Origin of the sequence: Pseudodesulfovibrio karagichevae, from assembly GCF_041414475.1 — a bacterium.
Classification (GTDB): Bacteria; Desulfobacterota; Desulfovibrionia; order Desulfovibrionales; family Desulfovibrionaceae; genus Pseudodesulfovibrio; species Pseudodesulfovibrio karagichevae.
In genome coordinates this window covers 1-55038 of record NZ_JBGLYH010000015.1, presented here as the reverse complement: position 1 = coordinate 55038, position 55038 = coordinate 1, and the positions used below count along the sequence as shown (strand labels likewise).

The window sequence follows — 55038 nt, the reverse complement described above, 5'->3', positions numbered from 1 at the left end:
TTACTGGATTTTCGAGGTGATGTTGTGCTTGATCCAGGTCCCGTCCCACCATTCGATGGGCTGGGTGGGCACGCCGCCCACGGTGATGCCGTAGTGCAGGTGGTCGCCGCCCGCCAGGCCGGTTGACCCTGTGTGAGCGATGATCTGGCCCTTTTCGACCAGGTCGCCGGGATGCACGGCGATAGACGAGAGGTGAGCATAGAGGGATTGCAGCCCCAGTCCGTGGTCCAGGACGACCACATTGCCGTAGATGCCCAGGAAGTCGGCGAAGACCACCCGGCCGTCGTTGCCCGCCGGAACCGGCGCGTGCTGGATGCTGGCCAGGTCCAGGCCGAGGTGGGTCTGGTGATCCACCTTCTTGCCCTGGTACATGTAGTCGCGGGCGTCGGCGAAGCGCGCCCGGTTGGCCGCGTTGGGCAGGCGCACGAACGGGCCGGACCAGAGCATGGTCGGGCTGGTCTGGCGGCTGAATTCCACCAGCCTGGCCCGGTTCTCCTTGCGGATGGTGTTGTTGATGTACAGGTACTGGTCGATCAGCGAGCCCAGATTGGCGGGGATGAGCCCCTGGAATTCCGGGATGGTCTGCTCCATGAAGCTGTCGGACAGGCCGATCTTGTCATGCCGGAACTCGCGCGGGTTGGTGTGGTAGTTGAAGGACCGTTTGGCGCTGTTCCCGGCCGCGTCCGAGGCGACGATGAACGGCTGGAAGTCCTTGACCGGCACGTCCCACGGGTGGGCGAACATGCAGTAGTAGAGGTACTTGCCCGCGTTGCCCGGCTGCAGGTAGGCCGGGAAGAACCGCTCGCCCACCTGGATGCCGGTCTTGGCCGCCTCTTCGCTCAGGGCGTAGAGCATCAGCCCGGCCCCGCCCTGGTTCAGGTTGTTGACCGGGGATTCCACGTAGATGCGCGGCGGGGTCAGGTCCAGGGCGTAGGTCTTTTGGGCCTTGCTCGTGCCCGCCTGCCCGAAGGGGTAGAGGGATGAGTCGCGGGCTGTGACCTCGATGGTGAACTGTCCTTCCCGCAAGGTCCCGGAGTCCAGGGGGATGTCCTCCTGGACCTGGAGGATGCCGCCGGGGTAGGTCTTGGCGGTCAGGGGGATGCGCTTGTCGCCCTGGACGGCGTAGATCTCCAGGGACTTCAGGCCGCTGCCGGGGTCATCCACCTTGACGGTCACGACGGACCCCTTGCCGAGCTGGCCCGTGTCCGGGCCGATGGCCACCACCGGGGGGGTGGTGTCGCGAAAAATCATGAAGGCCCCGGCGCAGAGGGCCAGGAGGGCGATGATGGCGAGCATGCCCCCCAGAGGGAGTTTGCCGCCGCTTTTCTTTTTGGTCAGGCTGGTGTCTTTGTTCATGGTACTTCCTGTGTGATTAAATCTAGAGTATTTCTATAATACTCTATGGCAGGACACAAGGGGAGATGGGGAAAAGTCGGCGCCCTGGAAGCTGGGGCGGGATTCGGGAATGGTGGAAACCCAAAAAAACCGCACCCCTGGGGATGCGGCTTCGGGTTCGGATCGGGTCGGGGTCAGCTGTCCTGTTCCAGCCCTTCCATCAGGTTGATGGTCAGGCGCAGGAAGTCGGCTTCGGTGACGATGCCGACCAGGCCTCCGCCCTCGACCACGGGCAGGCACCCGTACTTGTTGTTCAGCAGGAGCCGGGCGGCGTCCTTGAGGGAGGTGTCCGGCGCGACCGACGTGATGTCCGCGCGCATGATCTCGTGAATGGGGATGCCGGAGTCGATCTCCTTCTGCGTCTCGGGGTCGAGATCGGCCAGTTTGGAGATGGTCGCCGACAGGATGTCCCGGTGGGTGATGAGCCCGCTGAAGACGTTGTCCACGGTGACGATGGGAATGTGGCGGATGCGTTGCAGGTCCATGAGTTCCCGCGCGCTGTGCAGCGAGTCGTTCTCCCTGAGGGAGAAGACGGGCGACGACATGAGATCTCTTACCTTCAGCATAGGTCCTCCTAGGTCTACCTTTACTTTCCGCCACTGGGGGAAATGTGTCAAGATTTCTGCTCCCTTTCCGGTTATTTCTTGCCCCCCGAGTTGACTTGGAGGGTAAAATCTGTTCAGCATCCCGCAGGTGTTTTCGTTCATGGAACGCCGTATTCCCAGGAGAGACGATGGTTGACCCGGTAAGGCTCAGGGAGCGCATGGTGCGCGACCAGATTCAGGCGCGCGGCGTGACGGACGAACGCGTGCTTGCGGCCATGCGCGAACTGCCGCGCCATGTTTTCGTAGAGGAGGCCCTGGCCTACAAGGCCTACAGCGACGGGCCGCTGCCCATCGGCGAGGGGCAGACCATCTCCCAGCCCTACATCGTGGCTTTGATGTCCGAACTGCTGCAGGTGGAACCGGGCATGAAGGTGCTCGAGATCGGCACCGGGTCCGGCTACCAGGCGGCCGTCCTGGCTCACATGGGGGCCGAGGTCTACACCGTGGAGCGCATCAAGAAGCTCTTCCACGCGGCGCGCAAGCGGTTCATGGACATGCGCATGTTCTCGGTCAAGCTCAAGCTGGACGATGGGACCATGGGCTGGCCCGATGAGGCCCCGTTCGACCGGATCATCGTCACGGCGGGCGGCCCCGAGGTGCCCGGCCCGCTGGTGGACCAGCTGGCCGACCCCGGCCGCATGCTCATTCCGGTGGGCGGCTCCAAGCGCAGCCAGACCCTGGTCCTGGTGGAGAAGAAGGACGGCCAGGTCACCCGCGAGGACAAGGGCGGTGTGGCCTTCGTGGACCTGGTGGGCAGCCATGGCTGGTAGCGGGAGGGCGGCGTGAGCGGAAACGGAACGAATTTCAGGGCGGCCTTCATGGCCAGCCCCGGCCCGCGGACTCCGCGCGAGGCCGCCATGCTCTGGCTCAAGGGGTTGTGCATGGGCGGGGCGGACATCATCCCCGGCGTTTCCGGGGGGACCATCGCCTTCATCACCGGCATCTACTCCCAGCTGGTGGACGCCATCCGCTCCTTCGATTTCCTCTTCGTGCGCAGGCTGCTGCGCCTGGACCTGAAGGGCGCCCTGGCCGAGGTGCACGCCCGCTTCCTGGCCTGTCTGCTGTTCGGCATCCTGACCGCCATCGTGACCATGGCCGGGGTCATGAACTACATGCTCAACAACCGCCCGGTGGAGATATGGTCCCTGTTCTTCGGGCTCATCGCGGCCTCCATCTTCGTGGTCGGGCGGGAGATCAAGCCCTTGAGCGCCGTGAACCTGGGCTTCGTCCTGCTCGGGGCCGTGGGCAGCTATCTTCTGGTGGGCATGATCCCGGTGTCCACGCCCGAGACCCTGTCCTTCATCTTTCTGTGCGGGGCCATCGCCATCTGCGCCATGATACTGCCGGGCATCAGCGGGGCCTTCCTCCTGCTCATGCTGGGCAAGTACGAATACGTGACGCGGACCCTCAAGAATCCGTTCCTGTGGGATAATTTCGTGGTCATCGCGGCCTTCGCCGCCGGGGCGGTGGTGGGCATCGTCCTGTTCTCCAGGGTGTTGCATTTCCTACTCAACCGCTGGCACGCGGCCACGGTGAGCGTGTTGACCGGATTCATGATCGGGGCCCTGCGAAAAGTCTGGCCCTGGAAAGAAGTCTTGGAATCGGCGGTCATTCGTGGGAAGATACGGGTCTTGAGGACGCAGAACGTCCTCCCCGACGGCTTCAGCGGGGAAGTGGCCCTGGCTTTGGGGCTGTTTGTCCTGGGGGTGCTCGTCGTGGTTGTCCTGGAGCGGCTTTCGAACCGCGTGAAATGAATAGGGTCTCCCTTTGGGAGAGACAGATAAAGAGAGAAACGGATATGAGTGAATGCAGTTCCGGCTCCTGCGGAGGCGGGGGCGGCGGCAAGCCGAGCGCCAAGATGCAGATCCAGGACGAGATGATCAAGTCCACCCTGGAAAAGATCAAGTACAAGCTGTTCATCATGAGCGGCAAGGGCGGAGTGGGCAAGAGTTCGGTCTCGGTCAACGTGGCCGCGGCCCTGGCGGCCAAGGGCTACAAGGTCGGCCTGCTCGACGTGGACATCCACGGCCCCTCGGTGCCGACCCTGCTCGGCATCTCCGGCACCCTGGAGACCGACCGGGGCTCCCTGATCATCCCCAAGGAATACAACGAGAACCTCCATGTGGTCTCCATGGAGTCCCTGCTCAAGGACCCGGATCAGGCCGTGCTCTGGCGCGGCCCCATGAAGACCTCGGCCATCCGCCAGTTCATCTCCGACGTGCAGTGGGGCGAACTGGACTTTCTGGTGGTCGACTCCCCTCCAGGCACCGGCGACGAGCCCATGACCGTGCTCAAGACCATCCCGGACGCCCTGTCCGTGGTGGTCACCACGCCCCAGGAGGTGTCCCTGTCCGATGTGCGCAAGTCCATCAATTTCCTTCAATACGCCAAGGCCCCGATCCTCGGGGTGGTGGAGAACATGAGCGGGCTGGTCTGCCCGCACTGCCACCAGGCCATCGACCTGTTCAAGAAGGGCGGCGGCAAGGACCTGGCCGAGAAGTACGGCCTGGACTTCCTCGGGGCCATCCCCCTGGACCCGGCCACGGTGGTGGCGGGCGACCTGGGCGTCCCGGTGGTCCTGCTGGAAGAGGAATCCTTTGCCAAACGCGCGTTCATCGAATTGGCGGGCACCATCGCGGCGGCCGCCCAGAGCAGTCTTGAGGCGGCCTCGACCACAAACACGTAAGGCGGGAACGATGGACAAGAAGAAAGTTTTCAATCTTCCCAATTGTCTGACCATGGCCCGGATACTGGCGGCGCCCTTCATCGTGCTGCTGCTCTATTTCGAGATGTGGTTCCAGTTCAAGTTCGGCTCCTACTTCGCCTTCGGCCTGTATTTTCTGGCCTGCGTCACGGACTATTTCGACGGCAAGATCGCCCGCGAACAGAACACCATCACCAACCTGGGCAAGTTCCTCGACCCCCTGGCCGACAAGCTGCTCATCGGGTCCGCCCTGATCATGCTGGTCCGGCTCGGACCGGGGTGGGGCGTGCCCGCCTGGGTGGTGATCATCATCATCTGCCGCGAGCTGGCCGTAACCGGCATGCGCGCCATCGCCGCCGAGATGGGCGAAGTGGTGGCCGCGGACAGGCTGGGCAAGCTCAAGACCCTGACCCAGTCCCTGTCCCTGGGGTTTCTGATCTTCCACTACCCGCTGTTCGGCTGGGACCCGCGCCCCACGGGCATCGTGCTGCTGTACGTCGCGCTCGTCCTGACCGTGGTTTCGGGCGGGCACTACCTGTACAACTTCTACAGGAAGTGGATCGGCACCTCCGAGGGCTGATCGGGCGGCAGGGGGGCTCGGGACGCCGGCGCGGAACGCGCCGGACGAGTCTAGAAAAAATCGAGACCGTAGTCGGCGGTTACGGTTTTCCGTGTGACAACCGCTTGTCTCCACTGGGGAATTTCAGGGATGACAGGGGTATTGTAACATGGTAGTTTTTGGTACAGCATAACTGTACAAGATCTCGGAAAAAGGGTTAATAAGCAAAGAGACAAACATTTCTGAGAGATACCTATGTCGGATTCCAGCTCGGTCAAACATCTTGTCCGCATTACCAACTGCCTCCAGACCATTCTCGATCTCGAGTCACAGCTGGAGCAGTTGGAAAACGGCCACTCCCTTTTGGACGAATTCGCCGTGCTCAAGTCGTTCCTCGAAAAAATCGACGAGGTCGAGTTGAGCGAGTCGGACGTGGAGCGCATCGAAACCGCGACGTCGAACTTCCTCAGGGAGTTGCAGGGGCCGCTGTCGCGCCGCAAGTCCCGGGCGCTGGCGGAGCGCAGGCTTCAGTAACCATGCGCGGCAGATTGATATTCGTGGCGCTGCTCGTGGCCATCAACCTTTTCCTGTTGACCAGGTTGATTTGGAGCGACCAGGGGGTGTTCGCCTATCTGGAGCTGAAGAACCGCTACGAGGTCCTGCGTCAGAAGATCGAGACCGTGGACGCCCGGAGCCTGGACCTGAGCCAGGAGATCCGCAAGCTCAAGTCGGACAAGGGCTACCAGGAGAAGGTCATTCGAGAAAAGATGAATTTTGTCAAGAAGGACGAATTGTTATACATATTCCCGGATGAGAAGGTCCAACCTCGCGGAGAAACCGCCGATGTGCAAGAAAATTGAATGGTACCAGGAAGTTCTCTCCTTGGAACCCGGTTCCAGGGTGTTCTTTCCTCTGGCCAAGCTGTTCGTGGAGAACGGGCAGCCCGAGGACGCGGTCAAGACGCTGCGCCAGGGACTGGACAGGCATCCTGATTACCTCGAGGCGCGCATGCTCCTGGTGGAGCTGCTGACCGAGCTCGACCGCGAGGCCGAGGTCCACGAGCAGTTGGAGCGGGTCATCAATCCCCTGCGCGACTATCCCGCGTTCTGGCGCGGCTGGGCCCGGAGCCTGCCCCCGGAACAGCGCGACCTGGCCGTCTTCCTGATGCTGGTGGCCTCCAACCTTTCCGGCGACACCATCAAGTGGACCGACGTGGTCTTTGAGGGCATCGGCACCCTGGCCGCCCGGCTGGTGGGCGCGCCCCTGCCGCCCCCGGTGGACTGTCCGCCGCCCTTCAGGCTGCCCGAACGCGAGCGGCCCCATTTCGACGAGGAGGGCGGGCGTCCGGACTTCCGGCCGGGCACCGGCTCCTTCCGGACCAAGACCATGGCCGACCTGCTGGCCTCCCAGGGGGACGTGGAGGGCGCACTTGAAATCTACCGGGATTTGTTGCAATCAACCGTGTCCGACGAACGGCGCGCGGAACTGCAGGATCGGATCGTGCAGTTGGAGCGCAACCGGGACGGCGACGGGCCGGGCGGGGAGGCGGACGCCTTCAGCGTGCACGCCAAGAACCGGTTGATCAGCACGCTCGAAACCCTGGCCGCCAGGTTCGAAGCCCGGGTCCAGAGTTAGCGAACCTGTAAGGGACGTCTCCGCCTCGCGGGGCGTCCATGCATGAAAGCGGGAATATGCGATACCTATTTTTGATCATTCTGGCCGCCGTCGCCTTGCTCGGCGGCTGCGGCGTGTGGGACACCACCGCCGAATATACCAAGGAAACCTGGCATAGCACGCGTGAACTAATGGATCCGCCACCGGTCATCGACACCGACAGCTACCAGTTCACCAACCCCAACCAGGAGAAGCTGGCCAAGCTCATCTCCCCGGTTGACGGTCCGCTGACCTCCCTGATCCGGTTCGTGAACGACACGGACACCATGCCCGGCATCGACTGGCTCGACCTGCTCATGGCCCGCTTCCCGTGGGTCGACCGGGTCCTGGTCACGGACGAGGAGGGGACCATCATCTTCATGCAGCCCGAGCTCCCGGTGAAGCGCATCAGCAAGCCGCTGGTCTTCGAAGGGGTCTGGCGGCAGGTCAGCCTGCTGACCGTGGTGGACTACTCCGACCTCGGTCCCGAGATGTACATCGGGCGGCCCTATTTCGACGACATCAAGTTCGGCGGGCTGATCGGCGTGGGGTTCGACCCCCGTTCGCTCATGCGCCTGTGCCCGGACCCCAAGGCCCTGATCGTCATCCACCCCGGGCACAACGTCTGGACCCTGGGCGCGGACGTGGACAAGAAGGGACTGTTGGCCGTGGACTGGGAGGACAAGCTCAAGAGCGAGGTTGACGGGCAGGTTCGTGTCGGCAATCGGTACTATACCTGGTTGACCCGCTACGTGGGCAAGGACCAGTATGTTTACGCTACAGAGAGCGTCGACCCTAACGCAGAGGGAAGCTGGTGGCCATTCTAGGGGCTCAAAATCAACGGGGAGGCAAGCAAATGTCGCAACAGGTAACCGTTACCGAGCACATCCTGCTGCACCAGAAGATGGTGCCGGGTGCGACCGGTCAGTTCACGCGACTTTTCAATGAGCTCGTGCTTTCCGCCAAGATCATCGGACGCGCCGTCAACAAGGCGGGGCTGGTGGACATCCTCGGCTTCACGGGCGACGTCAACGTCCAGGGCGAGGAGGTCAAGAAGCTCGACGAGTACGCCAACCGCATCCTCATCCACCGGCTGGCCCGGTCGGGCGTGCTCTGCGCCATGGCCAGCGAGGAGAACGCGGACATCATCGAGGTGCCAGAGTCCCTGCCGCGCGGCGAATACATCATCATTTTCGACCCCCTGGACGGCTCCTCCAACATCGACGTCAACGTCAACATCGGGACCATCTTTTCCATCTTCAAGCGCAAGAGCGACCCGGACGCCGCGCTGATGTCCAGCGACGTGCTGCAGAAGGGCAGCGAGCAGGTGGCCGCGGGCTACGTGCTCTACGGTTCCTCGACCATGCTGGTCTTCACCTGCGGCGACGGCGTGCACGGCTTCACCCTGGACCCGAGCGTGGGAGAATTCCTGCTCTCGCACCCGAACATCCGCATCCCGGAGCAGGGCAAGATCTACTCGGTCAACGAGGGGTACGAGCGCTACTGGGACCGCCACACCAAGAAGGCCCTGGCCTATTTCAAGTCGCCCAAGAACGCCCTGCGCAAGCCGTATTCCGGCCGGTACATCGGCTCCCTGGTGGCGGATTTCCACCGCAACCTGCTCTACGGGGGCATCTTCATGTACCCCGCCGACCTGCGCGACCCCAAGAAGCCCACGGGCAAGCTGCGCCTGACCTGCGAGTGCAACCCCATGGCTTTCCTCGCCGAACAGGCGGGCGGCATGGCCGTGGACGGCGTCAACCGGGTCATGGACATCGAGCCCGACCACCTGCATCAGCGCATTCCCTTTTTCTGCGGTTCGCGCAACGACGTCCAGGTGGTCCAGGAAATCTTCGAATCCGAATCCCGGAGAAAGAAGAACCGCTGATGCTCATCCTCGGTATCGAGACCTCCTGCGATGAAACCGCCGTGGCCCTGGTGCGCGACGGCCGCCTTCTGGGCGAAAAGCTGGCCACCCAGGTGGACACGCACGCCCTGTTCGGCGGCGTGGTCCCGGAGATCGCGTCCAGGGAGCACCTGCGCGTCCTGCCCCGGCTCTACCGGGAGCTCATGCGCGGGATCGGCCTGGATGCCGGGGACCTGGACGGCGTGGCCGTGGCGCGCGGCCCCGGCCTGCTCGGCAGCCTGCTGGTGGGCGTGAGCTTCGCCAAGGGGTTGAGCCTGGCGTCCGGCGCTCCCCTGATCGGGGTCAACCATCTCTGGGCGCACCTGCTCGCGCCCGGGCTGGAAGGGGAGCTCGAATTCCCGGCCCTGGGGCTGCTCGTCTCGGGTGGGCACACCCACATCTATCTGGTCGAGTCGCCCACGGAGTTCACGCTGCTCGGACGCACCCTGGACGACGCCGCCGGAGAGGCTTTCGACAAGACGGCGAAGATGATGAATTTTCCCTATCCGGGCGGGCGTTACATTGACGAACTTGCCCGGGAGGCCGAGCCGGACACGGGGATGTTTCCCCGGCCGTACATCGAAAATCCGACCCTGGATTTCAGCTTCAGCGGGCTCAAGACCGCCGTGGCCCATTACGTGGCCGACCACCCGGAGCTGGTCTTCGAGACCATGGCCGATCCGCAGGCCGTGGCCGATCTGCCTGCGGGGCGGCGGGCCGCCCTGGCCCGCGTCTGCGCCTCCTTCAACTGGAGCGTGGCCGACACCCTGCGCATCAAGGTGGAGCGCGCCCTGAATCAGGTCGGCAAGGTCAGGAGCCTGATCGTGGCCGGTGGCGTGGCCGCCAACACGGGCGTGCGCGAGGCCATGCGGAGCGTGGCCGAGGGCAGCGGGCTCAAGCTGACCCTGCCCGGATTGTCCCTCTGCACGGACAACGGCGCCATGATCGCCCATGCGGGTTGGCTGCTCGCCAAGGCCGGGTATCGGCACGGCCTTGAACTCGAAGCGATACCCCGCGGGCGTATCGTTCCGCTGGACTGGGAGAGGGTGCCCGAGCGGGCGTGACAGGCGTTAAAATTCCCGCCACTCCTTGACAGTAGGGTACATGCGGACCTATTTTAAATAAATTGCGAAAACAATTGCGGCATGGCGCCGCGCCGGCGCTGCCGGACCCCGAGAATACAAAGGCCGCTGGCCGAGTAAAAAAAGGAGAACTTCATGGCGAACCAGATCACCGACGGTAGTTTTGAGCAGGACGTTCTGCAGAGTGATATTCCGGTCCTCATCGATTTCTGGGCGCCTTGGTGCGGTCCCTGCCGCGCCATGGGTCCCGTCATCGACGAGCTGGCCGAGGAATTCGACGGTCAGGTCAAAATCGTCAAGATGAATGTAGACGAAAACTCCGCCACTCCCGGCAAGTACGGTATTCGCGCCATCCCCACCCTGATTCTGTTCAAGGGCGGCGAAGTCGTCGACCAGTCCACCGGTGCCGTTTCCAAGAGCAGCATCAAGGAAATGATCACGAAAAAGGCGCTGTAATCGATGAAATCTTATGACGCCGTAGTCATAGGGGGCGGCCCGGCAGGAATGACGGCTGCCCTTTATCTTTTACGGGCCGGAGTGAAGACCGCCATGGCCGAGAAGCTGTCCCCCGGCGGGCAGGTTCTGATGACCTCGGAGATCGAGAATTACCCCGGTTTTCCCAAGGGGCTCCAGGGGTGGGAGCTGGCCGACAAGTTCGCCAACCACCTTGAGGACTATGACCTTCACCGGATCAACGACGAAGTCCGTGAAATCAAGGTCGGCTCCCCCTGGCACACCCTTGTGGTGGGCGGCGAGGAGGTACGGGCCAAGGCCGTTGTGCTGGCCACCGGCTCCCGCTACCGCAAGCTCGGCGTGCCCGGCGAGGAGCGACTGCTCGGCCGGGGCGTGTCCTATTGCGCCCTGTGCGACGGCAACTTCTTCCGCGGCCGCGACGTGGCCGTCATCGGCGGCGGCAACTCCGCCCTCGAGGAGGCCCTGTACCTGGCCCGCCTGGTCGACAAGGTCTACCTCATCCACCGGCGCGAGGATTTCCGCGGCCACATCTGCTACCAGAACAAGTGCTTCGCCCACGAGAAGATCAAGGTCATCCGCAACAAGGTGGTGGACGAGATCATCGGCGGCAGCGACGTGGAGGCCCTGGCCCTGCGCGACGTCTGCAACGGCGAGCAGTCCCGGCTGGATCTCGACGGCGTCTTCATCTTCGTCGGGTTCGAACCGATCATCGACTTCGTTCCCAAGGACATCGAGATGGTGCCCAACGGGGTCGTGACCGACGTGGAAATGTGCACCAACGTACCCGGCATCTTCGCCGCCGGCGACATCCGGGCCAAGCAGTGCCGTCAGGTTGCCTCCGCCGTGGGCGACGGGGCGACCGCCGCCACCGCCGCCTTTTCCTATCTTGAGAAATTGGACTAGGAGTCCCCATGCGTCGAATATTGGCCCCCGTCCTTGTCGTCGTCCTGTTGTCCCTTTCTGGGTGCATCTGGATCGACAGCTATTTTCTGCCTCCGCCCGAGGATACGGCCCAGGAGCTGTACGAGGCGGGTATGGCGGCCATGGACCAGAAGGAATACGGGGACGCCCAGGATTACTTCTCGAAACTCAAGGACCGCTTCCCGTTCAGTCCGTACTCCCTCAAGGGCGAACTGGCCCTGGGCGACGCCTATTTCATGGACGAGGACTACTTGCACGCCCTGGATTCGTACAAGGAGTTCGAGGCCCTGCACCCCAGCAATGAGAACATCCCCTACGTGCTCTATCAGATTGCCAAAACCGACGTGTCCATGTTCAAGACCATCGACAGGCGGCAGGAGAACATCAAGGAGGGGCTGGAATACCTCTACCGGCTGGTGGAGACCTACCCGAAGTCCGAGTATGTCGCGCCCGCCAAGGAAATGATCCTCAAGAGCCGCCGCATCCTGGCGGAGCACGAGATATTCGTGGCCGACTTCTTCTGGCGCACGGACCAGTTCGGCCCGGCGTGGCACCGGTATCAGTACGTGGTGGAGAATTTTTCGGACATCGCCGACCTGCGCGACTACGCCATCAAGCGTGCCGAGTATTCCTACTTCGAGTACCAGAAGACCCTGTCCGAGGGCGAGCGCGAGCGCATCCAGGGGAGTTGGAAGCTCTGGCTCAAGCAGTGGCTCTAGGCCCCGTCCAATCCTTCAACATCCGGCCGTTCCCATGCCCGATTCCGCATTGTCCCTGTCCGATCTGATTGGCGAGTCCCTGGTGGACGACGCCCTGTTCGCGGCGGCCTACGAGGAGTCCACGGACGGGGAACGCGCCCTGATGAAGACCGGCATCGCCCGGCTGTATGACTGGTACGGCCCGCGCAAGGACACGGCCCGCGAGGTCGCCGAGCGTTGGCGTGGCGGGTTCGCGTCGGTCCGTCGGTCCGCGCCCGTGGATTTCGCCCTGGTCCTGTTCGACGGGACCTTCGCTTCCCCGGCCCGGCTGCTGGCCGCCCTGGTGCCCGCCATGGCCTGCGGCGTGCAAAACATCCTGGCCGTCCGCGTGGACGGCGGGGGAGACTGGGCGCACCCGCTGCTCACGGCCATGGAACTGGCCGGGCAGGAGCTGGTGGCCGACCTGACCAGGGAGGGCCTTCAGGGCCTGCTCGAGGCCCTGGCCGATGCCGGGGCGAGCGGGGCGGTCATCGACCTCGCTGGACGGCCCGGCCTCTGCCAAGGGCGGAGCAGGGTGGCCGTGCACAGCCCGGTTTTCGACCGCAGCGTCGCGCTCTTTCTGGACGACGGCGAAACCTTCGACCTCGACGCCCTGGCCTTCATCCATCCCGACACCGCGTTCACCGCGTTCGGGGCCGACGTCCCCCTGCCCGACGGATTCGTCCGGGGCGGCGGCGGATTCCCGGCCTTTCTGGACGCGGTCCAAGACGTGGCCTTCGTTCCGGCCAACCGCGTCGGCGACGCGCTGGGCCGCGCCCTGCTCGTCCTGGGCCCTGGCCAGGAAGGGTGCTGGGTCTGGCCGGAGCTGCATCCCGAGTTTTTCCTCTTTCATCGCACCGCCTGGACCATCGGAGACTGATCGTGAGCAAGAGCAACGCCCCCTCGGCGAAGGTTCTCGGCAACCTCCGCAATATCGGCATCATCGCGCACATCGATGCCGGGAAGACCACGTTGACCGAGCGGATTCTCTATTATTCCGGGAAGATCCACCGTATCGGTGAGGTCCATGAGGGCACGGCCACCATGGACTTCATGCCCGAGGAACAGGAGCGCGGCATCACCATCACCTCGGCCGTGACCACCTGCCAGTGGGACCCGTGCATGATCAACATCATCGACACGCCGGGCCACGTGGACTTCACCATCGAGGTGGAGCGCTCTCTGCGCGTGCTCGACGGGGCCGTGGGCGTGTTCTGCGGGGTCAGCGGCGTGGAGCCGCAGTCCGAGACCGTCTGGCGGCAGTCCGAGTCCTACCACGTGCCCAAGCTGGCCTTCGTCAACAAGATGGACCGGCTGGGCGCGGACTTCGAGGCCGTGCTCGAGTCCATGGTTCAGAAGCTCAGGGCCAATCCGTTGGCCGTCCAGTATCCGGACGGCGCGGGCCAGGATTTTTCCGGCGTGTTCGATCTGGTGACCATGGAGCGGCTTGAGTTCGACCAGGGGGACAGCGGCGCGACCTACACCCGCACCCCGGTCGACGAGGACCAGGCCGCCATGCTCTCGCCCTGGCGCGAGAAGCTCATCGAGGCCGCCGCCGAGGAGGACGAGGAAATCCTCGACCTGTACCTGTCCGGCGAGGACGTGCCCGCCGACAGGATCCACGCGGCCCTGCGCAAGGCCACCCTGGCGCGCCGGATCGTGCCCGTGCTGGTCGGTTCGGCGCTCAAGAACATCGGCGTGCAGCCGGTGCTCGACGCGGTCTGCCGTTACCTGCCGAGCCCCCTGGACGTTCCGCCCGCAACCGGCGTGGACCCGGTCTCGCACCAGAAGAAACATTTCGAGGTCTCCTCCAAGGAGCCCCTGTCCGCCCTGGTCTTCAAAGTGGCCATGGACTCCGGCCGCAAGCTGGCCATGATGCGCATCTATTCCGGCCGCATCGAGGCGGGCGGGACCGTGTACAACGTCACCCAGGACCAGGACGAGCGCGTGGCCCGGCTGTTCCGGCTGCACGCGGGCCGCAAGGAAAAGATCGACGCGGCGTTTGCGGGCGACATGGTGGCCGCGGCGGGCATGAAGTACGCCCGCACCGGCGACACCCTGTGCGACAGGGGAGCGCCCGTCCTGCTTGAGCAGATCGCGGACTACAAGCCGGTCATCTCCCTGGCCATCGAGCCGCGCAACACCGAGGAGGGCGACAAGCTCGACGAGGTCCTGGAAAAGTATCTCCTGGAAGACCCGACCCTGGATCTCAAGCATGACGAGGACACGGGCCAGATCATCCTGTCCGGCATGGGCGAGCTGCACCTGGAGGTCGTCCTGGAGCGGCTCGGGCGCGAGTACAAGCTCGAACCCCGCGCGGGCAAACCCCAGGTGGTCTATCAGGAGACCATCGGCGCCAAGGGATCGGGCAAGGGCGTGTTCAGCCGCGAACTGGGCGAGGTCATGCATTTCGGCGCGGTGGAGCTCTCCGTGGAGCCGTTGCCGCGCGACAAGGAACGGACCGTATCCTTTGAGGTGGACACCGAGGCCTGGCCCGCCGCCTGGCTGGAAGCGGTGCAGGACGGCATCACCGACGGGTTGCAGAGCGGCGTCATCCGGGGCTACCCGGTGCAGAACGTCCGCGTGCGCGTGCTCGGCCTGGAGCGCCGCGAGGGCGAGTCGAGCCCGGTGGGCTATCGCATGGCCTCGGCCATGGCCCTGAAGGAGGCCCTGGCCAACGCCGATCCCAAGCTCATGGAGCCGATCATGTGGGTGGAGATTTCCGTACCCGAGGAGTTCGTGGGCGACGTGGTCGGCCTGCTCGGCTCCAAGGGGGCCAAGATCGAGAACATGATCGACCGGCACGGGCTCAAGATCGTCCAGGGGCTGGCCCCGCTGGGCAGGCTGTTCGGCTTTTCCACCGACCTGCGCTCGGCCACCCAGGGCCGCGCCGGGTTCCTGATGAAGTTTTCACGTTTTGATGTCCTGGAGTAAACGTTGACCGAGAGGACTCTCCGCCGAACGCCATCGGACAAGCCGCCCGGAAGGTCCTTCCGTGATAGGTGGAAGGGCGCCAAGCGCTGGATGCGGTACTGGTATCTGCGCCTCATGCGCCAGAATTCGTCGCCCAAGAACCTGGCCGCCGCCTGCGCGCTGGGCATGTTCATCGGCGCGCTGCCGATCATCCCGTTCCAGTCCGTGGTGGTCATCGCCCTGGCCTTTGTCCTGAGGGTCAACAAGCTGGCCGCCTGGCTGGCCACCTGCTACTCCAACGCGCTCACCATGGTGCCGTTCTACTACTTCCTCTATGAGGTAGGCCGGGCCGTGACCCCCTTCCAGGACGTGGCCTTCGACCCGGACAAGCTGCGCATGGTGGACATGATCCACGCGGGCTGGAAGGTCTTCGGCGTGATGTTCGCGGGCGGACTGGCCTTCGGCATCCCGGCCACGGTCGTCACCTATTTCGTGACCCTGTTCGCCATCCGCCGCTACCGCAGGCGCCGGGCGATCCGCATCTTGCGCAAGCGCGAGGAATAGCCGCTTTCCTCTCCCTTTCCGGCCGCTGTCGGACGAGACAGGCTTTTTTCGGCTATAATTGCCAACATCCACAAAGAGGGGTAATGGTGGGCCGGTATGTGTTTTCCAATTCGTCATCCACAGCATCGCACGGGAGCCTGATGAATGCCGGTACGTCCCATGGGTAAAATGGTCCTGACGGGATTGGCGGCGTGCGCCCTGTTCGCCGCCGCAACCCTCCGGGAAGGTTGGCTGTATTATGGCCTGGCGGCCGGTTGCGTCATGCTTGTCTGCATTGCGATCGGCGCGGCCGGAGAGCGTTCCCGGACCCGGTTGAAGGCGGCCCTGGACCGGCTGGCCCGGGAGGGGGACCCCGCCCCGGGGGACGAGGCGCTGCTCGGCGGCGCGCTGGGCGCCCTGGCCGACGGACTCGCCGCCCGCCTCGAGGAGGCAGCCTATTTCGAACAGGCCCTGCGTGCGCTGGGCAGCCCCGCGCTGGTCTGCGACGCCAAGGGACGCGTCCGTCTGGCCACCCGCTCCCTGCTCAAGCTGTTGCGCAGGACCGAGGAGCAGGTGATCGGCCAGACCGTGGGCCGGGCCCTCTATGACCGCGACCAGGTCTCGGTGACCGAAAAGGCCCTGCGGGACATGAAACCCGTGGCCGAGACCCTGGATCTCAAACTGTGGGACGGGCGGGTCCTTCCGGTCCAACTCTACGTGAATATCATTTACGACGTCTCGGGCGCGGTCCTCGGCGCAGCGGCCTCTTTCCTCGATCTGTCCGAACAGAAGGCCCGCCAGCGGGAGATCGAGGAGCAGCGCGAGCGCATGAAGCAGGCGGGCGAGCGCATCAGCGGCCTGGCCGAGCACGTGGCCTCGGCCACGGAGCTGCTTTCCGCCTCGGCCGACGAGCAGGCCCAGGGCGCGCAGAAACAGCGCCGCCAGACCGCTTCCGTGGCCGCCTCCATGGAGGAGATGACCGGCACGGTGCTGGAGGTGGCCCGCAACGCCACGGTGACCAGCGAAGCCGCGGGCGAAGCCAACACCTCGGCCTCCGAGGGCGTGTCCATGGTCAACGACGCGGTCTCGGCCATCAACCAGGTGGCCGAGTCGGCCCGCCAACTGGGCCGGGAGATCGTCGAACTGGATTCCCAGGCCGGGGCCATCGGCCAGATCATCAACGTCATCAACGACATCGCGGACCAGACCAACCTGCTGGCCCTGAACGCGGCCATTGAGGCCGCCCGGGCGGGCGATGCCGGGCGCGGGTTCGCCGTGGTGGCCGACGAGGTGCGCAAGCTGGCCGAGAAGACCATGGACGCCACCAAGGAGGTGGAGAACGCCATCATCGCCATCCAGGCCCGCTCCAAGGACGCGACCAGCTCCATGCAGGCCACGGCGGCCAAAGTGGACGAGAGCACGGCCCTGTCCAACCGCGCGGGCGAGGCCCTGCAGCGGATCATGGACAACATCGGGGACATGGTGAAGCGGGTGGCCCAGATCGCCACCGCCGCCGAGGAGCAGTCCTCGGCCGCCGAGGGGATCATGCGCAGCGTGGAGGACATCGCCTCCATCGCCGAGGACGCGGACGAGGCCGCCGGGCAGGCCGCCGGGGCCACCCGGGAGATGGCCGAGCTGGCCAGGGAGCTGCTCAACGTGTCCAGGGAGTTCGGTAGCGGCAAGTCCGGGGCCGGCGACAAGCTGCGCCGGTCCGAAGGGCGGATGAAGGGCGTCCTGCCCAAGCTGGCCCAGGAATACGTGCGCAAGACCCTCGGGGAAAAAGTTTATGCGGCCATGCAGGAGGAGATGGGCGACCCGGTCTTCCTGTCCGGGGACAGCTACCCCGACCAGGCACTGCGCCAGATGGCCGAGTTCGCGGCCGGGAAGGGCGGGATGACGGTCCGGGAATTCTTCGTCGGCCTGGGCCGCTACACGGTGATCCGTTTCAACGAACTCTATCCGGGCTATTTCAAGAAGGACTCGCTCAAGGACTTCTACCTGCGCATGAACGACGTCCACGCCCAGCTGACCAAGACCCAGCCCGGCATCAAGCCGCCCAGGTTCTCCTATGAGGACAAGGGCGACGTCCTGTTCATGAACTACCGCTCAAGCCGTGGATTGTTCGAGTATTTCGAGGGCATCCTGCTCGGGGCGGCGGATTACAAGGGCGAACGGGTGGAGATAGCGGTGAAGCCCTTTGACGAACAGTCCGCCCGCGCCGAGATCAAATTCCTTGGAACCAAATAATCTCCGGCGATTTGGAAAAGATTATAATGGTCTATTCCGCTCTTTACGGATGATATACTGTCAGTACGCCGCAAGTGGCCAACCTAATCGATTCGTGCTGACGAATGCATGTGAATACGACTTGAGGAGAGTGGCGGAATGTCAGGAGACGACCTGAACAGGCAGATATTCAAGGAGGAGGCTTACGACCTCCTTATCGAACTCGAGGGAGCCCTGCTCGAACTCGAGGAAGCTCCGGACGACATGGATCTGGTCAACCAGATATTTCGGGCCCTGCATACCATCAAGGGGTCCGGCTCCATGTTCGGATTCGAGGAGATCGCCGCGTTCACCCATGAGGTGGAGACGGTCTTCGACATGGTGCGCAACGGCGACGTGCAGGCCACCCCTGTCCTGTGCAGTCTGGCCCTGCGCTCCCGGGACCAGATCCGGGCCATGCTCGACGCCGAGGATGACGAGCCCGTGTCCTCGGAGACCATGCAGGACATCCTCGACGGTCTGCGGGCCTTTGTCGACGGGACCAACCAGGCGGCCGGGGGCGATTCCGGCCAGGCCGCCCCGGACGAGGAGCCCGAAGCGGAGGACGAGCCCGAGGTAGAGCTCGATATGGAGCTTGGGGCCGAGGAAGCTCCCGAAGCCGAACCCGGCGTGGATCTTCACCGCTACACCATCACTCTCCGGCCTTTGGGCGGGGCCATCGACGTGGACGCCGTGGAGGGGTTCTTCGAGGAGCTGGAACGGCTGGGAACCCTCAAGATCGAGTCGAGCCACCGCGACACCGCCCAGGGTTGGGAACTGACCCTGGCGACCCAGGCCGCCAAGGACGACGTCCAGGACGTGTTTTTCTTCCTGGACGCCGACCTCAAGGTCAAGGTCGAGCAGGTAGGAGCCCCTTCCGCGCCGGAACCGGCCCCTGCCGAGGTCAGCCCCGCGGCGGAACCGGCCCAGGCCGCGCCCGCCCCGGCCCGTGCGTCCGGGAAGGCGAGCGGTCCGGCCACGTCGGTGGACAGCTTCGCGGACGACGAGGACCCGGTGCGCATCCCCATGATCGGCGAGATGCTCGTGGAGAGCGGCGACCTGACCTATGCGGACGTGGCCGAGGCCCTGACTTCCCAGAAAAGCGGCGTGGACAAGCCCCTGGGCCAGATCCTGACCGAGTCGGGCAAGGTCCCGGCGGACAAGGTCACCAATGCCGTCAAGCGGCAGGGCGAGGTCCGGGAAAAGGTGGTCCACAAGAAGCGCGAGGAGGCCCTGAGCAGCATCCGCGTGGCCGCCGACAAACTGGACTACCTGGTGGACCTGGTGGGCGAGCTCGTCATCGTCCAGGCGCAGATCACCCAGGTGGTCAGCGAGAAGCACGATTCGGCCCTGACCCTCCTGGCCGAGGAGCTGGAGCGTCTCAGCGACGAACTGCGCGATTCCACGCTCGGCATCCGCATGCTCCCCATCGGCACGTCCTTCAGCAAGTTCCGCCGGTTGGTGCGCGATCTTTCGGCCGACCTGGGCAAGCAGATCACCCTGGCCACCAGCGGCGCGGAGACCGAGCTGGACAAGACGGTCATCGAACGGCTGGGCGACCCGCTGGTCCATCTGCTGCGCAACTCCATCGACCACGGCATCGAACAGCCCCAGGAGCGGCAGGCCAAGGGCAAGCCGCCGCAGGGCTCCATCACGCTGTCCGCCGAGCATTCGGGCGGGGAGGTGCTCATCCGCATCGCCGACGACGGCAAGGGCATGAGCAGCGCGATGATCCGCGAGAAGGGCATCGAGCGCGGCCTGATCAGCAAGGACGCAGAGCTGACCGAGAAGGAACTGCTCAAGCTCATCTTCGAGCCCGGTTTCTCCACCGCCAAGGTCGTGACCAGCGTGTCCGGCCGGGGCGTGGGCATGGATGTGGTCAAGCGGGCCATCGACTCCCTGCGCGGGACCATCGACATCGACTCCAAGCCGAACGTGGGCACGACCATAACCATCCGCCTGCCCCTGACCCTGGCCATCATCGACGGGTTGCAGGTCCGGGTGGAGAACGAGTACTACGTCATCCCCCTGTCCCTGGTGGAGGAGTGCGTGGAGCTGTCCCGCAGCGAGGTGGAGGAGGCCGGGTCCGAGCAGCGCATCCTGCATCTGCGCGGCGAGATCGTCCCGTACATCCACATCCGCGAATGGTTCAACATCGAGGGCGAGAACCCGCCCATCGAGCAGATCGTCATCACCGGCGTGGAGGGAAGCCGCGTCGGCATCGTGGTGGACACGGTCATCGGCGAACACCAGACGGTCATCAAGAGCCTCGGCCGCGTCTACTAGGACGTGGAAGGCATTTCCGGGGCGACCATAAAGGGCGACGGTTCCATCGCGCTCATTCTGGATGTCCCCAGCCTGGTGCGCCGGGTCATTGCGGAATCCAGATAGCATTTCAAGAGGTTACAAATGCGAAAGATTCGAGTTCTCATAGTCGATGATTCGGCCGTTGTCAGGCAGACGCTCGAGGACATCCTGTCTTCCGATCCCCAGATCGAGATCATGGGAACCGCCGTGGACCCGTACGTGGCCGCCGAGCGGCTCAAGCAGGAAGTTCCGGACGTCATCACCCTGGACATCGAGATGCCACGCATGGACGGACTGACCTTCCTGCGCAAGATCATGAAGCAGCGTCCCATCCCCGTGGTCATCTGCTCGTCCGTGGCCGGGGAGGGCACCACCACGGCGCTCAAGGCCCTGGAATACGGTGCCGTGGAGATCATCACCAAGCCCAAGGTGGGCACCAAGAAGTTTCTCGAAGAGGCGAAGATCCGGCTCATCGACAAGGTCAAGGCGGCGGCCATGGCCGGGACCCGACCCATCCGGATCGCGGCCCCGCCGATACAGGTCAAGCCCAAGCTCAGCGCGGATGCGGTCATTCCCATGGGCAGGCCCACGGCCCTGTCTCCCACCGAAAAGATCTGCCTGGTGGGCGCGTCCACCGGCGGCACCGAGGCCTTGCGCGTCTTTCTCGAGGCGCAGCCGGAGAACTGCCCGCCCATCGCCATCGTTCAGCACATGCCGGAGCATTTCACGGCGGCGTTCGCCAACCGGCTCAACGGCATCTGCCGGATCAACGTCAAGGAGGCCAAGGACGGCGACGCCCTGATGCGCGGCCTGGCCCTGATCGCGCCGGGCGACAAGCACATGCTGCTCAAGCGCACCGGGAACAAGTACTACGTCGAGGTCAAGGACGGCCCCCTGGTCTCCCGGCACCGGCCCTCGGTGGACGTGCTGTTCCGCTCCGGAGCGCGCTACGGCGGAGCCAACGTGGTGGCCGCCATAATGACCGGCATGGGCGACGACGGGGCCAAGGGCATGAAGGAGCTCAAGGACGCCGGGGCGTACACCATCGCCCAGGACGAGGCGAGTTGCGTGGTTTTCGGCATGCCCCAGGAGGCCATCAAGCAGGGCGGGGTGGACAAGGTCCTGTCCCTGGAGAAGATCGCGCCGGAGATTGTCAGGGCCTGCGGTTAGCCCGCGGAAAGGGATAGGTTCAACGGATGCGCCCCTGCGGGATGATTCCCGCAGGGGCGCCTTCTTTTTTGCCATGGAGCAGCCCCGCGCCGACGGCGCGGGAACGGCTATTCTTCGTTCATCTTGCTGTGGCGGTAGGCGATGACGTCCACCGCCTCCCTGGTGACCATGCCTTCCTTGAGCATGGCGTCGAGCTTGTCGAGCAGGGGCTGGAGCTTTTCCGGGTGGTCCACGACCTCCACGATTACGGGCAGGTCCTCGGACAGGCGCAGGATCTTGCTGGTGTGGATCAGGCTGTTGGCCCCGAAGCCCATCAGGCCCCGGTAGACCGTGGCCCCGGCCAGGCCCATCTTGCGCGCCTCGCGGACGATGGCGTCGGCCAGCGGCTGCCCGTCGAACTTGTCGTCCTCGCCTATGTAGATTCTGATTCGTTCAGCTTTTTCGAGCAATTTCATGGCGTTCCCCCAAATGGTTGGTTAGAGCAGGCGGCCCAGGGCGATGCCTGCCAGGACCAGGGCCAGTCCGGCCACGGACTGGCCGACGACGTTGACCAGGGCCATGGCCATCTGCGCGGACTTGACCAGCGTGGCGGTCTCGAACATGTAGGTCGAGAAGGTGGTGAACGCGCCCAGGAATCCGGTCAGGACCAGGAGCCGGACCTCGCTGCCGGGCAGCAGGCGGTTTTCGAAGAATCCCCAGACCGCGCCGAAGAGCAGGCAGCCGGCCATGTTCACCAGGAAGGTGCCCGCCGGGAAGGAGCCGCCCGCCATGCGCTGGGCCACGCCGGAAAGATAATAGCGGGCAAGAGCTCCGGCGGCTCCGCCCAGAGAAATATAGAGAATTTTGGTCAGCATTTCGATATCCTTGGGCACAGTATACCAACACAAGGAGAGAAAGCCAATGGCGCTGGAGTGCGAATTGAAATATCTGGAGGCCGACCTGGCCGATCTGGCCGACCGGTTGCGCCGGTCCGGGGCCGAGACTTCGGGCCGCTATTTCGAGGCCAACACGGTCTTCGACCGGCCCGACCGCTCCCTGAAGCGGGACGGCATCCTCCTGCGCCTGCGCGAGAAACAGGGCCTTGCCGTGCTCACGGTCAAGCGCCCGCCCGAGTCCCCGGAGCCGTCCGCGCTCAAGATATTCGAGGAGATCGAGACCGGGGTGGAGGACGGCGGGGCCATGGCCGAGGCCCTCAATGTCCTGGGGTTCGCCCCGGCCTTCCGCTACGAGAAGGTCCGCGAGAAATGGCGGTACCGGGACTGCGTCATCTGCCTGGACCGGCTGCCCTTCGGCGATTTCGTGGAGATCGAGGGTGATGAGGCGCGGGTCCTGGCCTGCGCCGCCGAACTCGGCCTGAACGCGGCGTGCACCACCAAGGCCACCTACCACGGCCTGAATATCGAATACCGCGTGTCGAAGGGGCTGGAACCCGACGAGAATTTCGTGTTCGAGCCCGACGAGCGGGCGGCCCTGCTGGACGAACTTGAGAAACTTTGATGGTCGGCCCTCGACAGCCGGGTAAAAGGAATTTATATTGGGAGCTAGGAAATACAAAGGATTGGTGGATTCGAACCGTTATGAGCGACCCTTTTACCGGGGACCGATTCGATTCGGAGCTCCTTGGCCAACACGAGGTCAAGGAACCGAAGAAGTATAAGGTCCTGTTGCATAATGACGATTACACGACCATGGACTTCGTGGTCGAGATTCTGGTGCGCGTCTTCCGCCGGACAGAGGCGCAGGCGACGGCCATCATGCTCTCCGTGCATAACCAGGGGTACGGGGTGTGCGGCGTGTATACCGCCGAGGTGGCCGAAACCAAGGTGGACCTGGTGCACCGGCTGGCCAAGAGCGCGGGTTTCCCGCTCAAGTGCAGCATGGAAGGTGAATAGAATATGACGATGCTGAGCAAGGAACTGGAAAGTGCGTTGACCTCCGCGGTCAATGAGGTGAAGCGTCGGAACCACGAGTTCCTGACGCTCGAACACCTGCTGTACGCCATCTCCACCCAGGAGCAGGGCGAGGAAATCCTCGAGGCCTGCGGAGCGGAGATGGAACGGCTCAGGGACCAGCTCGGGCGGTTCTTCGTGGAGAACATGGAGGCCCTGCCCGAAGGCACCGAATCCGAGGTCATCCAGACGCTCGGCGTGCGCCGCGTGTTGCAGCGCGCCGTGTGGCAGAAAAAGGCCTCGGGCAAGAACACCGTGGAGGTGGGCGACGTCCTGGCCGCCATGTTCGACGAGGAGGATTCCTACGCGGTCTACTTCCTGCGCACCCACGACGTCTCCCGGCTCGATATCCTGGAGTTCATCTCGCACGGCATGTCCATGAGCGAGGACTGGAACGACCTGGGCGACGACCAGCCGTCCAAGGCCGATCCCCTGGAAGGGCGGCCCGGCGAGAAGAAGAACCCCCTCAAGGAGTTCACGGTCAACCTGACCGACCGCGCGGCCCACGGGCTCATCGACCCGCTCATCGGGCGGTCCATGGAGCTGGAACGGACCATCCAGGTCCTGTCCCGCCGCCGCAAGAACAACCCCATCTTCGTGGGCGACCCCGGCGTGGGCAAGACCGCCATGGCCGAGGGTCTGGCCCTGATGATCGTCGAGGGCAAGGTGCCCAAGGAGTTCATCAACGCCGAGGTCTACAGCCTGGACATGGGCTCGCTGCTGGCGGGCACCAAGTACCGGGGCGACTTCGAGGCGCGGCTCAAGGGGGTCCTGGCCGAGCTCAAGCAGAACCGCGACGCCATACTGTTCGTGGACGAGATCCACACCATCGTGGGCGCGGGGTCTGTCTCGGGCGGGTCCATGGACGCCTCCAACATCCTCAAGCCCCTGTTGCAGTCCGGCGAAATCCGCTGCATCGGCTCGACTACCTTCGAGGAGTACAAGAACCATTTCGAAAAGGACCGCGCCCTGTCTCGCCGGTTCCAGAAGATCGAGATCAACGAGCCCACCGTGGAGGAGACCATCGCCATCCTCAAGGGCTTGCAGTCCCACTACGAGCAGTTCCACGGGGTCAACTACACCCATTTCGCCCTCAAGGCGGCGGCCGAACTGTCCGAGCGGCACATCACCGACCGGTTCCTGCCGGACAAGGCCATCGACGTCATGGACGAGGTCGGGGCGCTGTACAAGCTCTCCGGTCGGCCGCGCAAGGGTGACCGCATCAAGGTGGCCGACGTGGAGAAGGTCGTGGCCCGCATGGCCCGTATTCCGGCCCGCAGGCTGACCATGTCCGACCGCGAGCGGCTCAAGAGCCTGGAAGGCGACCTCAAGTCCGTGGTCTTCGGCCAGGACGAGGCCGTGGCGGCCCTGGCCAAGTCCATCAAGCGCTCCCGCGCGGGCATGCGCCAGATGGGCCGCCCCGTGGGCAGCTTCCTGCTGACCGGCCCCACCGGCGTGGGCAAGACCGAGCTGGCCCGGCAACTGGCAGCGGTGCTCGGCATAGGCTTTTTGCGCTTCGACATGTCCGAATACATGGAGAAGCACGCCGTGGCCCGGCTCATCGGCGCGCCCCCGGGCTACGTGGGCTTCGACCAGGGCGGGCTGCTGACCGAGGGCGTGCGCAATAAGCCGCACTGCGTGGTCCTGTTCGACGAGATCGAGAAGGCCCACCCCGACGTCTTCAACATCCTGCTTCAGGTCATGGACTACGCCACCCTGACCGACAACAACGGGCGCAAGGCCGACTTCCGGCACGTCATCCTGCTGATGACCTCCAACGCGGGCGCCCGCGAGATGTCCAAGGGGGCCATCGGCTTCAAGCGCGACGAGAATTCCGACCGCAAGGGCGAGGCCATGAAGGCGCTGGAAAAGCTCTTCAGCCCCGAGTTCCGCAACCGGCTCGACGCCACCGTGACCTTCCACTCCCTGGAGCAGCCGGTCATGGAGCGGATCGTGGACAAGTTCGTCAAGGAGCTCAACGACCAGCTGCAGGACCGCCGCGTGGTGGTCGCCCTGACCGACGCGGCCCGGGCGCGGCTGGCCGAGCTCGGCCACGACGCCTCCATGGGCGCGCGTCCCATGGGCCGGGTCATCCAGACCGAGATCAAGGACGTCATCGCGGACGAACTGCTCTTCGGTTCCCTGACCAAGGGCGGGGTGGTCACCGTGGACGTGGCCGGAAAGAAAAAGAAGTCCAAGAAGCGTCCGGCCGTCGGCGAGTCCGGGGAATTCGCGTTCTCCTTCGACGTCGTCGGGACCAAGCAATAGCAATTCACGGAGGGCGGCGCGGGCCGCCCTCTTTATTGCAGCCCATGACCATCTACCGCCTGTTCGAAGACCCCGTTTTCCCCGACCCGGAAGAGGCCGACCCGGACGGGCTGCTCGCCGTGGGCGGGGACCTCTCGCCCCAGCGGCTGCTGAACGCCTACGCCAACGGCATCTTCCCGTGGTACGCCGAGAATTCGCCTATCCTGTGGTGGTCCACCAACCCGAGGCTGGCGCTGGTCCCCTCGGAATTGCACGTGCCGCGCAGTCTGCGCAGGGTGCTCAACAAAGGGACCTTCTCCTTTACCCTGGACACCCGGTTCGAGGCGGTCATCCGGCGCTGCGCCTGCTGTCCGAGGCCCGAGCAGGAGGGCACCTGGATCGTGGACGAGATGATCGAGGCCTACACCGCGCTGCACCGGCTGGGCTACGCGCACAGCGTGGAGGCGTGGCAGGGCGGCGATCTGGTGGGGGGGCTGTACGGCGTGTCGCTGGGCTCGATTTTCTATGGCGAGTCCATGTTCCACCACGTGGCGGACGCCTCCAAGGCGGCCTTCGCCGTGTTCGTGGAGCAGCTGCGGAAATGGGGGTTCACCCTCATCGACTGCCAGCAGACCACCCGGCATCTCCTGCGCTTCGGCGCGCGGGAGTTCCAGCGGTTCCGCTTCATGGCCATGATCCGCGAGGGGGTGAACGCGCCCACCCTCGAAGGGATGTGGCGGTTCGACGATCAGGCGTGACCCCGGCTCAGTCCTCGTCCGCCAGGGGCAGGTGCCGACTCAGGTCGAAGTATCCCTTGAGGGGGAACTTCAGGGGATAACTCGGGATTTTCTCGAACTCGATGAACCCGGCGTCCTTGCCCGGCTGGATCTCGGTGAACCCGGCCAGCCCGACCGGAACCGGGAAGGACAGCGGGTTGGAGTTGATGGCCGTAAGCCTTGTGGAATACTGTTCTTTCAGGTAATTGATGATGAGATCGCGCTCGTCGGCCGTGAAGGACTCCAGAATGACCTTGCGGCCTTCCGGCAGAACGGTTTTCGGGGCGGAAGCGTCGAGTTCGATCAGTCCCGTGTAGTCCGACTCCGATTCCTCGGACCGGTTCCAGCGGGAGCGGAACAGGTGCACCTCGACGTCGCGCCGTCCCTTGAAACTCCTGATGACCATGGACAGGGAGTAGGCTCGCTCGGTGGGCAGTGGGGAAGCGGGGGTGTTGATGGAGATATCCATAGCGCTGACTCCGGATCGCGGTTGCGGTTTTTTATAGTTACTTACGTGTTTTGGCGGGCCAGCTCAAGCCCGGGTGTGAAAGAATGCCGGATTTCAAACTCGTCAGCGAATATACCCTCAAGGGCGACCAGCCCCAGGCCGTGGCCGAGCTCATCGACGGGCTGAACAGCGGCGTGCGCGACCAGGTCCTGCTCGGCGCCACGGGCACGGGCAAGACCTTCACCATGGCCAACGTGGTGGCCCAGCTCAACCGCCCGGCCCTGGTCCTGGCCCCGAACAAGACCCTGGCCGCCCAGCTCTATACCGAGTTCAAGGGGCTGTTCCCGGACAATGCGGTCGAATACTTTGTCAGTTATTACGACTACTACCAGCCCGAAGCGTACATGCCGCACTCGGACGTATACATCGAGAAGGACTCGTCCATCAACGACGACATCGACAAGATGCGCCACTCGGCCACCCACGCGCTGCTGACGCGCCGGGACGTGCTCCTGGTGGCCTCGGTGTCGTGCATCTACGGGTTGGGCTCCCCGGATTTCTACGCCAAGATGGTCATTCCCGTTGAGGAAGGGCAGACCATGGCCATGGACTCCCTGCTCGGGCGGCTGGTGGAGATCCACTACGAACGCAACGACTACGATTTCCACCGCAGCAGCTTCCGGGTGCGCGGCGACGTGGTCGAGATCATCCCGGCCTACAGCCGCGAGAAGGCGCTGCGCATCGAGTTCTTCGGCGACGAGATCGACTCCATCACCGAGACCGATCCCCTCACCGGCGAGGTCAAGGACCGGCTGCGCAAGACGGTCATCTACCCGGGCTCGCACTTCGTGTCCGACCGCGACAACGTGGACCGGGCCATCAACGACATCCGCGACGAACTCCAGTCCCGGCTGGCCTACCTCAAGCGCAACAACAAGCTGGTCGAGGCCCAGCGCCTGGAGCAGCGGACCATGTACGACCTCGAGACCATCGAGGAACTGGGCTACTGCAACGGCATCGAGAACTACTCGCGCCACCTGGACGGGCGCGTGGAGGGCCAGCCGCCCTCGACCCTGCTCGACTATTTTCCGGACGACTTCATCCTCTTCGTGGACGAGTCGCACATCGCGCTGCCCCAGGTGGGCGGCATGTACCGGGGCGACCGCTCGCGCAAGACCACCCTCGTGGATTTCGGCTTCCGCCTGCCCTCGGCCCTGGACAACCGGCCGCTCAACTACGAGGAGTTCCAGGAGCGCATCCACCAGGCCGTGTACGTCTCGGCCACGCCCGGCCCGCTGGAGCTGGACCTGGCCCAGGGCGTTGTCGTGGAGCAGATCATCCGGCCCACCGGACTGGTGGACCCGGAGATCGAGGTGCGCAGGACGCAGGGACAGATTGACGATTTGCTGGCGGAGTGTAAGAAGAGGCAGGCGAGGGACGAGCGGGTTCTGGTGACCACGCTGACCAAGCGCATGGCCGAGGACCTGAACGACTACCTGAACCAAATGGGCGTGCAGGCCAAGTATCTGCATTCCGACATCGACACGCTGGAGCGCATGGCCATCATCCAGGCGCTCAGGCAAGGCGAGTTCTTCGTCCTGGTGGGCATCAACCTCCTGCGCGAGGGTCTGGACATCCCCGAGGTCTCCCTGGTGGCCATCCTGGACGGCGACAAGGAAGGGTTCCTGCGTTCCACGCGCTCGCTCATCCAGACCTTCGGCCGGGCCGCCCGGAACTCGGAGGGACGGGTCATCCTGTACGCGGACAAGGTTACGGACTCCATGGCCGCGGCCATGGGCGAGACCGAGCGCAGACGGGAGAAGCAGCAGGAGTACAACCGGGTGCACGGCATCACGCCGACCACCATCATCAAGAAGGTGGACAACCTCTTCGGGGAGCTCGGGGGCCATGCCGACAAAGACGGCGCCGCCGTGGCCCTGGCCGCGGAGGACGGCGTGGACTACGGCGCGGACCTGAAGACGCTGAACAAGACCGTCAAGCGGCTGGAGCGGGAGATGCGCGAGGCCGCCAAGGAACTGGAATTCGAACGGGCCGCGGAACTCCGGGACCGCATCGCCCGGATTCGCGAGCGGATGCTGGAGCTGGGGTAAGGGATGAAGGGCACTTTTCACCGACGGATGTTGCGCATGCGCGCCAGGCTGGGCTCCTTCTGGAGCATCGTCCTCGGCGTCATCTATCTCTTCCTGATCTTCCTGCTCGGCATCGGCTTCTACATGATCTACGAGCACTGGGACCTGGGCAGCGCCTTCTACATGGTGGTCATCACCCTTTCCACCGTGGGCTTCATGGAGGTCAACCAGCTCTCCCCGGAAGGGCGCATCTTCACGGCCTTCCTGATCATGCTCGGGGTGGGCGGCTTCGTGTACATCGCCGGCGCGTTCGCCCAGGTGCTCATGGACGGGCGACTGCAAATCTTGTGGGGTAAGCATAGAATGATGAAAATGATCAGCAAGTTGAGGAACCACTTCATCGTCTGCGGCCACGGCCGCATCGGCAGCATCGTGGTCCAGGAGATCATGAACGACGGCCACGACGTGGTGGTCATCGAGAACGATCCGGCCCTCATCGACAAGATGGAGCAGGAGGGCATTCTGTGCCTGGAGGGCGACGCCACCAGCGACGCCGTGCTCATGAGCGCCGGGCTGCCCTATGCCAAGTCCCTGATCTCGGCCGTGACCAGCGAGGCGGCCAACGTCTACGTCACCCTGACCGCCCGCCAGCTCAACCCCAAGATCACCATCGTGGCCCGCGCCGGGGACAAGTCGCACATCTCGCGTCTGGAGCTGGCCGGGGCGGACCGGGTGGTCCTGCCGCATTTCATCGGCGGGCTGCGCATGGCCCAGAGCGTGCTCAGGCCCACGGTGACCAACTTTCTCGAACTGGCCGTGCGCGGCGGCATCGACCTCCAGATGGAGGAACTGGCCGTGTCGCCCGAGTCGGAGCTGGTGGACAAGGACCTCATCGAATCCAGGATCAGGCCCAACTACAACCTGATCATCATCGCCATCAAGAAGGAGACCGGGGAGATGGTCTTCAACCCCGGCCCCAAGGAGATCATCCGGGCCAACGACACGCTGCTGGCCGTTGGCAAGAAGACCAATCTGGCTGAACTCAGAGAAATTTTGTAATTATATCCAGGTAGAAAGAATACATGGTTCCTGACAGCGTTGCCCAGCGCGCGGCGTTTCTGCGCGAAAAAATCGAATATCACAACCACCGCTATTACGTTCTGGACGATCCCGAGATCTCGGACCAGGAGTTCGACGTCCTGTTCCGCGAGCTGACCGCCATCGAGGTCGAGCATCCCGAGCTGGACGACCCCAACTCCCCGACCAAGCGGGTGGGCGGCGAGCCCGCCGAGGGGTTCACCCCCTACGAGCACGCCCTGCGGCTGTACTCCCTGGACAACGCCATGGACCTGGACGCCTGGTACGCCTTCCACGAGCGCGTGGCCAAGGGCGTGGGCACCTCCGACATAGCCTACTGGGCCGACCCGAAGATGGACGGCCTGGCCCTGGAGGTCATCTACGAGAACGGCCGGTACGTGCGCGCGGCCACGCGCGGCGACGGCCTGGTGGGCGAGGACGTGACCGGCAACATGCGCACGGTCATGAACCTGCCCATGACCCTGCACGGCGACGACGTCCCCGAGCTGCTCGAGGTGCGCGGCGAAGTGATCATGTCCAACAAGGACTTCGCGGCCCTCAACGCGCGCCAGGAGGAGAAGGGCGACAAGGTCTTCGCCAACCCGCGCAACGCGGCGGCAGGGACCATCCGCCAGCTCGACCCCAAGGTGGCCGCCTCGCGCCCCCTGCGCTTCATGGCCTACGGCGTGGGCCGGGTGCGGTGGGCGGGCCGGGAAGCCGACTGGGCCACCCAACAGGAACTCATGGAAGGGCTGCGCGATCTCGGCTTCGCCATCCCGCCCGACGTGAAGCTGTGCGCCTCGGCCAAGGAAGTGGCCGACTATTTCCAGCAGCTGATGGCCATGCGGGCCACGCTGCCGTTCGAGATCGACGGCATGGTCGCCAAGGTCAACGACCGCGAGATGCAGGAGGCGCTCGGCTACACCTCCCGCGCCCCGCGCTGGGCCCTGGCCCTCAAGTTCCCGGCGCACCAGACCAGGACCCGGCTCAACGCCATCCGCATCCAGGTGGGCCGCACCGGCGTGCTCACCCCGGTGGCCGAGCTTGAGCCCGTGGAGCTGGCGGGCGTGGTGGTCTCCAACGCCACCCTGCACAACAAGGGATACATCGCGGAGCGCGACCTGCGCGTGGGCGACACAGTGCTCATCCAGCGGGCGGGCGACGTCATCCCGCAGGTCCTGTCCGCCGACCTGGAAGAGCGGCCCGACAACGCCGAGCCCTTCATCTTTCCCGATATCTGTCCGGTCTGCGAGAGCCCGGCCGTGGAGGACGGCGAGCGGGTGGTCTGCACCAACCCCGCCTGCCCGGCCAAGACCGTGCAGCGGCTCATCCACTTCGTATCCAAGGCGGGCCTGGACATGGAGGGCGTGGGCAGGCAGTGGGTCCGCAAGCTGGCCGAGGACGGGGTCCTGAACACCCCGGCCGACCTCTTCACCCTGAAGAAGACCGACCTGCTCAAGTACGAGCGCATGGGCGACAAGTCGGCTGAGAATTTCATCCAGGCCATCCAAAAAGCCAAGGAGGAGGCCCCCCTGTGGCGGCTTATCGCCGGGCTCGGCATCCGCCATATCGGCGAGCAGGCCGCGCGTACCCTGGCCGCCCGGTTCAAGGACCTCGACGCGCTTTTCGCTTCCACCCTCGACGACCTGACCGAACTCGACGGCATCGGCGACATCATGGCCGAATCCATCCTCGATTTCCGGGTGGACGCCTCCAACCGCCGGATGATCGAGCAGTTCAAGGAGGCGGGCCTCCATCCCGAAGGCGGCCCGGTTGCCGCCGCGCCCGACGCGGACGCGCCCCTGGCCGGAAAGGTCTTCCTGTTCACCGGGACCCTGCCCGTGACGCGCGACGAGGCCCACGCCATGGTCGAGGCGCACGGCGGCGTGCCGGTCAAGTCCGTCTCCAAAAAGGTGGACTACCTGGTGGCGGGCGAGAAGGCCGGGTCCAAGGTCGCCAAGGCCGGGGCCCTGGGGGTGGAAGTCATTGACTTCGAAGCCTTCAAGGCATTACTCGAAGGCAAGACCGCAAAAAAGCCGAAGTCCCTGCTGGACTTCTAAGCATATGAACTTTTTACCCAAAGGAGTGTCGCTATGACTGACATCGTCATCCTGGGGGCCAAGGGCCGCATGGGCACCATGCTGATCAACCGGACCCTCGCCGACGAGAGCCTGAATCTGGTGGGCGCGTGCGAGCGGAAGGGCCATGCCGACGGCCTGAACTACGAATGCGCGGTCTCCGACTGCCTCGAAGAACTGCTGCCCAACGTGCCGGGCGCGGTGATCATCGACTTCACCGCCCCCGAGGCCTCGGTGACCATGGCCAAGACCGCCGCCAAACACGGCAACCCCGCGGTCATCGGCACCACCGGCCTGAATCCCGAGCAGCAGGCCGAACTGGCCGAGTCCGCCAAGAAGACCCCGATTTTCTGGGCCCCGAACATGTCCGTGGGCGTCAACGTCCTGCTCAAGATCATGCCGCTGCTCGTCCAGGCACTGGGCGATAGCTACGACATGGAGGTCGTCGAGACCCACCACAGGATGAAAAAGGACTCCCCCAGCGGCACCGCCCTCAAGCTGGCCCAGGTCCTGGCCGAGGCGCGCGGCTGGGTCTACGACGACGTCAAGAAGCATTGCCGCGACGGCATTATCGGCGAGCGTCCCCAGAAGGAGATCGGCGTCCAGACCCTGCGCGGCGGCGACGTGGTCGGCGAACACACCATGTTCTTCTTCGGTCCCGGCGAACGGATCGAGGTCACCCACCGCGCCCACTCCCGCGAGACCTTCGCCGCCGGAGCCCTGCGCGCCGCCAAATGGCTGGCCCGGCAGAAACCCGGCAAGCTCTACTCCATGGCCGACATCTTCTAGGCCGGGATATGACTGAACGCCCGAAAGGGAGTCTCTCGCGAGGCTCCCTTTTTTTCATGCCTCCGGCGGGCCCTCGCCGGGCGGGCGTCTCCGACGGCCAGGGAACCCTTTGAGGAAAGGGTTCCCTGGACCCTCCCAAACTTTTTGTGTCGCCTGCGGCGAAGGGGAGGGGATGCGGGGGAGGGCTGTTGGTGCGGAGAGTCGGCGGGCGCGGTCAGGTGGTGTCCCGAAGGGGGCGCGCCGGACATCTTCGGTGCGCGGAAAGTTGCCCGGCGCGCCCCCTTCGGGACGGTTGCCCACGCCGCCAGGAAGGGCGGGGGACTAGAAAATTTGAGAGGGCGGCGGTTTTAACTGTGTAAAAAAAGTTGAGTTATCGCGCTGCCGCCTTCCGCGAAGCGACACCAAAAAGTTTAGGAAGGAAAGGGGGATGGGGGTCCGGGGGAAGGGGGAGGCAACCTCCCCGCTACAAAATGGGCGACAGCAGGCGGGCGAAGCGGATGACGGTTTGTTGGAAGAGGTTTTTTTCGTCGAATTCGTTGGTTCCGGTTTCGACGCAGTGGCCGAAGTCGTTAAGGAACATGGTTTCGATGTCTCTGCAGAAGTCGGGGTCTTCAACGAGCATGGTGATTTCGAAGTTGAGCCGGAAGGAGCGGTTGTCGAGGTTGGCGGTGCCCACGCCCGCCAGGGCGTTGTCGGCCAGGAAGACTTTCTGGTGCAGGAATCCCTCGTCATAGCGGAAGACGCGTATGCCGGGCTGGACGAGTTCCTTGAGGCAGGCGAATCCGGCCTGGTAGACCATCAGGTGGTCGGGCCGCTTGGGCAGCATGATGCGCACGTCCACGCCGCGCATGGCGGCCATCTGCAAGGCCTTCATGACCGAGGTGTCGGGCACGAAATAGGGGCTGGCGATCCAGAACCGTTCCTTGGCCGAGGCGATGGCCTGGATGAACATGAGGGAGCAGTTTTCGAGCACATCGACCGGGCCGGTGGGCAGGGCCAGGACCTCGGCCTTGCCCTGCCTGGCGGGCATGGACAGGTCCAGGTCCGGGATTTCGCTGGTGGCCCAGTACCAGTCCTTGCCGAAGCAGACCTGGATGGGCAGCACGGCCGGGCCGGAGATGCGGGCGTGGGTGTCGCGCCAGCCGCCGTAGCCGTTGTCCTTGCCGCCGAGGTATTCGGTGCCCACGTTGTGGCCGCCGACAAAGGCGGTATGTCCGTCCACGACCACGATCTTGCGGTGATTGCGGAAATTGAGCTGGAAGCGGTTGCCCGGCCCGCGCGTGGTATGGAAGGGGTGGGCCTCGACCCCTGCGGCGCGCAGGGCGTCCCAATAGGCCGCCGGAGTCTTGTAGCTGCCCAGTTCGTCGTAGAGGAAACGGATGTGGATTCCCTGGCGGGCCTTGCGGACGAGCAGTTCCCCGAGCTCCTTGCCCAGGGCGTCGTCGCGGACGATGTAGAACTGAACAAGGACGTATTTTTCGGCCTTTTCGATGGCGGCGAAGATGGCCTTGAAGGTGGCGGGCCCGTTGACCAGCAGCTCCATTTTGTTGCCGCCGAGGTAGGGTGATTCGGCCAGGGTCTCGAAGACCGTGCGCGGCAGATGGGGGAGTTCTCGTTCCGACAGGGGAGTGACCGGCGGCACGTCGTGGCGGTCGCCGATGCGCCGCTGGAACTCGTCCCGGCCGGTGCGCATGGCGTCCACGTATCCGTGGAACTTGGACCGGCCGAAGATCCAGTACAGGGGCAGGGAGATGATCGGAAAGGTGGCCAGGGAGATGGCCCAGGCCACGGCCCCCTGCGGGGTGCGGGTCTCGCGGATGGCGATGAGCGCGGTGATGATGCCCGTGATTTCCATCGCGGTATAGAGGAGGCTGGCGAGGCCGAGCAGGAAGGACATTTCCAAAGATTCCATGGGAGTTATTGGTAACAGAAAACCGTTGAAAAGGGAAAGCTTTGCTTGTCATCGCGGGGGGGATGTGGTCAGGCTTTCCTGGCAGGAGACATCACGGTGCAGGACAAGGCACGACAACCCCAGCGACATCCCTTTCTGGACAAGCCCAACCGGACGCTCATCCGCATGGCCGTGCCCGTGCTTTTTTCCCTGGTGGCCGAGCCGCTGACCGGCCTGGCCGACACCGCTTTCGTGGCGCGGATTCCCGGCTCGGAGCCGGTGGCCGCCCTGGGCGTGGGCACCATGGCCTTTTCGGCGATTTTCTGGGCCTTCACGTTCCTGGGCATCGCCACCCAGACCGAGGTGGCGCACAGCGTGGGCCGGGGCGAGGAGGGCCGCGCGGTCAAGGTGGTCTCCCTGGCCGGCCTGCTGGCGGGCGCGATCGGCCTGGGCCTTCTGGCCGCATCCATCTGGTTCCTGGCGCCCATCGCCTCGGTCTTCGGGGCCGAGGGGCTGGTCAACGACTACGCCTGCGAATATATGTTCTACCGGCTGCTGGGCGCGCCCGCCGTGCTCGTCACCCTGGCCTGCTTCGGCGGATTGCGCGGGGCCCAGGACATGCGCACGCCGCTGTACGTGGCCGTGGGCATCAACGTGATCAACGTCCTGCTGGACTGGCTGCTCATCTTCGGCCACGGGTCGTTCCCAGCCATGGGCGTGGCCGGCGCGGCCATCGCCAGCTCGGTCAGCCAGTGGATCGGGGCCTTCTGGTGCCTGATTGCGGTCTACCGCACCCTCGGCCTGACCTGGCGCATGCGCGGCGCGGGGCTGGCCCGGCTCATGCGCGTGGGCGGCGACCTGTTCCTGCGCACCGGCGCGGTGCTGGTCTTCCTGGCCCTGTGCACCCGGGTGGCCAACCTGTTCGGCGCGGACCAGGGTGCGGCCTTCCAGGCCATCCGGCAGTTCTTCCTGTTTTCGGCCCTGTTCCTCGACGCCTTCGCCATTACCGGGCAGAGTCTGGTGGGCTATTTCCTGGGCGCGGGCGACCGGGACAAGGCCCTCAAGGTGGCCAGTCTGGTCTGCTGGTGGAGTTTCGGCACGGGCGTGGGCCTGTGCCTGGCCATGCTGGCGGGCACCGACCTGGTGGCCTGGCTGCTGGTGCCCCCGGCGGCCTCTGCCGCGTTCGGGCCGGGCTGGATCGTGGTCTCCCTGTCCCAGCCCATCGGTTCCCTGTCGTTCGCCACGGACGGCATCCACTGGGGCACCGGGGATTTCGCCTACCTGCGCAACAGCATGCTCGTGGCCTCGGCCGTGGGCGGGGCGTGCGTCCTGGCCGTGGAGATGGTCCGGCCCCAGCACGTGCTGGTCTATATCTGGCTGGCCTCGGCCCTGTGGACGTTCATCCGTGCGGGGTTCGGCCTGGCGCGCATCTGGCCCGGCGTGGGTGCCGCGCCCCTCAAGGGATAGGCGCAGGGCGCGAAAAAGGCCCGCCGGTCTCGCCGACGGGCCCCATGCAGGCTTCTTTCCGGGCCGGTTCAGTGCTCGGCCAGATAATTGAACATGAATTCGTAGGCGTTGCGCATCTCTTCCTCGAGATTGTCCATGAGCGCCAGGGCCGCGTCCAGGTCACCCGTCTTGCAGGCGTTTTCGAGCTGGAGGCAACACTCGCGCACCCGCTCCACGCCGATGGTGGCGGCCCCGCCCTTGAGGGCGTGGGCCAAATGGCGCAGTTTCTCCACGTCGCCGGAGGAGAGGGCGTCCTTGATGCTCTGGATCCTCTTGGGTTCTTGGGAGATGAATACGGTGAACATCCGTTTCATGAACGGACGACGATCCGCCATTGATTCCAGGAACTTGCTGTCTACTATTTCCTTCCCCACCTTGTCTCCCGCCTCTTGAATACCGCGATTTAACCGATCGCATTCTATCCGTATACTTCGGCGGGCTGTTTTCGGCAACAGGTTTGCGAAGAAAATGGGGTGATCGTTCAGGCCGGGTGGTAGAAGAACCGGCCGAGGCCGACGGTGAAGATGACGCAGCCGTAGGCGGCGTGCTCCAGGGAGGCGAGAAACAGGGAGCCGGTGCGGCGGTAGGTCCGGGTGAATATCCAGCCCGCCGGGATGGTCAGGACCACGGCCACCCAGTTGCCGAAGACGATGTGCAGGAAGGAGAAGGCCAGGACGCTGGCCCACGTCCGGGCACGGTCCGTCCTCAGTATGGGGACGTAGCGGCGGAAGAGGAAGGCCCGGTAGATGGTCTCCTGCGGGAAGGCGGACAGCAGGGGATAGAGGACCATGACGGCCAGCCACAGGAGCGGCCGGGAGCGCGGAAAGCCGAAGAGCTGATCCGGGGCCCAAACGAGGACCACGAGCACCGAACACAGGGCGACAGCCAGGGAACGGAGGGTTATCGCCCTCAGATTGTGTCTGTTCTCACTTAGAAAAATGGAAAAATCCGTTTTTTGGAGATATCCGCCCCTGCCGAGATAGAGCAGGCAACCGCCCGCGAAGACGAGGAGCAGGGGGATTTTGGGAAACGGCAACCAGCCCAGTGCGTGGAGCAGCGGGGTCAGGCCGAACAGGGCCAGGAATTCGAGCCAGAGAAACGGGCCGGGCATGTTGCGTATATACGCACGGTTGCCGGACCGGTCCAGCCTGCCGGGCCGTTGTCATGAAAACGCCACATTTCCTGAAGAATACCGTTCTCCACAAAATTTTATAAAAACCATTTCATGTTCGCACAGGCTGTGGAAAAAATGTGGAAAGAGTTTAAATCTCCCGATACTCTGTTTTATCCGCCTCTGCCTTTGAGATAATAGTCTTCGTCCGCACATATGTACCGGCGAGACAGGCGAAGGAGGTTCGGTTGTTCACAGTGATTCCCCGGCAACCTTTTACGGCGGTTTTGTTACTGGTCCTGGCGTGGACGTGCCTGGCGCGTCCGGTCCTGGCCGGCGATTCGGTCACATTCGCCCTGTTCACCAGGGGATGGCCGCCGTTCGAGATGGTCGTGAACGGAGAACCTCAGGGAGCTGCCCTGGATATCTTCCGCATCTCCATGCCCGTGGGCGTCGAGACCCTCGTGCTGATGGTGCCCGCCTCGCGCAGCGTGCTCAGGACGCCGGGCGACAGGGTCTATGCCCGGCTGGAATGCCGGGAGTGGATGGGCAACGCGGACCTCTACCTGTGGAGCGACCCCGTGCTGACGCTGAGGACGGTGCTCCTGTCCAGGCGGAACCGGCCCGTGGAGTACACGGGCGAGACCAGCCTGTACAACCTGACCATCGGCTGCATCAAAACCTACAGCTATCCCGAGGTGGACCCGCTGTTCAAGAACGGCAAGGCCTCCCGCTATGACGTGAACAGCGACGTGGTCCTGTTGCGCATGCTCAAGGCGGGCAGGGTGGATGTGGCCCTGTTCGACGAGTGCACGGCCCGCTGGATGATCCGCAGCTCCCCGGAATTGAGCATGGAGGATTTTCACGTCTCGAAACGGGAGCTGGGCAGCGCGGAGCTGCGGTTCGCCTTCAATCGGCATCCGGGCTGGGAGTCGCGCCTGGGCGAGATCAACGAGCGCATCAGGGCCAACCGGGAGAACGGCGTCTACCGGGAAATCATGGACCACTACTGATTGCGTTTCGGAGCACGGGCCGAAAAAAAGGGTGAGGGCATGACGCCTTCACCCTTTTTTCGCGTGGTCGCGGGAGCGCTACATGGTGTAGAGCTTGTCGCCGGGGATGATGTTGATGTTGTTCTTCTGGAGCAGTTCTATGCCCTGGTCCGTGCGGTCGAAGCGGAAGATCAGGATCGCGGAATCGCCGGACTGCTGGACGAAGGCGTACATGTACTCCACGTTGATGCCCGCCTCCTGGAGCATGGTCAGGATGTCGTTCAGGCCGCCGGGCTGGTCGTTGACCTCCACGGCCACCACCGAGGTGCGGCCCACGGTGAAGCCCGCTTCCTTCAGCTTGGCCTTGGCCTTTTCGAAGTCGGACACGATCAGGCGCAGGATGCCGAAGTCCGAGGTGTCGGCCAGGGACAGGGCGCGGATGTTCACCTGGGCCTCGGAGAGGATGCGGGTGACCTCGGCCAGGCGCCCGGCCCGGTTTTCCAGAAATATGGAGAGTTGATCGACTTTCATAGTGTTCTCCTTGGCTTATTGACTGGTTAGTCCTTGTGGCGGTTGTCGATGATGCGCTTGGCCTTGCCCAGGGAACGCTCGATGCTCTTGGGCTCGACCAGTTTGACCTTGGCGGTGACGCCGAGGAATTCCTTAATGTTCTTCATTACCTTTGATTCCACACGCTGTAAACTCTTGATCTCGTCGGAGAACAGGGACTCGTTGACCTCCACCTGGACCTCCAGGGTGTCGAGGTTGCCCTGGCGTTCGATGATCAGCTGGTAGTGCGGGGTCAGCCCCTCGGTGTCGATGAGGATGGACTCGATCTGGGACGGGAACACGTTGACGCCCCGGATGATGAGCATGTCGTCGGAGCGGCCGGTGACGCGCTTCATGCGCACGGTGGTGCGGCCGCACTTGCACGGCGTGTAGTTCAGGGTGGTCAGGTCGCGGGTGCGGTAGCGGATGAGCGGGATGCCTTCCTTGGTCAGGGTGGTGAAGACCAGCTCGCCTTCCTCGCCCGGGCCCACGGGTTCGCCGGTGACCGGGTCGATGGTCTCGGCCAGGAAGTGGTCCTCCTGGATGTGCAGGCCGTCCTGGGCGGCGGCGCATTCGATGGCCACGCCGGGGCCCATGATTTCGGACAGGCCGTAGATGTCGATGGCCGTGATGCCGAGCTTCTTCTCGATGTCCGCGCGCATCTCGTTGGTCCAGGGCTCGGCCCCGAAGATGCCGATGCGCAGGGGCAGTTCGCGGATGTCGATGCCCATCTCCAGGCCGGTCTCGGCCAGAAACAGGGCGTAGGAGGGGGTGCAGCAGATGACGTCCGGGGCGAAGTCCTTGAGCAGGGTGACCTGCCTGCGGGTGGAGCCGCCGGACATGGGCACCACGGTGGCGCCCAGAGCCTCGGCCCCGTAGTGCGCGCCCAGGCCTCCGGTGAACAGGCCGTAGCCGTAGGCGTTGTGGACCGTGTCGGCGGCGGAGGCCCCGGCGGCCATCAGGCATCGGGCCACCAGTTCGCCCCAGTTCTCGATGTCGCGCTTGGTGTAGCCGACCACGGTGGCCGTGCCGGTGGTGCCGGAGGAGGAATGGATGCGCACGATCTGGTCCTTGGGGACGGCGAACATGCCGAAGGGATACTGGTCGCGGAGGTCCTGCTTGACCGTAAACGGAAGCAAGGAGACGTCCTTCAGGGTCTTGATGTCCTGGGGCTTGACGCCTTTTTCGTCAAATTTCCTCTTGTAGAACGGGACATTGGCATATACCCGCTCGCACAGCGACTTGAGCCTGCGCAGTTGGAGCGCTTCCATATCCTCCCTGGGCAGGGTCTCGTTCCTCACGTCGTAGATCATCCCTTCATCCTCCTTGGGCGGCCTTGAATCGGCCATGCTGTCCATATGAAAAAACCACGGTCTGATACAGCCCGTGGTCCGCTCCCGCGCCTTCCCCGCGCCATTCCATAAGCCACGAGCCTCCTACAGGGAGCCCGTAAACCAAAAAAAGCGCGCAAATAGGTATTGTTGCATAGGCCAAACAGTGCCCCATGTCCCGGTTTGCGTCAAGGGGTTTGTGGGCCGTGGCCGGTCGTCGGACAGTTGTTTGGGGCGCTCTTGTTGCGGACCGGTCCAAAGTGCATTACACAATCGGAGGTTAACAACCAACAGTGGAGCAACCATGACATTCAGGGAATTGATGGAACGCAACCGGTCGCGGCGCAAGTTTGACGAATCCAGACCGGTGAGCGCGGACGAACTGACCGATTTGGTGGACCTGGTCCGGTTCATGCCTTCGGGCAGGAACCTCCAGCCGCTCAAGTACATCGTCACCGCCGACCCGGCGCAGTGCGCCGAAATCTTTCCGCTTCTGGGCTGGGCAGGCTATCTCGCGGACTGGAAGGGCCCGGCCGAGGGCGAGCGGCCCACGGGCTACATCATCATGCTTCTGGACAAGGATGTGGCCGACACGCCCCACTGCGACCACGGCATCGCCTGCCAGAGCCTCATGCTCGGGGCGGTGGACAAGGGGTACGGCGGATGCATCATCGCCACGGTCAACAGGAAGAAGCTGGCCGCGATATTCGACCTCCCGGACCGTTTCGAGATTCTCATGGTCCTGGCCCTGGGCGTCCCGGCCCAGGAAGTGGTCCTGGAATCGCTTCCCTCGGACGGCAGTATCAAGTATTGGACCGGCGAAGACGGCAAGCACCACGTGCCCAAGCGCGGGCTCGAAGAGATCCTTGTGGGACGGTTCCCCGAGGATTGATGGTGGGTTACACCAAACACTAAGGACAGACATTGCTTAATAAAGAAAAGAAATTCGCCGAAATGGCGAGCATCGACAAGGCCCGCGACGTGGCCGGGTGGCTCGACGCCAAGCAGGGCGAGCGGATCAGCATCATCGACGTGTCGGGCCTGAGTTCGGTCACGGACATGATCCTGGTGGTCTCGGCCCGGGGCGTGAAGCATGCCCAGGCCCTGGCCTCCCACGTCCTGGACAGGGCGGCCGAGGAGAACATCGAGTTCCTGAGCATGGAGGGACACAAGACCGGCGAGTGGGTCCTGATCGACCTGAACGACGTGCTGGTCCACGTGTTCCTGGACGAGCTCCGGGAGTTCTACAACATCGAAGGCATGTGGACCGAAGCTCCCCGCGTGGAGTTCGAGGCCTAACGGACTATGGACATGGCCGAACCAAAGAAGACACTGCTGCTGATACTGGACGGCTGGGGCATCGCCCCGGAGAGCGCGGGCAACAGCGTGCGCAACGCCGCTACTCCGCATCTCGACCGCCTCCTGGCCGAGTACCCCTCCACCCGCCTGACCTGCTCGGGACGCGCCGTGGGGCTGCCCGACGGCTTCATGGGCAACTCCGAGGTGGGGCACATGAACATCGGCGGGGGCCGTGTCATCTACCAGGACATGACCCGCATCGACATGGCCATCGAGGACGGCTCCTTCTTCAGGAATCCGACCCTCAAGGCGCTCATGGACAAGACCAAGGCCGGTTCCGGGCGGCTGCACCTCATGGGGCTGCTCTCGGACGGCGGGGTTCATTCGCACCTGCGCCACCTGTTCGCCCTGCTGGACATGGCCAAAACCGAAGGTGTCCCCGAGGTCTTCATCCACGTCTTCATGGACGGCCGCGACACGGCCCAGAAGGGCGGGCTCGCCTACATGCGCACCCTGCTGGCCAAGCTCGACGAGCTCGGCCTGGGCAAGGTGGCCACCCTGTCCGGCCGGTTCTGGGCCATGGACCGCGACAAGCGGTTCGAGCGCGTGGAAAAGGCCTACCGGGCCCTGGTGGACGGCCTGGGCGAGTCCATCGACGATCCGGTCGCGGCCATCGAGGCGCGCTACGCCGAAGGCGAGTTCGACGAGTTCGTCAAGCCGAGCGTGGTGGCGGGCGTGGGCGGGCGCATCCAGGACGGCGACGGCCTGTTCTTCTTCAACTTCCGCGCCGACCGCGCCAGGGAGATCAGCCGGGCCATCTTCGAAAAGGATTTCGAGGAGTTCGACCGTCCTCGCGTGCCGGAGTTGGCCATGTTCGCGACCATGACCCGGTACGAGTCGACCTTTCCCATGGCCACGGCCTTTCCGCCCGAGGACTACGCGGGCACCCTGGGCGAGTTCGCCTCCGCCCACGGCATGAAGCAGCTGCGCATCGCCGAGACCGAGAAGTACGCCCACGTGACCTATTTCCTGAACTGCGGGCGCGAGGAGCCGTTCCCGGGCGAGGACCGGGTCATGATCCCGTCCCCGCGCGAGGTGGCCACCTACGACCTCAAGCCGCAGATGAGCGCCGACGAAGTGGCCGACACCCTGATCGCCAAGTGGGGCGGGTACGACCTGTGCGTCTGCAACCTGGCCAACCTGGACATGGTCGGGCACACCGGCATCATGGAGGCCGCCGAAAAGGCGTGCGTGGCCGTGGACGGCTGCGTGGGCCGCATCGTGGACACGGTGCTGGCGGGCGGCGGCCGGGTGCTGATGACCGCCGACCACGGCAACGCCGAGCAGATGCTCGACGCGAGCGGCGCTCCGCACACGGCCCATTCCACCAACCCGGTGCCCCTGGTCTTCATGGAGAAGGGGCGCGAGGGCGCGGTCCTTGAAGAGGGCATCCTCGGCGACATCGCCACCACCATCATCGGGTTGTGGGGCATGGAACCGCCCGCCGGAATGACCGGCAAAAATTTGGTACAAAAGGGATAAACATGGCTGAAAGCAAGAAACCCCTGACCCCGGTGAAGCCCGCGGCCATGGAAATGATCTTCCTCTACCCCTGCCCGCACTGCGGCCGGGAGGTTCCGCTCATCGCGCCGTCCCGGCCCGCCATGGCCCAATGCGACGCCTGCCGCGAGAACTTCCCCATCGTGCCGGTGGACGACCGGACCATCCGCTACCTCAAGCTCATCCTGGCCGGGGGCAAGGCGGGCATCGACCCGGACTTCCTCTAGCCCGGCGGGCACAGGCCCGGTTCCCGGAACGGGCGGCGGGCACTTTGATTGAAGCGAAATCCCCTATGGCGTCGTCGTAGGGGATTTTCATTGCATATTCGGACAATGTCGGACCTGAACCATATTCAGCGGAGGATGAAACGATGCTGAGCGTTCCTTGGCGGCCCCGTGGCTTATCCTGGATATTCCTGTTGCTTGCCCTGGTCGCGGCCGGAGGGGCGGCGTCCGTCTGTTGGGCGGGCGGTCCCGGAACGGCGGCCGCCGGCAAGGACAACGCGCCTGCCTTCACCATGGCGTTTCCAGCCGACTTCACGGTCTATGACGACCCGAAGGCGTTGGCTCAGGAGAGCTATTTCCCGCTGGACGACGGTTCCGTGCTTCTCGGCGGCTGCTATTCCGGCCCGGATTACGCGGGCACGAACTTCGGTAGCGCCTGCGTCGTGGTGTCCGTCTCCCCGGCTGAGGAGGACGGCGACGATTGCGCGCGCTTCGACGGGGACAGCCTGTGCGGGGCGGAGCAGGGGGTGCGCGACGCGGCCGTGAACGGCCTGCCCTTCAAGCGGGGCGACATGTCGGACGCGGCCATGGGCCACCGGCTGGAGGCGCGGGACTACTGGACCGTCCGCGGCGGGCAACGGTACGACATCCGGCTTTTCCTGAGCTACACCGACATCGGGATGTACGGCCCGGGCGAGAAACGCGAGTTTTCCCGGGAGGATTGCTGGGCCAGGCTGAACGCCGTGCTGAACACCTTTTCCTTCCGTCGGTGACCTTCCAGTGGGGATCGACCGGCGGGTCAATTTGTGGCCCGCCTTTTGCTTGAACGTACCATTGGTTGTCTACAGTCCGTATTGGGGAAGAAGAGGGATGATGCAGAAAAAAGGTATTTTTTTGGCGGTGTTGTCGATTATTTCAACGGTCTTTGGCCTGTCCGCCGGGGCCGGAACGGCCTGGGCGTCGGATGGCGAGGTTACAATTCTGTCAGGATTGTTCGGGAGCTCGGCCTGGGGCCTGGTGGTCCTCGCCGTGTTCTTCGCGGCTGCGTGCGCGGCCTGCATCCTGCTGACGGCGAAGGTTATTCATAATAAATATAAAGTGTTGGAAAAGGTTTCCGGGCGCATCGCCGAGGGGCTCCCCAATGTGGAAGTGCCTGCGGGCGGCGATGACAATTTTGGCAGGATGGCCGCTGATCTGAGTCAGATCGTAAGTTACATCGCCGAGTTGGAGGCCAAAGCCGAAAAGAGCGAAAATGTAGCCAAGGAGGCCGAGGCCCGCGTGAAAGAGGCCCTGGCCCAGGCCGCCCAGGCGCGCAAGCAGGGCGAAGCCGCCCGGTGCGAGGGGCTGTTGTCCGCCGCCGGGACCCTGGAGCATTCGGTCCAGGCCATCCGCGACCATTCGGCCACCCTCGGGGTGTCCACGGGCAGGGCGCGTGAAGGCGCGGCCGAGCAGCAGCGGCTTATCTCCGAGGCCGCTTCGGCCATGGAGGAGATGAACGCGGCCGTGGGCGAAACCGCGGTCAGCGCGGGCGCGGCCGCCGAGGATGCGGACAAGGTCATGGAGCGGGCCGAGTCCGGTTCCGCCGTGGTCACCCGGACCATCGACTCCATCAGCGCGGTCTCCCAAAATTCCCAGTCCCTGGTCGAGAGCGTGGCCGGGCTCGGCTCTCAGGCCGAAGGGGTCGGCGCGATCATGGGCGTGATTTCCGACATCGCGGACCAGACCAACCTTTTGGCGCTCAACGCGGCCATCGAGGCCGCCCGGGCGGGCGACGCCGGGCGCGGTTTCGCCGTGGTGGCCGACGAGGTGCGCAAGCTGGCCGAGAAGACCATGGACGCCACCCGCGACGTGGGCGTGGCCATCGAGGGCATCCAGGCCCAGGTGGCCCGGACCATCGACGGGGTCAGGACCATGTCCGGCCTGGCCGACGAGGCCGCCGGGCTGGCCCGCGAATCCGGGTCCGCCCTGAAGGAGATCGTGTCTCACTCCGGGACCAGCGCCGAACGCATCGGAGCCATTGCCGCCGCCTCCAGCCAGCAGTCGGTGGCCAGCGAGGCGGTCACCCGGACCATCACGGCCGTGCACGACATCTCCTCCGACACGGACGAGGGCATGGCCGAGGCCGCCCGGGCCGTGGACGAGCTGACCGGCCGCGTGGAAGAGCTGACCGTCATGACCGGCGTGTTCCGGCTGGTGGGCAGCGGCCGGGTCCAGGAGATCATCGGCGCCCTGGCCGAGTCCGAGGCCGTCCGGTCGGGACGGCGCGAACGGCTGGAGCAGGCCATGCGCGACGCCCTCAAGCGGAACGAATTCCTCGAGCTTCTGTACATCACCGACGCGAGCGGCAGGCAGCTGGTCAGCAACATGGGGGGCAAGGTCTCCGGCTTCGCCGAGGACCCGTCGGCCTTCGGCTCGGACTGGACCGGTCGCGCCTGGTTCCGGGGCGTGGCCGAGAACGGCACCTTCCACATCTCCGACGTCTACACCTCATCGGCCTCGGGCCACGAGTGCATCACCGTGTCCGGGCCCTTCTTCGGCAGGAACGGCAAGATGCTCGGCGTGATCGCGGCGGACGTGAGCGTTTCCGTCTAGGGCGGCCTCCGTTCTTCACCTCTTTCCCCCGGCCCGGCACCGGGAGCGGGGAGCAACCGCCCCGGGCGCGCCGCGTCCGGGGCGTTGCATTGTATCCGGTACGGCACTATGGTCTGCCCACCGGCGAGTGCGCCGGCCCGTTCAATCGATTGCAACAACGAGGTACGAACATGATCACTACCAAGAGCAAACAAGACGATTATCTGACGGAATTCACGGACGGCACCTATGTGGGCCAGTGCGACGCCCCGGTGGGCAAGGGCGGCCAGGACGCCGGGTTCACGCCCTTCGCCCTGCTGGAAGCCTCCCTGGCCGGATGCCTGAACATCACCCTGCGCGCCTTCGCCAAGTCGCACGACATCGAACTGGGGTCCGCCACCGTGGAGACCACGGTCACCCTGGTGCCCGGCGAGGACGGCTCCACCTTCGAATACAGCGTCAAGCTGCCCGACGGCCTGAGCGAAAAGGATACGAAACGGCTGCTTGCGGCCCTGAAGGGCTGCCCCATCCACGGCCTGCTCAGCAAGCCCGTGGCCTTTGCGCTGAAGGCGTAACACCCCGCGAGACCCGCGTTTCGGAAATTTCCGCAACGCGCGGGCCATGCGACGACAAACGGCACGCGACCCGGTCGCGTGCCGTTTTCTTTTATCGGGATGGATGCGTCCGGTTATCTCCCCGGACGGCGTCAGGCGCGTTTCCTGGGGGCGTACTGCATAAGGGCGTTGCCCGCGAGGATGAAGGCCAGGCCGGCCACCGTGGCCGGGTGGATGATCTCGCCCACCAGGAAATGGATGAAGACCAGGGAGAGGAAGGGCGACAGGAAGATGAGGTTGGCCACGCGCGCGGTGCCGCCGCCGTCGGGCCGGGCCGCGTATTTCATGGCCGTGAGCCACAGGGCGAAGGTGATGCCCATCTCGAAGAGGCCCACGTAGGTGGCGGCCAGGAGCGGGCCCGCTGCGAGGGGCGGCAGCCCGGAAAAGAGCAGGGTGGCCGCCAGGATGAAGGGAAAGCCGGTCAGGAAGCTCATCAGCAGCCCGGCCATGGGGTTGGCCTGGCTGCGGGTGTTGAAGATCCAGTACAGGGCCCAGATGATCGTGCTGCCCAGGGCCAGGGCCACGCCGGGCAGGCTGGAGAACTGCATGCCGAGCGGGTCGCCGTGGGTGGAGATGACCACCACGCCGAGGTAGCTGAGGAGGATGGCGGCGAGCGCCTTGAGCGAGAGCTTCTGGCCGAGCAGGGGCACGGACAACAGGGACAGGGTCACGGCCCAGGTGTAGTTGATGGGCTGGGCCTCCTGCGCGGGCAGCAGGTCGTAGGCCTTGAATAGGATGGTGTAGTAGAGGAACGGGTTGAGCAGGCCGAGCAGGGCGCAGCGCAGCGTCTCCTTGCGGCCCATCCGGACCAGTTCGCCGAGTTTGCCCTGAAGGAGCAGGATGCCCGCCAGGGCCGCGATGGATACGGCGCAGGCGCAGAGCAGCAGCTGCAGCGGGTCGAGGTCGCGCAGGGCGATCTTGAAGGCCGAGGCCACGGTGGACCAGATGGACACCGTGGCCAGGCCGTAAAGCATGGCTTTCCCGCTGTCGGTCACGGCGGGCTACACGATGACGTGCTTGCGGATGTAGCTGACCACCTCGTCCACGTCGTCGGTGACCTTGAACAGGTCGAGGTCCTCGGCCCTGCAGAAGCCGTTGGGGACCATCTGGCTCTTGAACCAGTCGATGAGCCCGGACCAGAACTCGGTGCCGAAAAGGACGATGGGGAACGGCTTGATGCGGTGGGTCTGGATGAGCACCAATGCCTCGGACAGTTCGTCCAGGGTGCCGTAGCCGCCGGGCAGGGCCACGTAGGCCAGGGCGTACTTGATGAACATGAGCTTGCGGATGAAGAAGTAGCGGAACTCGCTCTTGACGTTCAGGAACTCGTTGTTCTTCTGCTCCATGGGCAGGTGGATGTGCAGGCCGATGGATTCGCCGCCGTTTTCGAACGCGCCCTTGTTGCCCGCCTCCATGAGGCCGGGGCCGCCGCCGGTGATGACCGAAAATCCCGCCTCGGACAATGCCTTGGACAGCTCCACGGTCTTCTGGTAGAGCGGTTCGTCCTGCTTGACCCGGGCCGATCCGAACACGGATACGGCCGGGCCGATCTCGGACAGGTTCTCGAACCCGTCGACGATTTCGGACATGATCTTGAAGAGCCGCCAGGACTCGTGGATGGACAGATCGTCGATGAGATATTGCTTGGAACGATGAATCATTGGTTCTCCTGTGTTCCCATGGCAAGGTTGCCTGGACACGGTTTATGGGGCATGTAGTCTGGGCGGCGGATGCAGGATTCCGCCGACTGCTTCATTACACTGATTTTGTTCCGTTCGGAAGGGGATTATATTCCGGATTCCGGCCGGGACGGCAACGCGAGGATACTGTATGAAAGTCACCTTCATGGGCGCGGCCCGCACCGTCAGCGGTTCCTGTTACATTCTGGAGTGCGGGGGCAAGCGGTTCGCCGTGGACTGCGGCATGCACCAGGGCAACCGGGAGATTGAAAAGCGCAACTGGAACATCGACGCCTATGCCCCCAAGAAGCTGGATTTCATCCTGATCACCCACGCCCACATCGACCACACCGGGCTGTTGCCCGCCCTGGTGGCCAAGGGATACCGCAACCCCATCTACTGCACCGCGCCCACCCGCGACCTGCTGGAGATAATGCTCCTGGACTCGGCGCACATCCAGGAGATGGAGGCCGAGTGGGACAACCGCAAGCAGCGCCGCACCGGCGGCGACATGATCAAGCCGCTGTACACCGTCGCCGACGCCGAACGGACCACGCCGCTGTTCGCCGCCATCCAGTACTCCAAGACCTTCGAGCCCGCGCCGGGCATCAAGGTGACCTACAAGGACGCCGGGCACATCCTCGGTTCGGCCTTCATCGAGATCGAGTACGAGGAGGACGACAAGCTGACCAAGGCGGTCTTTTCCGGCGACCTGGGCAGGCCGGAGCAGCTCATCGTCAACAACCCGTCCGACATGGAGTGCGCCGACTACCTGTTCATGGAGTCCACCTACGGCAACCGCAACCACGTGGACGAGAAGGGCAGCCTGGACGAACTGGCCGAGGCCATTGCCTACAGCTACGGCAACGGCGAGAAGGTGGTCATTCCGGCCTTTGCCGTGGAGCGCTCCCAGCAGATCATCTATTCCCTGTTCCTGCTCAAGAAGCAGGGCAAGCTGCCCGCGGACATGCCCATCTACCTGGACAGCCCGCTGGCCATTCGGGCCACGGAGATTTTCCGCCAGCACCCCGAATATTTCGACGAAGAGACCCAGAAGTACATCCGGAACGGGGAGAATCCCCTGGACCTGCCCAACCTTCATTTCACCCAGACGCGCGAGCAGTCCCAGGCCATCAACGAGACCCAGGGACCGGCCATCATCATCTCGGCCAGCGGCATGGCCAATGCGGGGCGGATCAAGCACCACCTCAAGCACAACCTGTGGCGTCCGGGGGCCAGCGTGGTCTTCGTGGGCTGGCAGGGCGTGGGCACACCGGGCCGCAAGATCGTCAACGGGGCCGACAAGATCACCATCTTCGGCGAGGAGGTCCTGGTCAAGGCCAAGGTCTTCACCATCAACGGCTTCTCCGGCCACGCCGGGCGCGACGAGCTCCTGAACTGGCTCGGCACCATGCAGGGCAAGCCCATCAAGGTCCTGCTCGTGCACGGCGAGGCCGAGGTGCAGAACGAGTTCGCCAAGCTGATCACCGAGAAGTTCGGGTTCGAGGTGCACATCCCCGAGTACATGGAGGTCCTGGAGCTCATGCCGGGCAAGGAGCTCGAGCCCGTGGTGGACCTGGAAGTGGCCCGGCCGCGCGTGGACTGGGAATTCCTGCTGGCCGACTCCGAGACCTTGTACCAGGAGCTGCGCAACCGCCTCCGCGACGTGGAAAAGCGCCCGTGGGTGGACCAGGCCGAGCTGCGCGACAAGCTGCTTGACATCAACCGCACCATCGTGGAGCTCGTCTCCGAGATGTAGCCGTGCGGATCGTCGGAGGCCAATACAAGGGGCGCAGGATACTGACCTGCGAAGGCCCGGGATACCGGCCCGCCACCATGAAGGTGCGCGAGTCGGTCTTCTCCATGATCATGGCGCGGGGCGTGGATTTTCAGGACGCGCGGGTCATCGACATGTTCGCCGGAAGCGGCTCCCTGGCGCTCGAATGCCTCAGCCGGGGCGCGCCCACGGCCTGGTTTGTGGAGAAGAGCCCCAAGGCCGCCGCGCTCATCCGCCGCAACCTGGCGGACCTCAATGTGGAAAAATTCCGCTACAGGGTGGTCTGCAAGGACCTTTTTGGTGTATTGTCCAAGGGGCCGGACCAGCCCTTCGATCTGGTCTTCATCGACCCGCCCTACGGCCACGACCTGCTCGTCCCGGCCCTGGAGAAGGCGCTCGGGAACGGCTGGATCGCGCCGGGCGCGCTGGTCCTGGCCGAGGTGGAGAGCCGGGTCACCCCCCCGCAGGACGGACCCGTGGGGGCCATGGAATTGCTAACCGACCGGGAATACGGTCAAACCAGGATTTTACTATGGCGAAATTGAACCCCAGGCTGGCCGTCTACCCCGGCACATTCGATCCTTTGACCATGGGCCACGTGAGTCTGACCCGCCGGGGGCTGAAGGTCTTCGACAACATCATCCTGGCCGTGGCCGAGAGCACGCCCAAGAAGACGCTGTTCACCGTGGGCGAGCGCGTGGCCCTGGCCCAGGACGTGTTCCGCGACGAGCCGAGGGTCACGGTGGCCTCCTTCGACTGCCTGCTCATCGACTACGTGGAGAGCCGGGGAGCCGGGGCGATCATGCGCGGCCTGCGCGCGGTCTCGGACTTCGAGTACGAGTTCCAGATGGCCCTCATGAACCGCAAGCTCAAGTGGGAGATCGAGACCGTCTTCATGATGACCGACTTCAAGTGGATGTACCTGAGCTCCACCATCGTCAAGGAAGTGGCCCAGTACGGCGGCGACATCCGGGGGCTGGTCCCCGGCCCGGTGGCCACGGCCCTGTCCGTCAAGTACGGCGTCAAGCCCCAGGATTGGGGACACAACCACTACATCTGATGCATTCGCGGCCTCCCATCGTCTGCCTGCTCGGCCCCACCGGCACGGGCAAGACCGCGGCGGCCATCGCCATTGCGGGCCGTCTGCCCGCGAGCGTCATCAACTTCGACTCCCGCCAGGTCTACCGCGACTTCCCGATCATCACCGCCCAGCCCGACGCGGACGAGCGCGCCGCCTGCCCGCACCATCTCTACGGCTTCCTGCCCACGGAGGAGAAGATGACTGCGGCCAAATTCGTGGAACTGGCCGTGGACAGGATCGAGGAAGTGCGCGGGGAAGGGCGGCTGCCCATCCTGGTGGGCGGCACCGGGCTCTATCTCCGCTCGCTGTTGTCCGGCATCGCGCCCATCCCCGAGATTCCCGGGGACGTCCGCCGCAAGGTTCTTGAGCGCGTCGCCAAGGAAGGGCCCCAGGCCCTGCACGCCGAGCTGTCGCGAACCGACCCGGACTACGCGGCCAAGATCCATCCCAACGACACCCAGCGCAACGCCCGGGCCGCCGAGGTCTGGCTGGCCACGGGCCGGACCATGACCTGGTGGCACACCGAGAGCGAGCACGCCCCGGCGCCGTACGCCGCCCTCAAGGTGGGCATGCGCATCGCCCTGAGCGAGCTCGAACCGCACCTGGCCGGGCGCATCGACGTCATGCTCGAGCGCGGGGCCCTGGACGAGGCCCGGGCCGCCTTCGCGCGCTGTCCGGACCCGGACGCGCCGGGCTGGACCGGCATCGGCTGCGCCGAACTGCTCGGATTCCTGCGCGGCGAGCTGACCCTGGCCGAGGCCCGCGAGAAGTGGGTCAGGAACACCCGGGCGTACGCCAAGCGGCAGATCACCTGGTTCAACAAGGAAGAGGACATCCATTGGTTCGCGCCCGGCGAGAACGGGCCCATCGCGGACCTGGCGGAAGGGTGGCTTCGGGAGCGGGGCTGATCAGCTTTCGCCCAGGATGGCCAGTTGCGACGGGGTCATGGCCCAGTTCAGGGTCCCGGCGGGCTTGCCCGGCTCGAGGCTGAACTGCATGAGCCCGCCGTTCTCCACGCGGACGTCCACCGCCTTGCCCGGCGACAGTATGGCCGAGGCCAGGAGCCCCAGGGAGGGCAGGTGCCCGGTGATGAGGATGGAATCCAGCCCCTCGTACTCGTGGATGAATTCCAGAGTTTCCGCAGCCGGGGCCATGGCCTTGACCGCGTCCGTGACCACGATGCGGTCCACGGGATAGCCGGTCTGCCGGGCCATGATCTCGGCGGTCTGGACGGAGCGGACCTTGGAGCTTGCCACCACCAGCTGGAAACTCAGGCCGAGGATGGCGGCGGCCCGGGCCGTTTTCTCCACCTGCTCCCGCCCCACGGGACTCAGGGGCTGGTTCGCGTTGACTTCCTTGGGCAGGCAGGCGCCGTGTTGCATTAGATGGATAAGCATGTCTCGCTCCGGTGTTGGTTGTCCGTACCCTCGGAGGGTACCACCGGACCCGCCCACCGGCAAGCGGCTTGCAGAAAACCGGCAAGCACGATACATGGATGATGCCTTGGCCATCCCGGCCGTGCGAGGCCTTGAACACTTCAGGACAGTTATCAGATGCCGTTTCGCATATTTGTTCCCATCATATTGTCGTTATTACTTTTATCTTCGCCGGCGCAGGCCTTTGACGGGCTCGTGCAGACCTTCGGGGGCGACGGGACCATCGCCTGGGGCACCGGCGACCTCTCCGTGGTGAAGTCCATAGATGGCGCGGCCACGGACGAATCCGACGCTGCCCTGTCGCCGCTGGCCGTGCGCAAGGCCGTGGTCCAGGCGCGCAAGCGGCTTCTGGACATGGTCCTGTCCGTGCGCATCGACGGCCACCAGACCGTGGGCGCGTTCCTTTCCGGCGACAGCGACCTGGCCGCCCAGGTTCGCGGGCTCATCCAGAACTCCCTGTACCGGGGGCCGGGCCTCTTCGAGACGGCGGGCACGGTCCGCGTGTCCGAGAGGCTCCGGGGGGAGCTGGCCGAACTCATCCTGCCCAACACCATCCAGTTCCAGAGCGGCATCCCGCCCAAGCTGTCCACGGCCACGGGGCAGGGCGTGGACATGCCCGACAACGCGCCCGAGGAAGTGGGCAGCGGCACGCGCGGCTATACCGGCGTGGTCATCGACGCGCGCGGGCTCAAGCTCACCCCGGCCCTGGCCCCGGTCATCTACGGGCAGGACGGGTACGGCGCCTACGGATATTTCCAGGTCGGCCGGACCGACGTGGCCGACAAGGGCATGGTCGCCTACGCCGTCAGCGACAACCCCAAGGTTCTGGCCGAGCGGGTCGGCAACCGGCCCCTCATGGTCAAGGGGTTGAGCGCCTACGGCTCCTGGCGGACCGATGTGGTCATCGCCGCCTCCGACGCCCGGCTCGTCCGGGCCGTGGTCAAGACCGGTCCCATCGCGGACGGATGCAAGGTGGTCATCCTGGTGGATGCACCCGAAAAGTCGCCCGACAGCGCGGGCGCGGCCGATGCGGCCAAGGGAGAGGGCGATGCGTAAATATATCTTTCTGCTCACCGTGGCCTGCTGCCTGCTGGCCGCCTGGCCCGCCCTGGCCGGGCAGGTCCAGGTCTTCGAGCCCATGGCCGAAGGCATGTCCCAGCGCGACCTGCGCGACAAGGCGCGTGCCCTGGGGTTCGCCCAGGCCGTGCTCGACGAGGTCCAGGTCATGCTCGGGAACAAGCTCCCCGAGTCCCGCGTCGCCTTGCTCAAGGAATACCTCCTCGGCCACGCCGAGCCCTTCATCCAGGGCTACAAGGTCGTCTCCTCCCAGGACTTCCCCGAGGGGCTGAGCCTGACCATGGACGTGCGGGTGGACCGCAGGACCCTGCGCGACAGCCTCGGCGGCATGGGCTTCTTCGCCACCCTGTCGCAGCCCCAGCCCGCCACCGTGGTCTGGCCCGGCGACCTCACCGACGAGGAGTTGCAGGCCCTGCATCATCTCATCAACCTGACCGGGATCGCGCCCGCCGAAGGAGCCTCCCCGGTCTTCACCCTGGAGCGTGGCGGCGACAAGGGCACCTGGAAGTGCCGCCTGTCCTATGACGGGCAGGAGTGGCTGGCCGTCAACGCCGACATGGCCAAGGCCTGGTTCACCCTATGGCCGAGGTTCTTCGACCGGCCCGCGGCACAGTCCGCCCAGACCGGCGGAGAGACCCTGACCGTGTCCGGTTGGTTCTCGCCCGACGGCGTGCTCGAATTCGACCGCGTGCTGCATGGTTGGGACGGTGCCGTCCAGAACGCCCAGCTTGTGGCCATGGACATGCAGCCCTCCGGGGCCGGGGCCACCTGGACCCTGTCCGTGGTCAACCGTTCCCGGCTGGAGATGCTGCTCAATTCCTTTCTGCCCCAGCGCGGCCTGAGTTTCCACCTGGCCGCCGAGAACAGGGACTAAACCGGAGCGAAGAGGGGAACCGTGTCGCGCGACGCCATCTGGACCGTCCCCAACATCCTGACCATCGTCCGCATCCTGCTGACGCCGCTCTTCGTCGTGGCCTATGTGGGCGAGAACTTCAACCTCGCCTGGATTCTCTTTCTCGTGGCCGGGCTGACCGACGCCTTTGACGGCTTCCTGGCCCGGGTCTGGGATCAGCGCACCCAGCTCGGGGCCGTGCTCGACCCGCTGGCCGACAAGGCCCTGCTGGTCACGTCCTTCATCTGCCTGGCCGCCAAGGGCTGGATTCCCTTCTGGTTCGCCGTGCTAGTGGTCAGCCGCGACCTGATCATCGTCGGCGGCCTGGCCGTGCTCAATTTCCTCGGCGTGGACGTCAGGAACCGCATCCGGCCCATCTGGATCAGCAAGTTCAATACCGCCGCCCAGATCGTCCTCGTGGTCGCGGTCATGATCCACCGCACCTTCGGAATCGGCTACGGCTACATGCTCGGCACCCTCGTGGCCGTCACCGCCCTGTCCACCACCCTGTCCGGCATCGCCTACGTCCGCCGAGGCTTCCAACTCTTCTCCGAACAGGCCGAAGGGTAGGGGGGGGCGCCTCCGGCGGCCGGGGGAAGGGGGAAAGGAAACCCTTTGGGAAAAGGGTTTCCTTGTGCAACCGGAAACATGGGTAACAGTTCTGCCCGGGTACATGGGTAACACTTTTATTGTTCGTCCACCGGTTCCGGGGGCCTGATCAGGCCCCCGGAACCGGTGGCGGGCAGGACGCCGAGCAGGA

Annotated in this window: 55 protein-coding genes and 1 pseudogene; 43 read left to right on the top strand and 13 right to left on the bottom strand. The window is 64.7% G+C overall.

Annotation, left to right across the window (positions count from 1 at the left end; all coding sequences use genetic code 11):
• Positions 1 to 1356: a M23 family metallopeptidase gene (locus tag AB6M95_RS07445; protein ID WP_371386108.1), complete on the bottom strand. Its 1356-nt coding sequence runs from the start codon at positions 1354 to 1356 to the stop codon at positions 1 to 3.
• A 173-nt stretch (positions 1357 to 1529) separates the two neighbouring features.
• Positions 1530 to 1961 carry a CBS domain-containing protein gene (locus AB6M95_RS07440; RefSeq protein ID WP_371386107.1) on the bottom strand — a complete coding sequence of 144 codons (432 nt, stop codon included), beginning with the start codon at positions 1959 to 1961 and terminating at the stop codon, positions 1530 to 1532.
• A 167-nt stretch (positions 1962 to 2128) separates the two neighbouring features.
• Between AB6M95_RS07440 and AB6M95_RS07435 the strand changes: the two genes are divergently transcribed.
• From AB6M95_RS07435 to AB6M95_RS07345, 19 genes and pseudogenes are all read left to right on the top strand, one after another.
• Positions 2129 to 2770 carry a protein-L-isoaspartate(D-aspartate) O-methyltransferase gene (locus AB6M95_RS07435; protein WP_371386106.1) on the top strand — a complete coding sequence of 214 codons (642 nt, stop codon included), beginning with the start codon at positions 2129 to 2131 and terminating at the stop codon, positions 2768 to 2770.
• Between the two features lie 12 nt (positions 2771 to 2782).
• Positions 2783 to 3754: a DUF368 domain-containing protein gene (locus AB6M95_RS07430; protein ID WP_371386105.1), complete on the top strand. Its 972-nt coding sequence runs from the start codon at positions 2783 to 2785 to the stop codon at positions 3752 to 3754.
• Positions 3755 to 3798: 44 nt separating this feature from the next.
• Complete coding sequence (locus AB6M95_RS07425; RefSeq protein WP_371386104.1) at positions 3799 to 4686, top strand: P-loop NTPase; 888 nt, start codon at positions 3799 to 3801, stop codon at positions 4684 to 4686.
• A gap of 10 nt (positions 4687 to 4696) precedes the next feature.
• Positions 4697 to 5284 carry a CDP-diacylglycerol--glycerol-3-phosphate 3-phosphatidyltransferase gene (gene pgsA / locus AB6M95_RS07420; protein ID WP_371386103.1) on the top strand — a complete coding sequence of 196 codons (588 nt, stop codon included), beginning with the start codon at positions 4697 to 4699 and terminating at the stop codon, positions 5282 to 5284.
• Between the two features lie 234 nt (positions 5285 to 5518).
• Entirely contained in the window at positions 5519 to 5797 is a 279-nt protein-coding gene (locus tag AB6M95_RS07415; RefSeq protein WP_371386102.1) for a hypothetical protein, read from the top strand.
• Positions 5798 to 5799: 2 nt separating this feature from the next.
• A complete protein-coding gene (locus AB6M95_RS07410; protein ID WP_371386101.1) occupies positions 5800 to 6123 on the top strand; it encodes an FtsB family cell division protein in 324 nt (107 codons plus the stop codon).
• On the top strand, positions 6107 to 6898 hold the full coding sequence (locus AB6M95_RS07405) for a tetratricopeptide repeat protein (protein WP_371386100.1): 792 nt from the start codon (positions 6107 to 6109) through the stop codon (positions 6896 to 6898). The genes AB6M95_RS07410 and AB6M95_RS07405 overlap by 17 nt, the downstream gene beginning before the upstream one ends.
• Positions 6899 to 6954: 56 nt before the next feature.
• The gene (locus AB6M95_RS07400) at positions 6955 to 7743 is read left to right on the top strand and encodes a hypothetical protein (protein WP_371386099.1); all 789 of its coding nucleotides are present in this window, start codon (positions 6955 to 6957) and stop codon (positions 7741 to 7743) included.
• Positions 7744 to 7772: 29 nt separating this feature from the next.
• Complete coding sequence (fbp, locus tag AB6M95_RS07395) at positions 7773 to 8804, top strand: class 1 fructose-bisphosphatase (RefSeq protein ID WP_319584583.1); 1032 nt, start codon at positions 7773 to 7775, stop codon at positions 8802 to 8804.
• Positions 8804 to 9886 carry a tRNA (adenosine(37)-N6)-threonylcarbamoyltransferase complex transferase subunit TsaD gene (tsaD, locus tag AB6M95_RS07390; RefSeq protein ID WP_371386098.1) on the top strand — a complete coding sequence of 361 codons (1083 nt, stop codon included), beginning with the start codon at positions 8804 to 8806 and terminating at the stop codon, positions 9884 to 9886. Before fbp ends, tsaD begins: the two co-directional genes overlap by 1 nt.
• A 153-nt stretch (positions 9887 to 10039) precedes the next feature.
• The gene (trxA, locus tag AB6M95_RS07385) at positions 10040 to 10360 is read left to right on the top strand and encodes a thioredoxin (RefSeq protein ID WP_071547203.1); all 321 of its coding nucleotides are present in this window, start codon (positions 10040 to 10042) and stop codon (positions 10358 to 10360) included.
• 3 nt (positions 10361 to 10363) lie between these two features.
• Entirely contained in the window at positions 10364 to 11281 is a 918-nt protein-coding gene (trxB, locus tag AB6M95_RS07380; protein WP_371386097.1) for a thioredoxin-disulfide reductase, read from the top strand.
• 8 nt (positions 11282 to 11289) lie between these two features.
• Entirely contained in the window at positions 11290 to 12018 is a 729-nt protein-coding gene (locus AB6M95_RS07375; protein WP_371386096.1) for an outer membrane protein assembly factor BamD, read from the top strand.
• 34 nt (positions 12019 to 12052) lie between these two features.
• A complete protein-coding gene (locus AB6M95_RS07370) occupies positions 12053 to 12916 on the top strand; it encodes a hypothetical protein (protein ID WP_371386095.1) in 864 nt (287 codons plus the stop codon).
• Positions 12917 to 12918: 2 nt separating this feature from the next.
• A complete protein-coding gene (gene fusA / locus AB6M95_RS07365) occupies positions 12919 to 14970 on the top strand; it encodes an elongation factor G (protein WP_371386094.1) in 2052 nt (683 codons plus the stop codon).
• Positions 14971 to 15060: 90 nt separating this feature from the next.
• A complete protein-coding gene (locus AB6M95_RS07360) occupies positions 15061 to 15513 on the top strand; it encodes a DUF2062 domain-containing protein (RefSeq protein WP_371386093.1) in 453 nt (150 codons plus the stop codon).
• A 144-nt stretch (positions 15514 to 15657) separates the two neighbouring features.
• Positions 15658 to 17739, top strand: a complete 2082-nt coding sequence (locus AB6M95_RS07355) for a methyl-accepting chemotaxis protein (protein ID WP_371386092.1) — start codon at positions 15658 to 15660, stop codon at positions 17737 to 17739.
• Positions 17740 to 17877: 138 nt separating this feature from the next.
• Positions 17878 to 20148: pseudogene (locus AB6M95_RS07350) on the top strand (chemotaxis protein CheA).
• An 18-nt stretch (positions 20149 to 20166) separates the two neighbouring features.
• Positions 20167 to 21234 carry a protein-glutamate methylesterase/protein-glutamine glutaminase gene (locus tag AB6M95_RS07345; protein ID WP_371386091.1) on the top strand — a complete coding sequence of 356 codons (1068 nt, stop codon included), beginning with the start codon at positions 20167 to 20169 and terminating at the stop codon, positions 21232 to 21234.
• Positions 21235 to 21341: 107 nt separating this feature from the next.
• Here AB6M95_RS07345 and AB6M95_RS07340 read toward each other — a convergent pair whose 3' ends face one another.
• Positions 21342 to 21689 carry a DUF190 domain-containing protein gene (locus AB6M95_RS07340; protein WP_371386090.1) on the bottom strand — a complete coding sequence of 116 codons (348 nt, stop codon included), beginning with the start codon at positions 21687 to 21689 and terminating at the stop codon, positions 21342 to 21344.
• 21 nt (positions 21690 to 21710) lie between these two features.
• Positions 21711 to 22088: a fluoride efflux transporter CrcB gene (gene crcB / locus AB6M95_RS07335; RefSeq protein WP_371386089.1), complete on the bottom strand. Its 378-nt coding sequence runs from the start codon at positions 22086 to 22088 to the stop codon at positions 21711 to 21713.
• A gap of 46 nt (positions 22089 to 22134) precedes the next feature.
• On the opposite strand from crcB, the gene AB6M95_RS07330 reads away from it, so the two are divergent.
• The 4 genes from AB6M95_RS07330 to aat all read left to right on the top strand — a co-directional run bounded on the left by AB6M95_RS07330 (position 22135) and on the right by aat (position 26188).
• Positions 22135 to 22731 (top strand): class IV adenylate cyclase, encoded by a 597-nt coding sequence (locus tag AB6M95_RS07330; protein ID WP_371386088.1) that lies wholly within the window; start codon positions 22135 to 22137, stop codon positions 22729 to 22731.
• 80 nt (positions 22732 to 22811) lie between these two features.
• Entirely contained in the window at positions 22812 to 23126 is a 315-nt protein-coding gene (gene clpS / locus AB6M95_RS07325) for an ATP-dependent Clp protease adapter ClpS (RefSeq protein ID WP_371386087.1), read from the top strand.
• A 9-nt stretch (positions 23127 to 23135) separates the two neighbouring features.
• Entirely contained in the window at positions 23136 to 25451 is a 2316-nt protein-coding gene (gene clpA, locus AB6M95_RS07320) for an ATP-dependent Clp protease ATP-binding subunit ClpA (protein ID WP_371386124.1), read from the top strand.
• 44 nt (positions 25452 to 25495) lie between these two features.
• A complete protein-coding gene (gene aat, locus AB6M95_RS07315) occupies positions 25496 to 26188 on the top strand; it encodes a leucyl/phenylalanyl-tRNA--protein transferase (RefSeq protein ID WP_371386086.1) in 693 nt (230 codons plus the stop codon).
• A 7-nt stretch (positions 26189 to 26195) separates the two neighbouring features.
• On the opposite strand, the gene AB6M95_RS07310 is transcribed toward aat, so the two are convergent.
• Positions 26196 to 26675 (bottom strand): hypothetical protein, encoded by a 480-nt coding sequence (locus tag AB6M95_RS07310; protein ID WP_371386085.1) that lies wholly within the window; start codon positions 26673 to 26675, stop codon positions 26196 to 26198.
• Positions 26676 to 26758: 83 nt separating this feature from the next.
• Between AB6M95_RS07310 and uvrB the strand changes: the two genes are divergently transcribed.
• From uvrB to dapB, 4 genes are read left to right on the top strand one after another with little or no spacing between them, the layout of a single operon-like run.
• Positions 26759 to 28765: an excinuclease ABC subunit UvrB gene (uvrB, locus tag AB6M95_RS07305; RefSeq protein ID WP_371386084.1), complete on the top strand. Its 2007-nt coding sequence runs from the start codon at positions 26759 to 26761 to the stop codon at positions 28763 to 28765.
• Positions 28766 to 28801: 36 nt separating this feature from the next.
• Positions 28802 to 29803, top strand: coding sequence for a potassium channel family protein (locus AB6M95_RS07300; protein ID WP_371386083.1), 1002 nt, complete (start codon positions 28802 to 28804; stop codon positions 29801 to 29803).
• 23 nt (positions 29804 to 29826) lie between these two features.
• A complete protein-coding gene (gene ligA, locus AB6M95_RS07295; RefSeq protein ID WP_371386082.1) occupies positions 29827 to 31881 on the top strand; it encodes an NAD-dependent DNA ligase LigA in 2055 nt (684 codons plus the stop codon).
• A gap of 33 nt (positions 31882 to 31914) precedes the next feature.
• Positions 31915 to 32688 carry a 4-hydroxy-tetrahydrodipicolinate reductase gene (gene dapB, locus AB6M95_RS07290; protein WP_371386081.1) on the top strand — a complete coding sequence of 258 codons (774 nt, stop codon included), beginning with the start codon at positions 31915 to 31917 and terminating at the stop codon, positions 32686 to 32688.
• Positions 32689 to 33151: 463 nt separating this feature from the next.
• Here the strand turns inward: dapB and cls are convergent, their stop codons facing one another.
• Positions 33152 to 34600: a cardiolipin synthase gene (cls, locus tag AB6M95_RS07285; protein ID WP_371386080.1), complete on the bottom strand. Its 1449-nt coding sequence runs from the start codon at positions 34598 to 34600 to the stop codon at positions 33152 to 33154.
• A 96-nt stretch (positions 34601 to 34696) separates the two neighbouring features.
• Here cls and AB6M95_RS07280 point away from each other — a divergent pair, with 96 nt between their 5' ends.
• Positions 34697 to 36046 carry an MATE family efflux transporter gene (locus AB6M95_RS07280; RefSeq protein ID WP_371386079.1) on the top strand — a complete coding sequence of 450 codons (1350 nt, stop codon included), beginning with the start codon at positions 34697 to 34699 and terminating at the stop codon, positions 36044 to 36046.
• A 68-nt stretch (positions 36047 to 36114) separates the two neighbouring features.
• On the opposite strand, the gene AB6M95_RS07275 is transcribed toward AB6M95_RS07280, so the two are convergent.
• Both AB6M95_RS07275 and AB6M95_RS07270 read right to left on the bottom strand, forming a co-directional pair.
• A complete protein-coding gene (locus tag AB6M95_RS07275) occupies positions 36115 to 36399 on the bottom strand; it encodes an Hpt domain-containing protein (RefSeq protein WP_371386078.1) in 285 nt (94 codons plus the stop codon).
• Between the two features lie 167 nt (positions 36400 to 36566).
• Positions 36567 to 37196: a CPBP family intramembrane glutamic endopeptidase gene (locus tag AB6M95_RS07270; RefSeq protein ID WP_371386077.1), complete on the bottom strand. Its 630-nt coding sequence runs from the start codon at positions 37194 to 37196 to the stop codon at positions 36567 to 36569.
• Between the two features lie 248 nt (positions 37197 to 37444).
• Here AB6M95_RS07270 and AB6M95_RS07265 point away from each other — a divergent pair, with 248 nt between their 5' ends.
• A complete protein-coding gene (locus tag AB6M95_RS07265) occupies positions 37445 to 38209 on the top strand; it encodes a substrate-binding periplasmic protein (protein ID WP_371386076.1) in 765 nt (254 codons plus the stop codon).
• A gap of 78 nt (positions 38210 to 38287) precedes the next feature.
• Here the strand turns inward: AB6M95_RS07265 and AB6M95_RS07260 are convergent, their stop codons facing one another.
• Both AB6M95_RS07260 and AB6M95_RS07255 read right to left on the bottom strand, forming a co-directional pair.
• Complete coding sequence (locus AB6M95_RS07260) at positions 38288 to 38719, bottom strand: ACT domain-containing protein (RefSeq protein ID WP_371386075.1); 432 nt, start codon at positions 38717 to 38719, stop codon at positions 38288 to 38290.
• A 26-nt stretch (positions 38720 to 38745) separates the two neighbouring features.
• Positions 38746 to 40050, bottom strand: coding sequence for a phenylacetate--CoA ligase family protein (locus AB6M95_RS07255; RefSeq protein ID WP_371386074.1), 1305 nt, complete (start codon positions 40048 to 40050; stop codon positions 38746 to 38748).
• A 322-nt stretch (positions 40051 to 40372) separates the two neighbouring features.
• Here AB6M95_RS07255 and AB6M95_RS07250 point away from each other — a divergent pair, with 322 nt between their 5' ends.
• The 7 genes from AB6M95_RS07250 (at position 40373) to AB6M95_RS07220 (ending at position 46297) form a co-directional block, all read left to right on the top strand.
• The gene (locus tag AB6M95_RS07250) at positions 40373 to 40960 is read left to right on the top strand and encodes a nitroreductase family protein (protein ID WP_371386073.1); all 588 of its coding nucleotides are present in this window, start codon (positions 40373 to 40375) and stop codon (positions 40958 to 40960) included.
• Positions 40961 to 40992: 32 nt separating this feature from the next.
• Entirely contained in the window at positions 40993 to 41367 is a 375-nt protein-coding gene (gene rsfS, locus AB6M95_RS07245) for a ribosome silencing factor (RefSeq protein ID WP_371386072.1), read from the top strand.
• Between the two features lie 12 nt (positions 41368 to 41379).
• The gene (gene gpmI, locus AB6M95_RS07240) at positions 41380 to 42909 is read left to right on the top strand and encodes a 2,3-bisphosphoglycerate-independent phosphoglycerate mutase (RefSeq protein ID WP_371386071.1); all 1530 of its coding nucleotides are present in this window, start codon (positions 41380 to 41382) and stop codon (positions 42907 to 42909) included.
• A gap of 2 nt (positions 42910 to 42911) precedes the next feature.
• Positions 42912 to 43154 carry a hypothetical protein gene (locus AB6M95_RS07235; RefSeq protein ID WP_014320939.1) on the top strand — a complete coding sequence of 81 codons (243 nt, stop codon included), beginning with the start codon at positions 42912 to 42914 and terminating at the stop codon, positions 43152 to 43154.
• A 143-nt stretch (positions 43155 to 43297) separates the two neighbouring features.
• Complete coding sequence (locus AB6M95_RS07230) at positions 43298 to 43924, top strand: hypothetical protein (RefSeq protein WP_371386070.1); 627 nt, start codon at positions 43298 to 43300, stop codon at positions 43922 to 43924.
• Between the two features lie 409 nt (positions 43925 to 44333).
• A complete protein-coding gene (locus tag AB6M95_RS07225) occupies positions 44334 to 45743 on the top strand; it encodes a methyl-accepting chemotaxis protein (RefSeq protein ID WP_371386069.1) in 1410 nt (469 codons plus the stop codon).
• Between the two features lie 170 nt (positions 45744 to 45913).
• Complete coding sequence (locus AB6M95_RS07220) at positions 45914 to 46297, top strand: OsmC family protein (protein WP_371386068.1); 384 nt, start codon at positions 45914 to 45916, stop codon at positions 46295 to 46297.
• A 131-nt stretch (positions 46298 to 46428) separates the two neighbouring features.
• Here AB6M95_RS07220 and AB6M95_RS07215 read toward each other — a convergent pair whose 3' ends face one another.
• Both AB6M95_RS07215 and AB6M95_RS07210 read right to left on the bottom strand, forming a co-directional pair.
• Positions 46429 to 47310, bottom strand: coding sequence for a DMT family transporter (locus AB6M95_RS07215; protein ID WP_371386067.1), 882 nt, complete (start codon positions 47308 to 47310; stop codon positions 46429 to 46431).
• Positions 47311 to 47337: 27 nt separating this feature from the next.
• Complete coding sequence (locus AB6M95_RS07210; protein ID WP_071547232.1) at positions 47338 to 47997, bottom strand: LOG family protein; 660 nt, start codon at positions 47995 to 47997, stop codon at positions 47338 to 47340.
• Positions 47998 to 48166: 169 nt separating this feature from the next.
• On the opposite strand from AB6M95_RS07210, the gene AB6M95_RS07205 reads away from it, so the two are divergent.
• Genes AB6M95_RS07205 through miaA form a run of 4 tightly spaced genes read left to right on the top strand, consistent with a single transcriptional unit; the run spans position 48167 to position 51781 of the window.
• On the top strand, positions 48167 to 49774 hold the full coding sequence (locus tag AB6M95_RS07205; RefSeq protein WP_371386066.1) for an MBL fold metallo-hydrolase RNA specificity domain-containing protein: 1608 nt from the start codon (positions 48167 to 48169) through the stop codon (positions 49772 to 49774).
• Between the two features lie 2 nt (positions 49775 to 49776).
• Positions 49777 to 50337, top strand: coding sequence for a 16S rRNA (guanine(966)-N(2))-methyltransferase RsmD (rsmD, locus tag AB6M95_RS07200; RefSeq protein ID WP_371386065.1), 561 nt, complete (start codon positions 49777 to 49779; stop codon positions 50335 to 50337).
• Complete coding sequence (gene coaD / locus AB6M95_RS07195; protein ID WP_371386064.1) at positions 50325 to 50852, top strand: pantetheine-phosphate adenylyltransferase; 528 nt, start codon at positions 50325 to 50327, stop codon at positions 50850 to 50852. Before rsmD ends, coaD begins: the two co-directional genes overlap by 13 nt.
• On the top strand, positions 50852 to 51781 hold the full coding sequence (gene miaA, locus AB6M95_RS07190; RefSeq protein ID WP_371386063.1) for a tRNA (adenosine(37)-N6)-dimethylallyltransferase MiaA: 930 nt from the start codon (positions 50852 to 50854) through the stop codon (positions 51779 to 51781). Before coaD ends, miaA begins: the two co-directional genes overlap by 1 nt.
• Here miaA and AB6M95_RS07185 read toward each other — a convergent pair whose 3' ends face one another.
• On the bottom strand, positions 51782 to 52270 hold the full coding sequence (locus tag AB6M95_RS07185) for a SixA phosphatase family protein (protein WP_371386062.1): 489 nt from the start codon (positions 52268 to 52270) through the stop codon (positions 51782 to 51784).
• 234 nt (positions 52271 to 52504) lie between these two features.
• Here AB6M95_RS07185 and AB6M95_RS07180 point away from each other — a divergent pair, with 234 nt between their 5' ends.
• From AB6M95_RS07180 to pgsA (AB6M95_RS07170), 3 genes are read left to right on the top strand one after another with little or no spacing between them, the layout of a single operon-like run.
• Entirely contained in the window at positions 52505 to 53365 is an 861-nt protein-coding gene (locus AB6M95_RS07180; RefSeq protein ID WP_371386061.1) for a TP0624 family protein, read from the top strand.
• Positions 53358 to 54260, top strand: a complete 903-nt coding sequence (locus tag AB6M95_RS07175) for a hypothetical protein (RefSeq protein WP_371386060.1) — start codon at positions 53358 to 53360, stop codon at positions 54258 to 54260. Before AB6M95_RS07180 ends, AB6M95_RS07175 begins: the two co-directional genes overlap by 8 nt.
• A gap of 21 nt (positions 54261 to 54281) precedes the next feature.
• Positions 54282 to 54848 carry a CDP-diacylglycerol--glycerol-3-phosphate 3-phosphatidyltransferase gene (gene pgsA / locus AB6M95_RS07170; RefSeq protein ID WP_371386059.1) on the top strand — a complete coding sequence of 189 codons (567 nt, stop codon included), beginning with the start codon at positions 54282 to 54284 and terminating at the stop codon, positions 54846 to 54848.
• Positions 54849 to 55038 lie beyond the last annotated feature (190 nt).

What these genes read in the sequence shown, in the direction of transcription:
- AB6M95_RS07445 (WP_371386108.1), bottom strand. Translation starts at nt 1,356, where the DNA reads ATGAACAAAGACACCAGCCTGACCAAAAAGAAAAGCGGCGGCAAACTC.
- AB6M95_RS07440 (WP_371386107.1), bottom strand. Translation starts at nt 1,961, where the DNA reads ATGCTGAAGGTAAGAGATCTCATGTCGTCGCCCGTCTTCTCCCTCAGG.
- AB6M95_RS07435 (WP_371386106.1), top strand. Translation starts at nt 2,129, where the DNA reads ATGGTTGACCCGGTAAGGCTCAGGGAGCGCATGGTGCGCGACCAGATT.
- AB6M95_RS07425 (WP_371386104.1), top strand. Translation starts at nt 3,799, where the DNA reads ATGAGTGAATGCAGTTCCGGCTCCTGCGGAGGCGGGGGCGGCGGCAAG.
- pgsA (WP_371386103.1), top strand. Translation starts at nt 4,697, where the DNA reads ATGGACAAGAAGAAAGTTTTCAATCTTCCCAATTGTCTGACCATGGCC.
- AB6M95_RS07415 (WP_371386102.1), top strand. Translation starts at nt 5,519, where the DNA reads ATGTCGGATTCCAGCTCGGTCAAACATCTTGTCCGCATTACCAACTGC.
- AB6M95_RS07410 (WP_371386101.1), top strand. Translation starts at nt 5,800, where the DNA reads ATGCGCGGCAGATTGATATTCGTGGCGCTGCTCGTGGCCATCAACCTT.
- AB6M95_RS07405 (WP_371386100.1), top strand. Translation starts at nt 6,107, where the DNA reads ATGTGCAAGAAAATTGAATGGTACCAGGAAGTTCTCTCCTTGGAACCC.
- AB6M95_RS07400 (WP_371386099.1), top strand. Translation starts at nt 6,955, where the DNA reads ATGCGATACCTATTTTTGATCATTCTGGCCGCCGTCGCCTTGCTCGGC.
- fbp (WP_319584583.1), top strand. Translation starts at nt 7,773, where the DNA reads ATGTCGCAACAGGTAACCGTTACCGAGCACATCCTGCTGCACCAGAAG.
- tsaD (WP_371386098.1), top strand. Translation starts at nt 8,804, where the DNA reads ATGCTCATCCTCGGTATCGAGACCTCCTGCGATGAAACCGCCGTGGCC.
- trxA (WP_071547203.1), top strand. Translation starts at nt 10,040, where the DNA reads ATGGCGAACCAGATCACCGACGGTAGTTTTGAGCAGGACGTTCTGCAG.
- trxB (WP_371386097.1), top strand. Translation starts at nt 10,364, where the DNA reads ATGAAATCTTATGACGCCGTAGTCATAGGGGGCGGCCCGGCAGGAATG.
- AB6M95_RS07375 (WP_371386096.1), top strand. Translation starts at nt 11,290, where the DNA reads ATGCGTCGAATATTGGCCCCCGTCCTTGTCGTCGTCCTGTTGTCCCTT.
- AB6M95_RS07370 (WP_371386095.1), top strand. Translation starts at nt 12,053, where the DNA reads ATGCCCGATTCCGCATTGTCCCTGTCCGATCTGATTGGCGAGTCCCTG.
- AB6M95_RS07360 (WP_371386093.1), top strand. Translation starts at nt 15,061, where the DNA reads ATGCGGTACTGGTATCTGCGCCTCATGCGCCAGAATTCGTCGCCCAAG.
- AB6M95_RS07355 (WP_371386092.1), top strand. Translation starts at nt 15,658, where the DNA reads ATGCCGGTACGTCCCATGGGTAAAATGGTCCTGACGGGATTGGCGGCG.
- AB6M95_RS07345 (WP_371386091.1), top strand. Translation starts at nt 20,167, where the DNA reads ATGCGAAAGATTCGAGTTCTCATAGTCGATGATTCGGCCGTTGTCAGG.
- AB6M95_RS07340 (WP_371386090.1), bottom strand. Translation starts at nt 21,689, where the DNA reads ATGAAATTGCTCGAAAAAGCTGAACGAATCAGAATCTACATAGGCGAG.
- crcB (WP_371386089.1), bottom strand. Translation starts at nt 22,088, where the DNA reads ATGCTGACCAAAATTCTCTATATTTCTCTGGGCGGAGCCGCCGGAGCT.
- AB6M95_RS07330 (WP_371386088.1), top strand. Translation starts at nt 22,135, where the DNA reads ATGGCGCTGGAGTGCGAATTGAAATATCTGGAGGCCGACCTGGCCGAT.
- clpS (WP_371386087.1), top strand. Translation starts at nt 22,812, where the DNA reads ATGAGCGACCCTTTTACCGGGGACCGATTCGATTCGGAGCTCCTTGGC.
- clpA (WP_371386124.1), top strand. Translation starts at nt 23,136, where the DNA reads ATGCTGAGCAAGGAACTGGAAAGTGCGTTGACCTCCGCGGTCAATGAG.
- aat (WP_371386086.1), top strand. Translation starts at nt 25,496, where the DNA reads ATGACCATCTACCGCCTGTTCGAAGACCCCGTTTTCCCCGACCCGGAA.
- AB6M95_RS07310 (WP_371386085.1), bottom strand. Translation starts at nt 26,675, where the DNA reads ATGGATATCTCCATCAACACCCCCGCTTCCCCACTGCCCACCGAGCGA.
- uvrB (WP_371386084.1), top strand. Translation starts at nt 26,759, where the DNA reads ATGCCGGATTTCAAACTCGTCAGCGAATATACCCTCAAGGGCGACCAG.
- AB6M95_RS07300 (WP_371386083.1), top strand. Translation starts at nt 28,802, where the DNA reads ATGCGCGCCAGGCTGGGCTCCTTCTGGAGCATCGTCCTCGGCGTCATC.
- ligA (WP_371386082.1), top strand. Translation starts at nt 29,827, where the DNA reads ATGGTTCCTGACAGCGTTGCCCAGCGCGCGGCGTTTCTGCGCGAAAAA.
- dapB (WP_371386081.1), top strand. Translation starts at nt 31,915, where the DNA reads ATGACTGACATCGTCATCCTGGGGGCCAAGGGCCGCATGGGCACCATG.
- cls (WP_371386080.1), bottom strand. Translation starts at nt 34,600, where the DNA reads ATGGAATCTTTGGAAATGTCCTTCCTGCTCGGCCTCGCCAGCCTCCTC.
- AB6M95_RS07275 (WP_371386078.1), bottom strand. Translation starts at nt 36,399, where the DNA reads ATGAAACGGATGTTCACCGTATTCATCTCCCAAGAACCCAAGAGGATC.
- AB6M95_RS07270 (WP_371386077.1), bottom strand. Translation starts at nt 37,196, where the DNA reads ATGCCCGGCCCGTTTCTCTGGCTCGAATTCCTGGCCCTGTTCGGCCTG.
- AB6M95_RS07260 (WP_371386075.1), bottom strand. Translation starts at nt 38,719, where the DNA reads ATGAAAGTCGATCAACTCTCCATATTTCTGGAAAACCGGGCCGGGCGC.
- AB6M95_RS07255 (WP_371386074.1), bottom strand. Translation starts at nt 40,050, where the DNA reads ATGATCTACGACGTGAGGAACGAGACCCTGCCCAGGGAGGATATGGAA.
- AB6M95_RS07250 (WP_371386073.1), top strand. Translation starts at nt 40,373, where the DNA reads ATGACATTCAGGGAATTGATGGAACGCAACCGGTCGCGGCGCAAGTTT.
- gpmI (WP_371386071.1), top strand. Translation starts at nt 41,380, where the DNA reads ATGGCCGAACCAAAGAAGACACTGCTGCTGATACTGGACGGCTGGGGC.
- AB6M95_RS07235 (WP_014320939.1), top strand. Translation starts at nt 42,912, where the DNA reads ATGGCTGAAAGCAAGAAACCCCTGACCCCGGTGAAGCCCGCGGCCATG.
- AB6M95_RS07230 (WP_371386070.1), top strand. Translation starts at nt 43,298, where the DNA reads ATGCTGAGCGTTCCTTGGCGGCCCCGTGGCTTATCCTGGATATTCCTG.
- AB6M95_RS07225 (WP_371386069.1), top strand. Translation starts at nt 44,334, where the DNA reads ATGGCCGCTGATCTGAGTCAGATCGTAAGTTACATCGCCGAGTTGGAG.
- AB6M95_RS07220 (WP_371386068.1), top strand. Translation starts at nt 45,914, where the DNA reads ATGATCACTACCAAGAGCAAACAAGACGATTATCTGACGGAATTCACG.
- AB6M95_RS07215 (WP_371386067.1), bottom strand. Translation starts at nt 47,310, where the DNA reads ATGCTTTACGGCCTGGCCACGGTGTCCATCTGGTCCACCGTGGCCTCG.
- AB6M95_RS07210 (WP_071547232.1), bottom strand. Translation starts at nt 47,997, where the DNA reads ATGATTCATCGTTCCAAGCAATATCTCATCGACGATCTGTCCATCCAC.
- AB6M95_RS07205 (WP_371386066.1), top strand. Translation starts at nt 48,167, where the DNA reads ATGAAAGTCACCTTCATGGGCGCGGCCCGCACCGTCAGCGGTTCCTGT.
- coaD (WP_371386064.1), top strand. Translation starts at nt 50,325, where the DNA reads ATGGCGAAATTGAACCCCAGGCTGGCCGTCTACCCCGGCACATTCGAT.
- miaA (WP_371386063.1), top strand. Translation starts at nt 50,852, where the DNA reads ATGCATTCGCGGCCTCCCATCGTCTGCCTGCTCGGCCCCACCGGCACG.
- AB6M95_RS07185 (WP_371386062.1), bottom strand. Translation starts at nt 52,270, where the DNA reads ATGCTTATCCATCTAATGCAACACGGCGCCTGCCTGCCCAAGGAAGTC.
- AB6M95_RS07175 (WP_371386060.1), top strand. Translation starts at nt 53,358, where the DNA reads ATGCGTAAATATATCTTTCTGCTCACCGTGGCCTGCTGCCTGCTGGCC.